Genomic DNA, 57,671 nt, shown 5'->3' with positions numbered 1-57,671 from the left:
TCTCCCCGCAGGAGATCGCGGTGCTGCCGGTCGACATGCAGTTCAACGTCCCGACCATCACCTGCGCCCAGCTCGACACGCGGCCGCCGGCGTCGATCAAGGACGAGAAGCAGCAGGCGGTCGCCTGCGAGTCCGGCGCCAAGTACCTGCTGGACCAGGCGAAGGTGGTCGGCACCGACGTCAAGAACGCGTCCGCCCAGCTCGACCAGGCCAGCGCCTGGGTGGTGAGCCTGAACTTCACCGGCAAGGGCCAGGAGAAGTGGACGGCGCTGACCCGCGAGTCGTTCACCAACGAGGGCCAGGCCTGCGACCAGACCGCGCTCGGTCAGGGCGGCAAGTGCCGGGTCGCCGTGGTGCTGGACAACGAGATCATCTCGTCCCCGGAGATCCAGGGCGTGCTGACCGGTGACTCTCAGATCACCGGCAACTTCGACAGCAAGTCCGCCAACCAGCTGGCCAGCCAGCTGCGCTACGGCGCCCTGCCGGTGACCTTCAACCAGGCGGAGGCGCAGAACGTCACCGCGACCCTGGGCGACAGCCACCTCAAGGCGGGTCTGCTCGCGGCCGGCATCGGCATGCTGCTGGTCATCATCTACTCGTTCTTCTACTACCGGCTGCTCGGCTCGGTCATCTTCCTGAGCCTGGTGCTCTCGGCGGCTCTGGTCTTCGGCGCGCTGGTGGTGCTCGGCCGGTCGATCGGGTTCACCCTCACCCTCGCCGGCATCGCCGGCATGATCGTCTCGCTCGGTGTGGCGGCGGACTCGTTCGTCATCTACTTCGAGCGGCTCAAGGACGAGATCCGGGAGGGGCGCAGCCCACGCAGCGCGGTGCCGCGGGCGTGGATCCGGGCCCGTCGGACGATCATCTCGGCGAACGCGATCACCCTGATGTCCGCCGTGGTGCTCTACATCGTCTCGGTCGGCGCGGTGAAGGGCTTCGCCTTCGCGCTCGGCCTGGCGACCGTCCTCGACCTGCTCGTCGTCTTCCTCTTCCGTCACCCGATCATGACGATGTTCGCCCGGACCCGGGCGTTCCTGTCCCCGCGGGTCAGCGGCCTCGGCCGGGCCCTGCCGGCCCGATCGGCCGAGCAGGCCACCGCTCGCAACCCGCGCGTCAAGGAGGCCTGAGATGGCTAAGACTGGTCTGGCGTCCCGGCTCTACCGGGGCGAGGCCGATCTCAACATCGTCGGCCGGCGCAAGCTGTGGTTCGCCGTCGCCGGTGCGCTGGTGCTGATCGCCGTGCTCAGCTTCGCGATCCAGGGCTTCAAACTCGGCATCGAGTTCGCCGGTGGCAACTCGTTCCAGGTGCCGGCCAGCGTCGGCACCCTGGCCCAGGCCGAGGACAAGGTCAACGCTGCCCTGCTCGCCGAGGGCGGCGGCGCCGAGGTTGTCACCGCGCAGCAGGTCGGCAGCACCAGCGGCCAGTACTACGAGCTGCGGACTCCGCAGCTCAGCGCGGATCAGGCCAGCGCGGTCAAGACCGAGATGGCGAAGTCGTTCGGCATCCAGCCGGACCAGATCAGCGGCAGCCAGGTCTCGGAGGCGTGGGGCAGCCAGGTGACCTCCCGGGCGATGCTCGGTCTGGTGATCTTCATCGCGGTGGTGGCGATCTACCTGATCCTGCGCTTCGAGTGGCGGATGGCGGCCGCGGCGATCGCCTCGCTGGGCATGAACCTGGTCCTCACCGCCGGCATCTACTCGCTGGTCGGCTTCGAGGTCACCCCGTCGACGATCATCGGCTTCCTCACCATCCTGGGCTTCGCGCTCTACGACGTGGTGGTGGTCTTCGACAAGGTCCAGGAGAACACCCGCGGCATCACCGCGAACAACCACCAGACCTACGGCGAGGCGGCCAACCTGGCGCTGAACCAGAGCCTCATGCGGTCGCTGAACACCTCGGTGGTCGCCCTGCTCCCGGTCGGCGGTCTGCTCTTCATCGGTGCCGGCCTGCTCGGTGCCGGCACCCTGAAGGACCTGGGTCTGGTGCTCTTCGTCGGTATGGCGATGGCGTTCCTGACCTCGATCCTGCTGGCCACCCCGCTGCTGGTGCTGCTGAAGAACCAGGACCCGCGGATCAGCGCGCACAACAAGCGGGTGCTGGCCCGCCGGGGTGCCATCGCCCGGGGCGAGGTCACCCCGAAGGGCGCGCCGCGGCCCGCGACGACCGACGACGACCCCATCGACCCGGAGGCGGCGGCCCTCGCCGGCGCCGCGCCGAAGGTGGGTGCCCGACCAGTCGGCAAGCGCCCCACGGGTGCCCGCGGCGGTCGCCCCGGTGGCGGCGGCAACCGGCCGGGTGGCGCCAAGCGCCGCTGACAGGCGCGGAGCGCACCCGGTAGGAATCGACCGGACGGCGTCCGTCATGCTGTGCGAGCAGCATGACGGACGCCGTCGTCGTTTCGAAGGGACATGGGACGTACCGTGACGGAGACCCACACCACCGGGGTACGGGGAGACAGCGGCCCGGAAGTCGCCCAACTGGTCGCCAGTCGGGTGCTGGACGTGCCGGACTTCCCCAAGCCCGGGGTCATGTTCAAGGACCTGATGCCGCTCTTCGCCGACGGTGACGTCTTCCGCGAAGTGATCGACGGGATCGTCGCGTACCACGGGCGGGACACGTTCGACGCGGTTGCCGGCATCGAGGCACGGGGCTTCGTGCTCGCCGCGGCCATCGCGTACGCCACCGGGGTGGGTGTCGTTCCGGTGCGCAAGGCCGGCAAGCTGCCCCGCGCCACGCACACCGCCTCCTACGCGCTGGAGTACGGCGAGGCGACGCTGGAGGTGCACCAGGACGCGTTCACCGCCGGCCACCGGATCCTGGTGGTGGACGACGTGCTCGCCACCGGCGGCACCGCCGAGGCCACCCTCGACCTGGTGGAGCGGGCCGGCGGCACGGTGGCCGGCTTCACCGTTCTGCTCGAGCTGGGTTTCCTCAAGGGGCGGGAGCGACTCGCCCCGCGTCCGGTCCATGCCCTGCTGACCGTTTGATTCCCGGGGCTGGTCGGATCGGCTCGACGAGGTCCGTCCGGCGGAGGGGCGGCGCACCCTGCGTACGGGTAGCATTGCCCTTTGCCGACCGGACGGGTGGCGGGTCGGCGCGGAACAAGGCCGGCCCCCGGGCCGGTTGAACAGAACGTCGGCCGGCCGGCCGACGCATCCCGGCGAGCGGTGAGGAGGCCGGTGTCCCACGATGTCGTCCCTCCGGTGGAGGGCACGGTGCACCCGACAGGCGACGCGGACGGCGCGGTGACCGGGCAGAACGGCAACTCGCCGACCCGGGTGGCCGGCCCCGGCGGCGGACCCGACGCCAGGACGGACGGCGGCGCGTCGTCCGGCGGGGCGGTCGTGGTGCCGCTGCGGGCCGACGGCGCTGGTGAGTCCTCCGTCGGCGGTGGTTTCGCCCTCTCCAACGCCCCGACCGGGCGGCGGGTGCGCGCCCGGCTGGCCCGGTTCAACGCGCCGTGGCAGACCTCGCAGGTCAGCGAGGTGCTGGAGCCGCTGATCGCCACCCACCGGGAGAACCACCCCAAGGCCGACGCCCGACTGCTGCAGCGCGCGTTCGACACCGCCGCCCGCTGGCACTCGGGTCAGTACCGCAAGTCCGGCGACCCGTACATCACCCACCCGCTCGCGGTGGCGACCATCCTGGCCAACCTCGGGATGGACACCACCACCCTGGTCGCGGCGCTGCTGCACGACACGATCGAGGACACCGAGTACACCCTCGACCAGATGCGCGCCGACTTCGGCGGCGAGGTGGCCCTGCTGGTCGACGGCGTCACCAAGCTCGACAAGGTCAAGCTCGGTGACGCGGCCAAGGCCGAGACCATCCGCAAGATGGTGGTCGCCATGGCCAAGGACCCGCGGGTCCTGGTGATCAAGCTCGCGGACCGGCTGCACAACATGCGTACCCTCACCTTCCTGCCCCGCCCCAAGCAGGAGCAGAAGGCCAAGGAGACGCTGGAGATCCTGGCTCCGCTGGCGCACCGCCTGGGTATGAACACCATCAAGTGGGAGCTGGAGGATCTCGCCTTCGGCACCCTCTTCCCGAAGAGGTTCGAGGAGATCAACCGCCTGATCGGGGAGCACCAGCCGCAGCGGGAGGCGCTGCTGCGCCAGGTCACCCAGAAGGTGGGCACCGACCTGAAGGCCGCCAAGATCAAGGCGGAGGTCACCGGGCGGCCGAAGCACCTCTACTCGATCTACCAGAAGATGATCGTGCGGGGCCGCGACTTCAACGACATCTACGACCTGGTCGGGGTGCGGATCCTGGTCGACACGGTGCGGGACTGCTACGCGGCGCTGGGCGTGATCCACGCCAACTGGCAGCCGGTGCCGGGCCGGTTCAAGGACTACATCGCCATGCCCAAGTTCAACATGTACCAGTCGTTGCACACGACGGTCATCGGGCCCACCGGCAAGCCGGTGGAGATGCAGATCCGCACGTACGCGATGCACCGCACCGCCGAGTTCGGCATCGCCGCGCACTGGAAGTACAAGGAGCACAAGGGCGCCCAGATCGTCGGTCCGCCGGCGCACATCGACGAGATGACCTGGCTGCGGCAGCTGCTGGACTGGCAGCGGGAGGCGGCCGACCCGAGCGAGTTCCTCGACGCGCTGCGGTTCGACCTGTCCAGCCAGGAGGTGTACGTCTTCACCCCGAAGGGTGACGTCATCCCGCTGCCGACCGGGTCGACGCCGGTGGACTTCGCGTACGCGGTGCACACCGAGGTCGGGCACAAGTGCATCGGTGCCCGGGTCAACGGCAAGCTGGTGCCGCTGGAGTCGACGCTGTCCAACGGCGACGTGATCGAGATCTTCACGTCGAAGTCCGACACCGCCGGCCCGACCCAGGACTGGCTGGGTTTCGTCAAGAGCCCGCGCGCCCGCACCAAGATCCGCCAGTACTTCAACAAGGAACGGCGCGAGGAGGCGATCGAGGCCGGCAAGGACTCGATCGTCAAGGCGATGCGCAAGCAGGGCATGCCCCTGCAGCGGATGCTCACCTCCGACGCGCTGATGGCGATCGCCCGGGACCTGCACCTCGCGGACGTCGCCTCGCTCTACGCGGCCGTCGGCGACAGCCAGGTCTCCGCGCAGTCGGTGGTGCAGAAGCTGATGGCCGCGTACGGCGGCGAGGAGGGCGCGGCGGAGGACATCGCCGAGACCGCCGTCGCCACCCGGCCGCCGCGCAGCCGGGCCAGCAGCCATGACCCGGGTGTGGTCGTGCGGGGCGTCAGCGACGTCTGGATCAAGCTGGCCCGCTGCTGCACTCCGGTGCCGCCGGACGCCGTCTTCGGCTTCGTCACCCGCTCCGGCGGGGTGAGCGTGCACCGGGACGACTGCGCCAACGCCGAGGACCTCAAGGCGCAGAGCGAGCGGGTGGTCGAGGTGAGCTGGAAGCTCACCTCCGCGTCCACCTTCCTGGTCGCCATCCAGGTGGAGGCCCTCGACCGGCACAAGTTGCTGACCGACGTCACCCGGGTGCTCTCCGACGAGCGGGTCAACATCCTCTCCGCCACCGTCACCACCACCCGGGACCGGGTGGCGGTGAGCCGGTTCAGCTTCGAGATGGCCGACCCGAAGCACCTGGGGCACCTGCTGGCCGCCGTCCGCAAGGTCGACGGCGTCTTCGACGCCTACCGGGTCACCTCGGGGGCCTGAGGCACCGACGGACGAAGCGGCACCGACAACGGAAAAGCGCCCGCCGGCTCAGCCGGCGGGCGCTTTCCTGTGCGTCGTACGGGGTCAGCCGCCCTGGATGTCGCTCATCGCCAGCTTGTTGATGACGATCTCCTTCTTCGGGTGACCGCCGCCGGCCTGCGCGGCGTACGCGCCGTCGTCACCGGCCGCCGCGACCTGCTTCACCAGGTCCATGCCCCCGGTGACCGTGCCCAGCACGGTGTAGTTCGGGTCGAGCTGGGAGTCGCCGTACACGATGAAGAACTGGCTGCCGGTGCTGCTCGGCTGGCCGGAGTTGGCCATCGCGATGATGCCGTCCGGGTACGGCGGGCGCTTGTCGGTCGGCAGGTTCTCCTCGGCCAGGTTGTAGCTCGGGCCGCCGGTGCCGTCGGTGTCCCGCCAGCCCTTGCCGGTCGCGCTCGGGTCGCCGCACTGGAGCACCTGGATCCCCTGGGTGACCAGGCGGTGGCACTTGGTGTTGTCGAAGAAGCCCTTGCTGGCCAGGTGGGTGAAGCTGCCCGCGGTGCAGGGCACCTTGGCGCGGTCGATCTTCGCGGTGATCGGGCCCAGGTTGGTGTCGATCGTCATCGTCTGGGTGCCCTTGTTGTCCTGCTGGTTCGGGGGCAGCCCGACGTCCTTGATCTGCTTGGGGCGCCCCTCGGTGGGGACCTCGTTGTAGACGCACTGCGAGTAGCCCGCGGTGCCGGCGGTGTTCTGCTGCTTGTCGTCGTCACCACCGAGCGAGGTGGCCAGCCACACGGTGCCGGCGACCACGAGCACCAGCACGGCCGCGGCGCCGACGATGGCCTGCGTCTGCCGGCGCTTGCGGGCCTTGGTGGCGCGCTCGCTCATCTCCCGCTCGAGTCGGGCCCGCGCCGCCGCGCGCTGCCGCTCTCTCGTGGACGTCACGGTCACTCCTTACGGTGTTTCTCGGGCGCGGACGTTGCCCGCTGCTGTCAGGGGTGGGGCGGCCGGGGTCAGCTGGCGCTGGTGCTCGCCGCCGGCGCGGCGTTCGGCTCGCCGACGGTGAGGCTCTGGATCACCACGTCCGTCTTCGGCTTGACCTTGGCCCCGCTCCCATTGTCCACGGTCTCGAGGGCACCGATCTTCTCCACCACGTCGAGGCCGCCGGTGACCTTGCCGATGATCGGGTAGGCCGGCGTGTCCGGGTTGAAGTCCTTGAAGAAGATCAGGAACTGGCTGCCGTTGGCGCCCGGCGGGTTGGCGATCATGGCCACGGTGCCCTTGGGGTACGCCGGGGGCTGCGCCGGCGCCGGCGAGGCGGACGGGCTGGGCTCCGGCGCCGTGGGGACGTTCTCGTTGTAGAACGAGTAGGCGGGGCCGCCGATGCCGGTGCCGCTCGGGTCGCCGCAGCGCAGCGCGCCCTCGGCGGTGATCTCGTGGCACTTGGTGTTGTCGTAGAACGACTTGCCGGCCAGGTACGACATGCTCGCCCCCGCGCAGGGCGCCGAGGCGAGATCCAGCTCGGCGGTGATCGGGCCGCCCTGGTCGGTGTTGACCGTCATCGTCCGGGTGCCGGAGGTCGGCAGCTCGGTGGTCTTCGGCGTGCCGACGTCCTTGAGGTTGCTGTTGGCGCTGGCGTCCTGCGGGGTCCAGCTGCAGATGTCCTCGGCGGCCTTCGGCTCCGGCTTCGAGTCGAACGCGCCGAGCGCCCACGCCGAACCGAACCCGATCAGCGCCAGCACCACGAGGGCGCCGATCCCGGCCTGGATCTGCCGGCGCCGCTTCGCGGCGGCGGCCCGCCGGGCGAGCTGCCGGTCGAGCTTGGCCCGCGCCAGTTTGCGCTGCCGGTCCCTGCTGGAAGCCACCAGTGCTCCCCTTCCTCTACCCTGGTCCTCGCCGGCGCTGGGCCCTGTCCGCCCCGTCGTGCGCAGGTGCGCCACGCCACACGCCCGCCAGAGTGTACGGCCACCGGCTGGAAAAGTGGTGTACGAGGTTCGGCTCAAGATTTTTCGGGCGTTCCCGCTGTGCCCCGCGAGGCCCGTGGGACCCGTGGGCCGGCGAAACCCGATGGCCCGGGCGACTAGGCTGCTGACGGGGGACGACGACTCGACGGAAGGGGAGCGGACGTGCTCGTGGCCGGCTTTCCCGCGGACGCCTTCGGCACCAACTGCTACGTGGTGGCGACCGCGCCGGGGGAGCAGTGCGTGGTGGTCGACCCCGGCATCGGGGTGCTGGACCGGCTCGACGCCGTGCTCGCCGAGCACCGACTGCACCCGGCCGCCGTGCTGCTCACCCACGGCCACCTCGACCACACCTTCTCGGTGGCGCCGGTCTGCGGCGCCTGGGGCATCACCGCGTACGTGCACCCGGACGATCGGGAACTGCTGGCCGACCCGGCCAAGGCGCTCTCCATGGACCTCACCCAGCTCTTCGGCGGCCGGCTGCCGTACGCCGAGCCGGACGACGTGGCCGAGCTGACCGACGGCGCCACGCTCCGTCTCGCCGGGTTGGAGATCACCGTCGACCACGCGCCCGGCCATACCGGCGGGTCGGTGCTGTTCCGGATGCCCGGCGCCGGCTCGCCCTGGGAGGCCGAGCAGATCTGTCTCTCCGGTGACGTGCTCTTCGCCGGCTCGATCGGCCGCACCGACCTGCCGGGCGGCAGCATGCCCCGCATGCTCGCCAGTCTCCGGGAGAAGGTCCTCCCGCTGGCCGACGACACCGTCGTCCTGCCCGGCCACGGCCCCACGACCACCATCGGCCGCGAGCGCGCGACCAACCCGTACCTCATCGAGGTGGCGGGGACCGGCGACGCGCGCCCGGCCGCACCCACCCGCGGCCTGTAGTCCCGGCCGCGGCCCACGCCCGCACCGCGCCCTCCGCGCGGCATCCAAGGAGTACGCCATGAGCAAGCCCACGCCCATCTCCGGCTTCCCTGAATGGACGCCCGCCCAGCGGATGATCGAGCAGTTCGTCCTCGACCGGATCCGCGCCACCTTCGAGCTGTACGGCTTCGCCCCCCTGGAGACCCGTTCGGTGGAGCCGCTGGACCAGCTCCTGCGAAAGGGGGAGACCTCGAAGGAGGTCTACGTGCTGCGCCGGCTCCAGGCTGACCCCGGTGGGTCGGCCGGCGACGACGCGCTCGGCCTGCACTTCGACCTCACCGTGCCGTTCGCGCGGTACGTGCTGGAGAACGCCGGCAAGCTCCAGTTCCCGTTCCGCCGCTACCAGATCCAGAAGGTGTGGCGGGGCGAGCGGCCGCAGGAGGGGCGCTACCGCGAGTTCCTCCAGGCTGACATCGACATCGTCGACCGGGACACCCTGCCGACCCACTACGAGGCCGAGATGCCGCTCGTGATCGGCGACGCGCTGCGCTCGCTGCCGATCCCGCCGGTCCGGATCCAGGTGAACAACCGCAAGATCTGCGAGGGGTTCTACCGGGGCATCGGGCTGACCGACCCGGAGGCGGCGCTGCGCGCGATCGACAAGCTCGACAAGATCGGCCCGACCCGGGTGGCCGAGTTGCTGGCGGAGACCGCCGGGGCGAGCGAGGCGCAGGCCAAGGCATGCCTGGCGCTGGCCGAGATCTCCGCGCCGGACGCCTCTTTCGCCGACGCGGTGCGCGCCCTCGGGGTGAGCGACCCGCTGCTGGACGAGGGCATCGCGGAGCTGGTCTCGGTGGTGGAGACCGCCGCCGCGCACTCGCCCGGCCTCTGCGTCGCCGACCTGCGTATCGCCCGCGGCCTGGACTACTACACCGGCACCGTCTACGAGACGCAGATGATCGGCTACGAGCGGTTCGGCTCGGTCTGCTCGGGCGGTCGGTACGACAACCTGGCCAGCTCCGGCACGGTCCGGTTCCCCGGCGTGGGCATCTCCATCGGGGTGACCCGGCTGCTCGGCCTGCTCTTCGGCACCGAGGCGCTGTCGGTCTCCCGTAGCGTGCCGACCTGCGTGCTCGTCGCGGTCACCACCGAGGACGAGCGGCCGGCGAGCAACAAAATCGCCGATGCGCTGCGCTCCCGGGGCATCCCCACCGAGGTGTCCCCGAGCGCGGCCAAGTTCGGCAAGCAGATCCGGTACGCCGAGCGGCGTGGCATCCCGTACGTCTGGTTCCCCGCGGCCGAGGGCGACGAGGTGAAGGACATCCGCTCGGGCGAGCAGGTGGCCGCCGCAGCCGGCGAGTGGACCCCGGCTCGGGTGGACCTGAAGCCGCTGGTCGGCCCCGCGTCGACTGGCGCCTGACGAGGATTCGACCTACGGTAGCGTAACTTACGCCACCGTAGGGAGAACCTTGTGACCGTGCTCAGCCAGACCGCCCTGCTTCTCGAACTCGAGCCCGTGGTCGAGAAGAACCTCGACCGGCACCTGTCGCTGGCCAGGGAATGGTTTCCGCACGAGTACGTGCCGTGGAGCGAGGGGCGTACCTTCGCCGGCCCGCTCGGCGGCGAACCCTGGTCGGAGGCGGACTCGACGCTGCCCGAGGTGGCCCGCACCGCGCTGATCGTCAACCTGCTCACCGAGGACAACCTGCCCTCGTACCACCACGAGATCGCCACCCTCTTCGGGCGGGACGGGGCGTGGGGCACCTGGGTGCACCGGTGGACGGCCGAGGAGGGGCGGCACGGCACCGCGATCCGCGACTACCTCTCGGTGACCCGGGCGGTCGACCCGGTGGCGCTGGAGCGGGCCCGGATGACCCACATGTCGGCCGGCTACCACAACACCCACGGCGACGAGGTGCTGCATTCGCTGGCGTACGTCTCGTTCCAGGAGCTGGCCACCCGGATCTCGCACCGCAACACCGGCCGGGCCACCGGCGACCCGACCTGCGAGGCGCTGCTGGCCCGGGTGGCGGCCGACGAGAACCTGCACATGGTCTTCTACCGCAACCTGCTCGGCGCGGCCTTCGAGCTGGCCCCGAGCCAGGCCATGCGCGCGGTCGCCGACGTGCTGGCCGACTTCCAGATGCCGGGCGTCGGCATCGAGGGCTTCGCGCGCAAGTCGGTGGCCATCGCGCTGGCCGGCATCTACGACCTGCGCCAGCACCGTGACGAGGTGGTCGTGCCCGTGCTGCGCCAGTGGAACGTCTTCGACGTGGCCGGCCTGGACTCCGACGGCGAGGCCGCCCGCGACCAGATCGCCGCCCACCTCGACGACCTGGAACGGCAGGCGGCCCGCTTCGAGGAGAAGCGCGCCGCCCGCGCCGCCCGCCTCACCGTCGCCCGCTGACCTCTCCCCGCCCGCCACCCCGGTTCCCCGGCCCCCACCCGCCTGGGCGCGCGTCGCCTCGATGAGGGTGCGGTTTCCGGGAAAGAGTGCCTGATCCGCGCGCCATGGCCACACTTTCCGGGAAGCGTGGCCATGGCGGGGTGCGGGGCGAGCGGCGCGGGTGGAGGCGCCCAGCAGGGTCAGGCGGGGGCGTCGAGGGGGAACAGGAGGCAGCTCGAGGTCGCGTGCGCGATGAGGCGGCCGCCGGTGTCCGTCAGGCGGGCCTCGGCCAGGGCGGTGCGACGGCCGCGTTGGAGCACCGTGCCCTCGCAGCGGAGCGGGCCGCTGGCGACCGTCACCGGACGCAGGAACTTCACGTTCAGGTCCAGCGAGGTGTAGCCGACGCCGGCCGGCAGGGTGGTGTGCACCGCGCAGGCGGCGGCGGTGTCGAGCAGCGTGGAGATCACGCCGCCGTGCACCGTGCCGAGTGGGTTGTAGTGGAACTCCTGCGGCACCAGCTCGACGGCGACGCGACCCTCGTCGGCCTCCATCCGGGCCATGTCGATCAGGTGCATGATCGGCGGCGCGGCCAGCTCCCCGGCGATCATGGCGCGCAGCAGCTCCAGGCCGCTGCGCCGGCCGATGTGCGCCGCCCCGGCCGCCGGGTCGGACCAGGAGAAGGTGCGGCTGCGCTCCTGCGTCTGTGTCATGGACTCAGCCTCGCAGCGCATTGCTGAGTCTGTCAATCAGACCTAGCCTGGTCGCCATGAGACCCGCGGCACTGGACTGGTCGGTGGAGAACTGCACCATCGCGCGCGCCATGGAGATCCTCGGCGAGCGGTGGACCCTGGTCGTGCTCCGCGAGGTCTTCAACGGCATACGCCGGTTCGACGACATGCGGGTGCGTACCGGTGTCCCCCGACAGGTGCTCACCAACCGGCTCGCCCTGCTGGTCGAGCAGGGCGTGCTGCGCCGGGAGCCCTACCGGGAGCCGGGCAGCCGGGTGCGGCACGAGTACCGGCTCACCGACAAGGGGCTCGACCTGTGGCCGGTGCTGGTGGCGGTGCTCGGCTGGGGTGACCGCTACCTGGCCGACCCGGACGGCTCGCCGCTGGCGGTCGTCCACCGTGACTGCGGCGCCGAGGTCCGGGTCGCGCTGCGCTGCGCCGGGGGGCACGAGGTGACCGAATCGCGTGACGTGCTGCCGCGGCCGGGTCCGGGGGCGCGCCGCCGGGTCTGAGGCGCGACTCCGGCGTGCCGGGTCGGACGGCCGTCCGGGTGTCGGGCGGGGGGAGGAGTGTCCACGTTGTCGCATCGCGGTGACCGGTGACGGCGGGGTCGATTCGGGCAGAGGGATCCCTTGCTTAGGATCTTAAATATGTGAATACTTTGGTGCCTCGGCCGATTTTCCCCAGGTCGGCCGGGTCGTCCCTGGGCGCGCGTCCGCATGACGGCGCCCGTCCCCCCTCCCTGGAGGTTGTTACATGCGACCCACGAGGTCCTCGCTGCGCCGGGCCGCCGCCATCGCCGTGGCCGGCACCCTGGTCACCGGCTCGCTGCTCGGCGCACCCGCCCAGGCGGCCCCTGCCTCGCCCGCATCCCCCGACGCCGCGGCCACCCTGGTGGCCAAGCTCGGCGATCGCGCCGCCGGCGCGTACGCCGACCGCAGCGGCAAGATGGTCGTCGCGGTGACCGACGCCGCAGCCGCGCGCCAGGTCCGCGCCGCCGGCGCCACCCCGAAGCTCGTCACCCGGGGCGCCGACAAGCTCAACGCGGCCACCGCCGAGCTGGAGCGGTCCGCCAAGATCCCGGGCACCGCCTGGTGGGTCGACCCGGCCACCAACCAGGTCGTGGTCTCCGTCGACAGCACCGTGACCGGCGCCAAGCTGGAGCGGGTCAGGGCCGCCGCCGCCCGCACCGGCGGGACGGTCCGGATCGAGGCCGAGGCCGGCGTGCTGAGCACCCGCATCTCCGGCGGACAGGCGATCTACGCCGCCGGCGGTGGCCGCTGCTCGCTCGGCTTCAACGTCCGCAGCAGCTCGGGCACCACCTACTTCCTGACCGCCGGCCACTGCACCAACATCGCCTCGACCTGGTACTCGAACTCCGGCCAGACCAGCGTCCTGGGCACCCGGGCGGGCACCAGCTTCCCGGGCAACGACTACGGCATCGTCCGGCACAGCAACGCCGCCAACGCGACCGGCAACGTCTACCTCTGGAACGGCACCTACCGGGACGTCACCGGCGCCGCCAACGCGTACGTCGGCATGAGCGTGACGCGCTCCGGCAGCACCACCGGCCTGTGGGGCGGCAGCGTCCAGGCGCTGAACGCCACGGTCAACTACGCCGAGGGCAGCGTCTCCGGCCTGATCCGCACCAACGTCTGCGCCGAGCCCGGCGACAGCGGCGGCTCGCTGTTCAGCGGCAGCAGCGCGGTCGGCCTGACCTCCGGCGGCAGCGGCAACTGCCGCACCGGCGGCACCACCTACTTCCAGCCGGTCACCGAGCCGATGAGCGTCTACGGCGTCAGCATCATCTGACCGAACCTGCGTGAACGGGCCGCCGGACCACCGGCGGCCCGTTCCCGTGCCGGCCCGACGGCGATCACCACCAGGTTGCCGGGTGGTGCGGGACACGCTCCGCCAAGCTGACAGAATGCGGGTGCAGACCGTTCAGCGATGAGGAGACGCAAGTCGTGATCCGTACCCATGACGCCGGCAGCCTGCGCGCGACGGACGCCGGCACCACGGTGACGCTCGCCGGGTGGGTGGCCCGCCGGCGCGACCACGGCGGTGTCATCTTCGTCGACCTGCGCGACGGCTCGGGCGTGGTCCAGGTGGTCTTCCGTGAGGAGGACGCGCACGCGCTGCGCAACGAGTTCTGCGTGCGGGTCACCGGCGAGGTGACCCGGCGCCCCGAGGGCAACGAGAACCCGGACCTGCCCACCGGCGAGGTCGAGGTCACCGCGAGCGAGCTGACGGTGCTCTCCGAGGCGGCGCCGCTGCCGCTGCCGGTGGACGACCAGGTCGAGGCCGGCGACGACATCCGGCTCAAGTACCGCTACCTGGACCTGCGCCGCAGCGGCCCGGCGAAGGCGATGCGGCTGCGCTCGCGGGCCAACCAGCTCGCCCGGAAGGTGCTGCACGAGCGGGACTTCCTGGAGATCGAGACCCCCACCCTGACCCGCTCCACTCCGGAGGGTGCCCGCGACTTCCTGGTCCCGGTCCGGCTCCAGCCGGGCAGCTGGTACGCCCTGCCGCAGTCGCCGCAGTTGTTCAAGCAGCTGCTCATGGTCGGCGGCATGGAGCGCTACTACCAGATCGCCCGCTGCTACCGGGACGAGGACTTCCGCGCCGACCGGCAGCCGGAGTTCACCCAGCTCGACATCGAGATGTCCTTCGTCACCGAGGACGACGTGATCGACCTCGGCGAGGCGATCGTCTCGGCCCTCTGGTCCGACCTGGCCGGATACGAGATCCCCCGGCCGATCCCGCGGATCACCTGGCACGACGCGATGTCCCGGTACGGCTCGGACAAGCCGGACCTGCGTTACGGCGTCGAGCTGACCGAGCTCACCGACTACCTGCGCGGCACCGAGTTCCGGGTGTTCGCCGCCGCGATCGACGCGGGCGGCTACGTCGGCGCGGTCGTGATGCCGGGTGGCGCGTCGCAGAGCCGCAAGGAACTGGACGGCTGGCAGGACTGGGCCAAGGCGCGCGGCGCCCGGGGCCTGGCGTACGTGGTGCTCGACGCGGAGACCGGTGAGGCGCGTGGCCCGGTGGCCAAGAACCTCTCCGAGGCGCACCTGGCCGGCCTGGCCGACGCGGTCGGCGCCAAGCCGGGCGACGCCATCTTCTTCGCCGCCAGCACCAACACCCGCGAGGCGCAGGAGCTGCTCGGCGCGGCCCGGATCGAGATCGCCAAGCGGGCCAACCTGGTCGACGAGAGCGCCTGGGCGTTCTGCTGGGTGGTCGACGCGCCGATGTTCGAGAAGACGGACGAGGGCGGCTGGACGGCGGTGCACCACCCGTTCACCTCGCCGAACTCGGAGTGGGTCGACCGGTTCGAGGAGGCACCGGACCGGGCCCTGGCCTACGCGTACGACATCGTCTGCAACGGCAACGAGATCGGCGGCGGCTCGATCCGTATCCACCGCGGCGACGTGCAGCAGCGGGTCTTCGACCTCCTCGGCATCACGGCCGAGGAGGCGCAGGACAAGTTCGGCTTCCTGCTGGAGGCGTTCAAGTACGGCGCGCCGCCGCACGGCGGCATCGCGTTCGGCTGGGACCGGGTCTGCATGCTGCTCGCCGGTGCGGACTCGATCCGCGAGGTCATCGCCTTCCCGAAGACCCGCGGCGGCTTCGACCCGCTGACCAGCGCGCCGACGCCGATCACCGCGCAGCAGCGGGCCGAGGCGGGCGTCGACGCCAAGCCGAAGGCCCCTGCCGCCCCGCACGCCGGCACCGCCGGCCCGGCCGCGCCGGTGGCCGACCCGACCTGAGCCGTCCCCACCTGGCCCGGAGGTCTCCGTCATGATGGCGGGGGCCTCCGGTCGTTTACGGGAAGGGGACGGGATGACACTGCTCGTGGTGGGTGCCAGCGGCTTCCTCGGCGCCGAGGTCTGCCGGCAGGCGGTCGCGGCGGGAACGCGGGTGGTCGGCACGTACCACTCGGCCGGCGTCGCCGTCCCCGGCGTCGAGCCGCGCCGGCTCGACGTCACCGACCGCGCCGCCGTGCGCGCGCTGCTGACGCAGGTACGCCCCGACGCCGTCGTCGCCACCCCCTACCGCTACGACGACTGGGCGGTCACCGCCGACGGGGCGGCCAACATCGCCGTCGCCGCCGCCGAGGTGGGGGCGCGGCTGGTGCACCTGTCCAGCGACGCCCTGCACGGTGGGCGCCCGACCCCGTATCTCGACGACGACGTGCCCAGCCCGATACACGCGTACGGGGCGGCGAAAGCGGCGGCGGAGACCGCGGTCCGGGCGATCGACCCGGGCGCGGTGCTGGTGCGTACCTCGCTGATCCTGGGGGAGGGGAGCAAGCAGATCCAGCTCTGCCTCGAGGCCCTCGCCGGGCGCGCCACCCTGTTCACCGACGAGGCCCGCTGTCCGGTCGACGTGACCGACCTGGCCGCCGCCGTGTTGGAGTTGGTGCCGTCCGACCACGCCGGCCCGCTCAACGTGGCCGGCCCGGACCCGGTCAGCCGCGCCGAGATGGGGATCCTGGTCGCCCGGCAGTTCGGCCTCGATCCGGCCGGCCTGAAGACCACGACCACCGTCGCCGCCGGCCTGCACCGCCCCACCGACGTACGCCTCGACTCCTCCCGCGCCGCCGGCCTGCTCCGTACCCGGCTGCGCGGGGTCACCGAACTCCTCGCTCCCTGAGCGTCACCGCGGCGACCGTCGAATCATGCACACTTTCTATGCACAACTCTTGTGCATAGAAAGTGTGCACAGATATTGTGCATCCATGGGGAACGACAGGAAGCCGCCACCGCGCCAGGTACGGCTCGACCACCAGCAGGTACGCGCCCTGGCGCACCCGCTGCGGACGCGACTGCTCGGGGCGCTGCGGGTGAAGGGACCCGCCACCGCCACGCGCCTCGCCGAGCTGCTGGGCACCAACACCGGGGCGACCAGCTACCACCTGCGCCAGCTCGCCGAGGTCGGCCTGGTCATCGAGGACCCGGATCTCGGCACCGGCCGGCAGCGGTTCTGGCGGGCCGCGCACGACGTCACCAACTGGGAGCCCACCGACTTCGACGACGACCCGGACGCCCGTGCCGCGATCGACTGGATCCAGGGGAACCAGGTGCGGCACTTCCTCGAGCACGCCGAGAAGTGGCTGGCTGTCCGGCACGAGTGGTCCCCAGCCTGGCGGAACGCGTTCGGCATGGGCGACATCTTCATGACCATCCCGTCGACCCGACTCGAGGCGCTGCAGGCCGAGGTGTGGCAGATCCTCGACCGCTACCGCGCGGAGGCCGACCCCACGGAGCCCGGTGCCGAGCAGGTGCAGATCTTCCTCACCTCGCTCCCGCTGCTGGCGGACCTGCGGCTCGCCGACCCACCGTCCGAGGAGGAGCGATGAGCACGCTGTCCGTACGCCAGGTCCGGCTCCGCTACCTCACCCTCTACGGCCTGCGTTGGCTGCCCAGCGGCCTGATGATGCCCGTGATGATCCTGTTGATGCAGGAGCGCGGCCTGTCGCTGTCCCAGATCGGCCTGGTCGCCACCGCGCAGGGCCTGGTGGTCCTCGCGCTGGAGCTGCCCACCGGTGGGTTCGCCGACGCGCTCGGCCGCAAGCCGGTCCTCGCCGTCGCCTGGGTGATCGGCCTGATCTCGCTGGTCATCTTCGCGGTGGCCGACTCGTTCTGGCTCTTCTTCCTGGTCTGGGCGTTGCAGGGTGTCTACCGGGCCCTGGACAGTGGCCCGCTCGAGTCCTGGTACGTCGACGCCACCCTGGCCGCCGACCCGGACGCCGAGTACGAGCGCGGCCTGGGCCATGCCGGCACCGTCATCGGGCTGGCCATCGGCGCCGGCGCACTGCTCAGCGGCGGCCTGGTCGCGCTCGGTCCGGTCGGGCCGGTCAGCGCGCTGACCCTGCCCGTGCTGGTGGCCATCGTCCTGCACGTCGTCTCGCTGGTCGCGTTGCTGGTGCTGCTGGTGGAGACCCGGCCGGCCACGGGCGCCGCGGCGCTGCGCAACTCGGTGGTCGAGGCGCCCCGGATGGTCGGGCAGGCGATCGGCCTGCTGCGCCGCTCCCGGGTGCTGCTCGCCCTGGTCGCCGTCGAGCTGTTCTGGGGCTTCGGCATGGTCACCTTCGAGTCGCTGCTGCCGGTCCGCCTGTCCGAGGTCGTCGGCGGCGCCGACCGCGCGGCGGCGCTGCTCGGTCCGGCCGGCTCGGCGGCCTGGCTTGCCAACGCGGCCGGCGCCGCGCTCACCCCGCTGCTGCTGCGTCGGCTGGGTGCCGCGCCCGCCGCCGCGCTCATGCGGATCCTCCAGGGCGTGACCGTGGTCGGGATGGGCCTGCTGGCCGGCCCGGTCGGGGTGCTCATCGCCTACCTGGCCTGCTACACCGTGCACGGGGCGTCGAACCCGCTGCACATGGGGCTGCTGCACCGGCAGGTCGACGGGCCGTACCGGACCAGCGTGATCTCGCTGAACTCGATGATGGGCCAGCCGGCCGGGGCGCTCGGTGCGGTCGTCCTGACCGCGCTGGCCGACCGCAGCAGCGTCAGCATCGCCATGTTGGTCGGCGCCGTGGTGCTCGCCCTGGCCGCGCCGCTCTACCTGCCGGCCTGGCGCGCCGGGCGGGCCGTTGTGCCGGCGGAGGCCGGCGCAGCGGGGGAACACCTGACGCCGGTGCCGGACGAGGGGGTCACCGGGCCGGACGGCTCGCTCGCCGGTCCCGCACCCGTCCCGGCACCGGACCCGGCGACCTCGGGCAGCGGCGCGGCCCGGTCCGCCTGACGCCCGCGCTCCGCGGTGGGGGTGCGTCTGTTGTCGCCGGGGCGACCACAGGCGCACCCAACGGCCGAACCCCTCCCGCGAGCGGTGCTCAGCCCAGGTGGACCGAGCTGCGGCGCTCGGTCCCGGTGAAGCCGAGGCGGTGGTAGAGCCGGATCGCGCCGACGTTGGCGGTGTAGACGCCGAGCGCCACGTGGTCGTACCGGGCGAAGAGGGCGCGGGTCATCCCGGCCGTCAGCGCCGCGCCGAGGCCGTGGCCCCGCCGGTCGGGCGCCACGGTGAGGCCGGCGAGGAAGCCGATGTCACCCCGGCTGCGGTCCGCCCCGCAGGCGACCAGGCGGTCGCCGTCGCGGATGCCGTACCAGTCGACGATGCGGTGGTCGCCGGGACGGGAGGTCGTGGTGGGAAACGACTCCTCGATCAGCGCGGCCAGGGCCGGGTGGTCGGTCTCAATGAGGCGGACCACCCGCTCCTGCTCCGCCTGTGGGGGCGGGGGAGTGGTGGTCCAGAGGAAGTCCCACTCGTCGAGCCGCGCCACGGTCAGCCGGCCGGCCAGTTCGTCCGGCGACGTACGCGGCAGGTGCAGCCACTGCCCGGCGTGCAGTGTCCCGTCCGCCAGCAGGCCGGCGAAGACGTCCACTGCCGGGTCGGCCGCCCCGAGCGCCCCGCCGGCCGGCCCCTGCTCCGGCGGCAGCAGCCAGCCCACCGCGCCGTCCCGCCGCCAGCCCCGTGCCTCCTGGTCCCGCCAGAGCGCGTGCCGGGCGTACGGGTGATGACCGGTGGCGGCGAGCAGCGCGTCCCGACCCACCAGAGCCTGGTCGGCAGTGATCATGTCGCCAGCCTACGAGAGGTGAACAGGTGCCACCCGTCCGGTCCGCCGCCGTCGGGGAGCGGGCCGATCCATGGTGGAGATTGGCCGACAGACCGATCGGGTACATCCATCACCGACCTGCTGGTACCCCCACCGGAGGAACGACCATGTTCGCCATTATCGCGGCCATCGTGTTCGGCTTCGCGCTGCTGCTCGACTTCCTGAACACCAACCTCGGCGCCCCCGACCTGTTCAACGCGCAGACCCTCAGCCTGATCGGCTTTCTGCTGCTCGCCCTGCACCTGGCCGGTTTCGGCAGCGCCCGGGGCCGCTGGTACCGGGGTCGGCGTCCGGGCCGCGGCTGACCGGAACAGATCATCCCGGACCGGGCCGGCGGCGCGATTCCAGCGTCGTCAGCCCGGCCCGGTACTGTTCTCGTGATGGAGTCCGACGCCCTCTTCACCCTCGGCGAACCCGCCGGAGCGCCCCCCAGCGCCCCCGCGGGCTCCGGCGGTGTCGACGGGTTCACCGCCGTCGGTGCGGATTCGCCCCTGCCGGTCCGGATGCGGCCGGCCGGCATCGACGAGCTCGTCGGGCAGGACCACCTGCTCGCCCCGGGCGCACCGCTGCGTCAACTGGTGGAGGGCGCCGCGCCGATGTCGGTGATCCTCTGGGGGCCGCCCGGCAGTGGCAAGACCACCATCGCCCACCTGGTGGCCCGGGCCACCGACCGCCGCTTCGTCGCGATGTCCGCGCTGACGGCCGGTGTGAAGGACGTCCGCGCGGTGATCGACACCGCCCGTCGGCAGCGCCGCGCCGGCGGTCCGCCGACCGTGCTGTTCATCGACGAGGTGCACCGGTTCAGCAAGACGCAGCAGGACTCGCTGCTCGCCGCGGTGGAGGACCGGACGGTCACCCTGCTCGCGGCGACCACCGAGAACCCGTACTTCTCGGTCATCTCCCCGCTGCTGTCCCGCTGCGTGCTGCTCACCCTTCAGTCGCTGGACGACGACGCCGTGCGCGGTCTGCTGCGCCGCGCGGTCACCGACGCGCGCGGGCTGGGTGGCGCGCTCACCCTGGAGGTCGAGGCGGAGGATCATCTCGTCCGCCTCGCCGGCGGCGACGTACGCAAGGCGTTGACCGCCCTGGAGGCGGCGGCCGCCACCGCCACCGCGCTCGGCGCCGGCCGGATCGACCTGGCCACCGCCGAGCAGGCCGTCGACGTCGCCGCCGTCCGGTACGACCGTGACGGCGACGCTCACTACGACGTGACCAGCGCGTTCATCAAGAGCATGCGCGGCTCGGACGTGGACGCGGCGCTGCACTGGCTGGCCCGGATGCTGGTGGCCGGCGAGGACGCCCGTTTCATCGCCCGGCGCCTGGTCATCTTCGCCAGCGAGGACGTCGGCATGGCCGACCCCACCGCACTCACCGTCGCCACCGCCGCCGCGCACGCCGTCGAATACGTCGGGCTGCCCGAGGCCCAGCTCAACCTGGCCCAGGCGGTGATCCACCTGGCCACCGCCCCGAAGTCGAACTCGGCCACGGCGGCGATCGGCGCGGCCATCGCCGACGTGCGTGCCGGGCGGGGCGGGCCGGTGCCGCGCGCACTGCGTGACGCCCACTACTCCGGGGCGCGCGGCCTCGGGCACGGTGCCGGTTACCGCTATCCGCACGACGACCACCGGGGCGTGGTCACCCAGCAGTACGTTCCGGACGATCTCGTCGGGACCGACTACTACCGGCCCAGCGGGCACGGCGCGGAGCGGGCGTTGGCCACCCGGCTGCCGCTGCTGCGTCGGATCGTCCGCGGGCTGCCGGCACCGGCGGTACGGGCGGAGGCCGGCGCACCGGCCGTGCCCGTCGGCCCGGCGGGCGTGGAGCAGGGCAACGGGGCGAACGAGGGCGGCAGCGATGCCGTCGGGGAGGGTCAGCAGTGATGGCGCGTGGTCCGGAGCGGCCCGAGGACGGCCCCGACGAGCGGCGCGACCCCCGTGCCAAGGGCCGCCGGTGGGGGCGGGGCAAGGCCGACGCCGAGCCGGCCGAGGCGACCGCCGGCGAGGAGTTCGGCTGGATCGACGACCTGCGGACGGCCAAGCAGCAGCGCAGCGACCTCGGCCCGGACGGTGGCGGGCCTACCGCGCCACCCCCGCACGGCGGACTGCCGCCCGCGGCTCCGGGGCCCCGACCCGGTCCTCCCTCGCCCGAGCCTCCGCGCGGCCCCCGCCCCGGTGCGGTGCCGCCGCCCGGTCCGGACGGCCCGCCCGCCGGGCGTGGCCCGGCCGCCGCCGGACCGGCGACGCCCCCGGTTCGTCCCGGTGGGCCCGATCCGGCGGCGACCCGCCGCCGTCCCGTCGACGGCCCCTGGCCCGGTACGCCCGGGCCCGCTCGGCATCCCGCTGAGGCGTCCCGGCCACCAGCCCGGAGCGCGGACGCGCCCACCGGACAGCAGGCACCGGTTCCGCCGGCCGCCGGCCGGCCGGGCGACCACGTCGGGCCGCCCGCCCGGGCGGTCCCGCCGGCCGGTCCCGCCGCGGACCCTGCCCGGGGCGGCCAGGCGCCCGGCGGCTGGCCGCCGCCGGGCCCCGCCGTGCCGCCTGGCGGTCCGCACGCCGCCGGGCCGCCCACCCCCCGGGGTCGGCGCGGCGCCGGTGGACCCGGCGGAGCACCCTCCGGCCCGTACGGGGATGGAGTCGACCCGGCCGCGCGACCCGTCTCCGGCGCCGGCCGGCGGGCCGCTGCCGAGCCCACGCTCGGCCGGCCCGGCGTGCCGTCGGCGCGCGGCGCGTCCGCCGCGCCCGGTGCCGGCCACCCCGGTGTCGAACCGGTGACCGGCGCTGCCGAGCCCCGCCGCCGCGGCCCGGCCGAGCCAGACCCGTCCACCGCCGGCCCGTCCCGGGTGGACGGTCCCACCGCGCCGGGTGGTCGACGTCGGGTTGCTGAACCGGACCAGTCGGCGCCGGTGCCGCGCAGCGGGAACGCCCCGCCCGTGCCGGGTGCCCCGTCCGACGCCGCCCACGGCCGGACGCAGGGCCCGGGTACACCGCCAGGCCGTCGCGCCGCACCGGATTCCCCGGCCGGTCGCCGGGCCGTGCCGGGCGACGCCGTGACGTCGACCGGTCGCCGGGCCGCTCCCGAGGACGGGGCGCCGACCGGCCGTCGGGCTGCGCCGGACGACGGACCGACCGTGGCTGGTCGCCGGGCTGCGCCGGACGACGCGTCGACCGTGGCCGGCCGTCGGGCCGCGCCGGACGACGCACCGACCGTGGCCGGTCGCCGGGGGGCCGCGGAGATGCCGGGCGCCCGGCGGTCCACCGGTGACGGGCCGCAGACCCCGGGCCCGCGCCGCGCCGCCCGCGAGGACACCGACGAGGCGCGACCGCAGCGCCCCGAGCGACCGGCCGATTGGCTCCGACAGGCCGGTCGTACCCACCACAGTGGGGTCATGCCGACAATCCGTCCAACCGGTTCCCCGGTCGGCGAGCCGTCGTCCGGAAACCGGGACACCTCCGCCGGGCCCGATCGTGGTCGGTCCGGCGCGGCCGCGGTGCCGCCGGTGAAGCCCGACCAGTCCGGCCCCGTCCGTGGTGCCGCGCGGCCCGCCGGCCCGGCCGGCCGTCCGGCCGGTGCCGGGGCGGCGGGCCTGCCGGCGGGCGGGGATCCCGACCGCACCGGCGGCCTGCCCACCAGCGGGGACCGGAGCGCCGGGCGGCCCGGGCCGGTCCCCAGCCAGCCCGGGCGACCCGGCCCGGGTCCGGCCGCTGGTGACGCCCGCAGCGCCGGAGGTGTCCGCGGCGCCGCCCGGCCGGGCCCGGACGGTCCCGTCCCGCCGCGTCCTGCCGGAGACGGGCGCGTTCCACAGACCAGCGGCGAGCCCGGTGCGCGCACCGGGGCGGCCGGCGGCCCGGCGGTCGCCCGGGCGGCGGCCTCCGTGGCCCGTCCCGGCGGACCTGACGAGCGGCCAACCGGGCGAATGAATCCGCCCGGGGCGGAGGCGGGCCGACCCGGTCCGACCGGCGCGGCCGCCGTACCCGCGCCAGGGCGGCCCGGTGAGCCGGCGGTGGCCCGGGCGGCCGCGGCCGTACCGCCGGGGGAGCCGGCCGGGCCGCGACCCGGACCGGCCGACGGCGCCGGACCGGCGCTGCGGCGGCCCGAGGCGGAGCCTGCGCAGGCCGCGGGAGCGGCCGGCGGGCTGCGCGGCGCACGCTCCGAGCTGCGCCGGCAGATGCGCGAGCGGCGGCGGCTGCGGATGGGCGTCCTCGCCCTGGTCAGCCTGCTGCTGCTCGGCGCGGTTCCGCTCTACTTCGGGTTGCGCACGCTCGGCCGTGACCCGGTCTTCGACACCCTTGACGGGCTGAACGTGCCCGCCTGGGCGGCGGAGAAGACCGTCGACAACGTCAGCGGCAGCCGCTGGTGCTTCGAGGACTGCCGGCTGCGGGAGCGGACCGTCGAGTCGCAGAAGGCGCCGAAGGAGACGGCGCAGGCGTACGAGCAGGCCCTGGCCAACGACGGCTGGCGGCGCTGGAAGGTCAACTTCTGCCCGGAGCAGCCGGTCAAGGGCAGCTACACCTGCTGGCGGCGGGACGAGCTCACCCTCGACCTCTGGGTACGCGAACGCACCTGTGCGCCGCCACCGGTGGACGGGGCGCAGACTCCATCGCCCGCGCCCTCGCCCGCAGCGGGGAAGTGCGCCGGATCGTTGGTGTCGGTGAAGGTCCGTAACGCGATCGACGACGAACGGACCGGACCACAGCCCACCACTGATCCGTCACTCACCGGTGAGGATCCGTACCCGACCCTCACCGACGATCCGCTGGGCGAGTTGACACCCTCACCGTCGTGAGCAGCTCTCCATCACGGACGGTAGGGTCTGGGGCTGGCGGGCTCGTTCGCGCCCGTTGACCGGTGAGGGGTCGGCGGGGCGTGGACCGGGTAGGACGGTCGCGCGTTCCGGGGCGTCGGGCTCCGGGACACTGCTTGAGGAGGACATGCGCGTGAGAGGTGGAGAGATCGCTGCGCTGATCGCGGCCGGCGCGTTCCTGATGCTGGTGCTGGTGCTGGCGGTGCCGATCCTGCGGCTGCGGCACACCGTGGACGCGACGACCCGCATGATCACCGAGCTGAACGACCGCACCGCGCCGCTGCTCGGTGACGTCAACACCACGGTGAAGAACGTCAACACCGCCCTCGAGCAGGCACAGACCACCCTCGACGGGGTCAACCTCCAGCTGGCCAAGGTGGACACCATGACCAGCCACGCCCAGAACGTCACCGCCAACGTGGCGAACCTGGCCGCCGTGGTCTCCGCCGCCGCCGCGAACCCGCTGGTCAAGGTGGCCGCGTTCGGCTACGGCGTACGCAAGGCCGCGGCCGCCCGCCGGCACGCGGAGGACGAGCGCGACGCCCGCGACATCATCAAGCAGCGGCGCCGCGCCGAGAAGCGCGCCAACCGGTGACCCGGCCGAACGGGAGGATGTGACCATGAAGCGGTTGTTCTGGCTGGGCATCGGCCTGGCCGCCGGCGTGCTGGTGGTACGCAAGGTCACCCGTACCGCGCAGGCGTACACGCCGGCGGGGATCGCCAGCGGCCTGTCCGAGTCCGCGGGCGGCCTCGTCGAGTCGGTCCGTAGCTTCGTCGAGGACGTCCGGACCGGGATGGCCGAGCGGGAGCAGGAGATCCACGAGGCCTTCGCCCATGGCGAGCTGTACGACGACCAGTTCGCCGAGCTGCGGGAGGACCCGCGCATCGGCGACCGAGAGATTTTCCCGGAGGAGCATCAGCGATGAAGACGGCGGAGATCAAGCGGCGGTACCTCGCCCACTTCGAGGCGAACGGCCATGCCGTGGTGCCGTCCGCTCCGCTGCCCGCCATCAGCGACCCGAACCTGCTGTTCGTCAATGCCGGTATGGTGCAGTTCGTCCCCTACTTCCTGGGCCAGCAGACCCCGCCGTACCGCCGCGCGGTCAGCGTGCAGAAGTGCATCCGGACGCCGGACATCGACGAGGTCGGCAAGACCAGCCGGCACGGCACGTTCTTCCAGATGAACGGCAACTTCTCCTTCGGCGACTACTTCAAGGACGGGGCGATTCCGCTCGCCTGGGACCTGGTCACCAAGTCGGTCGAGGCGGGGGGCTTCGGGCTGGACCCGGAGCGGATCTGGCCGACCGTCTACCTGGACGACGACGAGGCGTACGAGATCTGGCGGTCGGTCGGCGTACCGGCCGAGCGGATCGTGCGCCGGGGCAAGGCGGACAACTTCTGGTCGATGGGCATCCCCGGCCCGTGCGGCCCGTGCTCCGAGCTGTTCTACGACCGGGGGCCGGAGTACGGCCGCGAGGGCGGACCGGCGGTCGACGAGGACCGCTACATGGAGTTCTGGAACCTCGTCTTCATGCAGTTCGAGCGGGGGCCGGGCGTCGGCAAGGCGGACTTTCCGATCCTCGGTGAGCTGCCGGCGAAGAACATCGACACCGGCATGGGCCTGGAGCGGATGGCCTCGATCCTGCAGGGCGTCGACAACCTCTACGAGATCGACGAGGTCCGGCCGATCCTGGACAAGGCCGCCGAGCTGACCGGCAAGCGGTACGGGGCGCACTCCGGCCACGTGGCCAGCGAGTCGCACCCGGACGACGTCCGGCTGCGGGTGATCGCCGACCACGTCCGCACCGCGCTGATGCTGATCGGTGACGGGGTGACCCCGTCCAACGAGGGCCGCGGCTACGTGTTGCGCCGGATCATGCGCCGGGCCATCCGGGCGGTCCGCCTCCTCGGCTACCAGGACCGGGCGCTGCCCGAGCTGCTGCCGGTGGCCCGGGACTGCATGTCGCCGTCGTACCCGGAGCTGGCCGAGGAGTTCGGCCGGATCTCGCAGTACGCGTACGCGGAGGAGGACGCCTTCCTCGCCACGCTGCGTGCCGGCACCACGATCCTGGACACCGCGATCGCGGAGACCAAGTCGGCCGGCAAGGCGGCGATCTCCGGGGACAAGGCGTTCCAGCTGCACGACACGTACGGCTTCCCGATCGACCTGACGCTGGAGATCGCGGCCGAGCAGGGCCTGCAGGTCGACGCGGACGGCTTCCGCCGGCTGATGGCCGACCAGCGCAGCCGGGCCAAGGCCGACGCGCAGGCGCGTAAGACCGGCCACACCGACGTGTCGGCCTACCGGTCGGTGCTCGACGGTGGCGGGCCGGTGGAGTTCACCGGCTACACCGAGCTGAACCGGGAGTCCCGGGTCCGCGCCCTGCTCGCCGGCGGCGACCAGGTCACCGCGGCGGTCGAGGGGGACACGGTCGAGCTGGTGCTCGACACCACCCCGTTCTACGCCGAGGGCGGTGGCCAGCAGCCCGACCAGGGCCTGATCACGGTCGGCGGCGGCCAGCTCGAGGTCTTCGACGTGCAGCAGCCGGTGCCGGGCCTGATCGTGCACCGGGCCAGGGTGGTCCGGGGCGAGGTGCGCGCCGGAGAGACCGGATACGCCGAGATCGACGTGTCCCGGCGGCGGGCCATCTCCCGCTCGCACACCGCCACCCACCTGGTGCACCAGACCATGCGCAACTTCCTCGGCGAGTCGGCCACCCAGGCGGGCTCGCTGAACGCACCGGGGCGGCTGCGGTTCGACTTCAACACCCCGACCGGGGTGGCGCCGAGCGTGCTGCAGGACGTGGAGCAGCAGGTCAACGAGGTGCTCCTGGCCGACCTGGAGGTGCACGCCTTCATCACCAGCCAGGAGGAGGCCCGCCGGATCGGCGCGATGGCGCTCTTCGGCGAGAAGTACGGGGAGCGGGTCCGGGTCGTCGAGGTCGGCGACTACGCCCGGGAGCTGTGCGGTGGCACGCACGTGGCCCGTTCGGCCCAGCTCGGCCTGGTGAAGATCCTCTCCGAGGCGTCGGTCGGCTCCGGCGTCCGCCGGATCGAGGCCCTGGTGGGCATGGACGCGTTCGGCTTCCTGGCCCGCGAGCACCTGCTCGTCTCCCGTCTCGCCGAGCTGTTCCGGGTCCCCGGAGACCAGGTCGCCGACCGGGTGGAGCAGACCGTCACCCAGCTCCGCGACGCGGAGAAGGAGCTGGAGAAGCTCCGCGCCCAGTTGGTGCTGGGCGGGGCGGCGGCCCTGGCCGGGCAGGCCAAGGACGTGCGGGGCGTCGCGTACGTCGGCACGGAGGCGCCCGAGGGCGCGGCCGGCAACGACGTGCGGACCCTGGCCCAGGAGATCCGGGGCCGGATCGACCCGGCCCGGCCGGCGGTGGTCGCGGTGGCCGCCCGGGCGGGCGGCAAGGCGTCCCTGGTGGTGGCGGTCAATCAGGCTGCCCGGAGCCGGGGCCTGGCCGCCAAGGACCTGGTGAAGGCGGCCTTCTCCGGCCGGGGCGGCGGCAGCGACGACCTCGCCCAGGGCGGCGGCCTGCCCGCGGCGGAGGCACCGAACCTGCTGATCACCGTGGAGAAGGCGATCGCCGAGGCGTGATGGTCGCACCGATCGATGCCAGGGCGGACCGGTCCGGTCCGCCCTGGCCCGTACCGGAGGAAAGGTGTCCGGTAGATGGCTGAACCGCCCCGTGGAGTACGGCTCGGGGTCGATGTCGGGCAGGTCCGGGTGGGTGTCGCCCGGTCCGATCCGCACGGCATCCTGGCCACCCCGCTGGTCACCCTCGCCCGGGACCTGACGGCCGCACCGGACGCGGTGCCCACCGACATGGCCGAGCTGGTCCGGCTGGCCGCCGAGCACGAGGCGGTCGAGGTCGTCGTCGGACTGCCGGTCAACCTCGCCGGAAAGCATGGCCCGGCGGCGGCGAACGTCTCAGCGTATGCTGCCCGACTGGCTGATGTATTGGGGGCGGTTCCGGTGACGCTGACGGACGAGAGGATGTCGACCGTGGTCGCGAGCCGTAGGCTGGCCGAACGGGGCGTCCGGGGTAAACGCCAACGGGCGGTGGTCGACCAGGCCGCCGCGGTGGAGATTCTGCAGAGCTGGCTGGACGCACAGCGGAGGCGGACGCAATGATCGACGACCTTGACCTGGGCTTCGACGATCCGGAGAGGGGGGAGAAGGGCCGGCACCGACGCCGCGCGGTACGCAAACGCAACGGCAAGTCGGGCGGCGGGGCCAAGACCGTCTTCGCCCTCCTGATGGCGCTCGTGCTGCTGGGCGGCATCGGCGGCGGCGCGTACATCGGCTTCGACCGGATCCGTAACCACTTCGTCACCCCCGACTACGCCGGCCCGGGATCGGGCGAGGTGCTGGTCCAGGTGAAGAAGGGGGACACCCTTACCGACATCGGGAACACCCTCTACGACGCCGGGGTGGTGAAGAGCACCAAGGCGTTCATCGAGGCCGCCGACGCGAACTCCCGCAGCAAGAACATCCAGGTCGGCAGCTACAAGGTCCGCAAGCAGATGAAGGCCGCCGACGCGGTCACCGTGCTGCTCGACCCGAAGAGCCGGGTGGTCAACGGGGTGACCATCCCCGAGGGCACGATCAGCCTAAACATCTACGCGATCCTCTCCAAGGAGACCAAGATCCCGGTCGCCGAGTTCAAGAAGGCCGCGGAGGATCCGGCCGACCTGGGCGTGCCGGACTTCTGGTTCAAGCGTGGCGACAAGAAGAAGAGCCCGAAGAGCATCGAGGGCTTCCTCTACCCGTCCACCTACGAGATCCCGCCGAAGGCCACGGCCAAGCAGATCCTGTCGATGATGGTGCAACAGTTCCTCGGCGTCACCCAGCAGATCGACTTCGTCGACCGGGTGCAGAAGGAGCGGAACATCTCCCCGTACGAGGCGCTGATCACCGCCTCCATCGCCCAGGCCGAGGCGGTCGACCCGAAGGACTTCCCGAAGGTGTCCCGGGTGATCTACAACCGGGTCTATGCCGGCAAGATCCCCTGCAACTGCCTGGGCATCGACAGCGGTATCAACTACTGGCTGCGCCTGCAGGGCAAGGACCCGAAGGACTCCAACGACCTCCTGCGGAGCGAGATCAACGACCCGAAGAACCCGTACAACACCCACGACGTTCCGGGCCTGCCGATCACCCCGATCAGCAACCCCGGCGAGGACGCGCTCAAGGGCGCCCTCGACCCGCCGCAGGGGGACTGGATCTTCTTCATGACGGTCGACCAGAAGGGCACGATGGGCTACGGCCGCAACGACGCTGAGTACACCCAGCTCAGGAAGACGATGTGCAAGAACAAGGTGCTGACCGGGGAGCTTTGCCGATTCTGAGGGCCGCCGTCGTCGGTAAGCCGATCGCGCACTCGCTCTCCCCGGTGATCCACGAGGCGGGGTACGCGGCGGCCGGGCTGACGGGGTGGTCGTACACCCGGATCGAGTGCGCGGCCGACGAGCTGGCCGGCCTGGTCGCGGGCCTGGGCCCGGATTGGGCCGGGCTGTCGGTGACCATGCCGGGCAAGGAGGCGGCGCTGGCGCTGGCCGACGAGGTCTCGCCGGTCGCCGCCGCCGTCGGCGCCGCCAACACCCTGGTACGCCGACCCGACGGCTCCTGGTACGCCGACAACACCGACGTCGCCGGCATGGTCGACGTGCTCACCGCGGCCGGATGCGCGGCCGGTGCCACGGTGACCGTGCTCGGTGCGGGCGGCACCGCCCGGGCGGCGATCGCGGCGGCGGCTCGGATCGGCGCGGCCGAGGTCACCGTGGTGGCCCGCCGGCCCGAGGCGGTCGACGAGCTGCGCCCGGTGGCCCGCGCGGTCGGGGTGCCCCTCGCCGGCGCCGACTGGGACGGCGCCCCGGCGCACGCCCGCGCCGACCTCGTGATCTCGACCGTGCCGAAGGGGGTGGCAGATCCGCTCGCCGGGCACTTCGACTGGCGGCCGGGATCCGTCTTCTTCGACGCGCTCTACGATCCCTGGCCCACCCCGCTCGCCGTGTCGGCGCTCGCCGCCGGCTGCCGGGTCGTCTCCGGGCTGGACCTGCTGCTGGCCCAGGCCGTCGGCCAGTTCGAGCAGTTCACCGGCGTCCCCGCGCCCCGTGCGGCGATGGCCGCGGCGCTCGCCGTGGCCCGCGACGCCGGCTGACCCGGACGGGGCCGCGCCCGGCACGCGGACGGGCGCGTCCGCAGGGCGGGATGCGGTGGGCGGAGCATCGGGGCGGCCACCGGGCGTGACAGACTGACCGCTGTGTTGCGCTGGCTGACTGCAGGTGAATCGCACGGACCCGCCCTCGTCGCGCTGCTGGAGGGGGTGCCCGCCGGCATCGAGCTGACCACCGCGGAGATCGCCGGTGAGCTGGCCCGGCGGCGGCTCGGCTACGGCCGCGGCGCCCGGATGGCGTTCGAGCAGGACGAGGTCGAGATCATCGGCGGCCTGCGGCACGGTGCCACCGTCGGCAGCCCGGTGGCTATCCGGGTCGGCAACTCCGAGTGGCCCAAGTGGCGCACCGTGATGGCCGCCGATCCGGTCGACCCGGAGGAACTGGCCGGGCAGGCCCGGAACGCCCCGCTCACCCGCCCCCGCCCCGGCCACGCCGACCTGGCCGGCATGCAGAAGTACGGCCACACCGACGCCCGGCCGATCCTGGAGCGAGCCAGCGCCCGCGAGACCGCCGCCCGGGTCGCCGTCGGCACGGTCGCCAAGGCCCTGGTGAAGCAGGCGCTCGGCATCGAGATCGTCTCCCACGTGGTGGAGCTGGGCCCGGTGGCCGTGAAGCCCGGCCTGCGCCCGACCCCCGAGGACGCCGCCCGCATCGACGCCGACCCGCTGCGCTGCCTCGACCCGGAGGCCAGCGCCCGGATGGTCGCGGAGGTCGACGCCGCGAAGAAGGCCGCCGACACCCTGGGCGGCGTGGTCGAGGTGCTCGCGTACGGGGTGCCGCCGGGCCTGGGCAGCCACGTGCAGTGGGACCGCAAGCTGGACGCGCGCCTCGCCACGGCGCTGATGTCGATCCAGGCCATCAAGGGCGTGGAGATCGGCGACGGCTGGCAGCAGGCCCGCTCCCGAGGCTCGGAGGCGCACGACGAGATCCTGCCCACCGCGACCGGGGTACGCCGGGTGACCGACCGGGCCGGTGGCCTGGAGGGCGGCATCACCACCGGCGAGCCGCTGCGGGTGAAGGCCGCGATGAAGCCGATCTCGTCGCTGAACCGGGCGCTGTCCACCGTCGACGTCGCCACCGGCGAGGCGGCGACGGCGATCAACCAGCGTTCCGACGTCTGTGCGGTGCCGGCGGCGGCGGTGGTGGCCGAGGCGATGGTCGCCCTCGTGCTGGCCGAGGCGGCGGTGGAGAAGTTCGGCGGCGACTCGGTCGCGGAGATGCGCCGCAACCTCGCCGGCTACCTCGACGCCCTGGTGATCAGGTGAGCAGCCGGCCGATCTGCGTGCTGGTCGGGGCGCCCGGCTCCGGCAAGACCACCGTGGGGCAGGCGCTCGCCGACACGCTCGGTGTGACCTTCCGGGACACCGACACCGACATCGAGCAGCTCGCCGGCAAGCCGATCCCGGAGATCTTCATCGACGAGGGGGAGGCGCACTTCCGTGCCCTCGAACGGGCGGCGGTGGCGGCGGCCCTGGCCGCGCACCCGGGGGTGCTCGCCCTCGGCGGCGGCGCGGTCCTCGCGGAGGAGAATCGCGCCGCGCTCATCGGGCACACCGTCGTGCACCTGTCGGTGGAGCTGCCCGACGCGGTGAAGCGGGTCGGCCTGGGTGCCGGCCGGCCGTTGCTGGCGCTCAACCCGCGGGCCACCCTCAAGCACCTGATGGAGCAGCGCCGCCCGCTCTACGCCGAGGTGGCGACCGCGACCGTGGTCACCGACGGGCGCACCCCGCACGAGCTGGCCACCGAGATCGCCGCCCTGCTCAAGCCCTGACCTGCCACGGAGTTGGACATGGACGAGGTGACCCGGATCCCGGTCGGCGGCGAACGGCCGTACGACGTGCTGGTGGGACGTGACCTGCTCGACCCGCCACCCCGGCTGCTGCCCGACGCGGAGCGGGTGGCGTTCCTGCACGCGCCGCCGCTGAAGGCGCTGGCCGAGGGGCTCGCCGAGCGGGTCCGTGCGGCCGGGGTGACGCCGCTGCTGATCGAGGTGCCGGACGCCGAGTCGGGCAAGCACATCGACGTGGCCGCGGCCTGCTGGGACCGGCTCGGCGAGGCGGGCTTCACCCGTACCGACGCGGTGGTCGGGGTGGGCGGCGGCGCGGTCACCGATCTGGCCGGTTTCGTGGCGGCCTGCTGGCTGCGCGGGGTCCGCTGGGTGCCGGTGGCGACCTCGCTGCTGGGCATGGTCGACGCCGCCGTGGGCGGCAAGACCGGGATCAACACGGCGGCCGGCAAGAACCTGGTCGGCGCCTTCCACCCGCCGGCCGGGGTGATCTGCGACCTGGCGACCCTGGACAGCCTGCCGCCGGCCGACCTGGCCGCCGGGATGGCCGAGGTGGTCAAGTGCGGGTTCATCGCCGACCCGGCGATCCTCGATCTGGTCGAGCGGGACCCGGCCGCCGCGCTCGACCCGACCGGGCCGGTGGCCCGGGAGCTGATCGAGCGGGCCGTGCGGGTCAAGGCCGACGTGGTCTCCGGGGACCTGCGCGAGTCCGGGGTACGCGAGGTGCTCAACTACGGGCACACCCTGGCGCACGCGATCGAGAAGGTGGAGGGCTACCGCTGGCGGCACGGCCACGCCGTCGCGGTGGGCCTGGTCTATGCGGCCACCCTGGCCCGGCTCGCCGGACGGCTGGACCCGGCCACCGCCGAGCGGCACCGCGCCGCGGTCGACGCGCTCGGCCTGCCCACCGGCTACCGGGCCGACGCCTGGCCGGATCTGCTCGCCGCCATGCGGGTCGACAAGAAGGCGCGGGGGAGCCGGCTGCGCTTCGTGGTGCTGGACGGCCTGGCCCGCCCGGCGATCCTGGAGGGCCCCTCCGACGAACTGCTGCACGAGGCGTACCGGGAGATCAGCTCATGAGGGTGTATGTGCTCAACGGGCCGAACCTGGGCCGGCTCGGCACCCGCCAGGTCGACGTGTACGGGATGACCAGCTACGCCGACCTGGTGACGATGTGCGTGGACACCGGCCGGGAGCTGGGGCTGGACGTGGTGGTGCGGCAGACCGACGCCGAGCACGAGATGCTGGGCTGGTTGCACGAGGCGGCCGACGAGGGGGCGGCGGTGGTGCTCAACCCGGCCGCCTGGTCGCATTACTCGATCGCGGTCCGGGACGCCTGCGCGATGCTCCGGGCCCCCCTTGTCGAGGTGCACATCTCCAACATCCACGCCCGGGAGGAGTTCCGGCACCACTCGGTGGTCTCCGCGGTGGCGGCCGGGGTGATCTGCGGCCTCGGCGTGGACGGCTACCACCTGGCCCTGCGTCACCTCGCCACCCGCCTGGCCGGCGGCGCCTGACCCGACCGGGCGCGGGCCGCTCGCTCTGCGTGATGTTCGGCACGCTCCGCCGGCCCCGCCCGCAGCGCGGCGGACCGGGTTCGACACAGCTAGTAGAATTCTTAGGTCTGTCCGCCAATTGATGATCAAGGCAGGAAATGGCCACCACCAACGACCTCAAGAACGGCCTGGTGCTCAACCTCGACGGCGAACTGTGGGCCGTCGTCGAGTTCCAGCACGTCAAGCCCGGTAAGGGTGGCGCCTTCGTGCGTACCACGCTGAAGAACGTGCTGTCCGGCAAGGTGGTCGACAAGACCTTCAACGCGGGCACCAAGGTCGACACCGCCACCGTCGACAAGCGCACCATGCAGTACCTGTACGCCGACGGCGAGGACTACGTCTTCATGGATCTGGAGACGTTCGACCAGATCACCGTCCCGGGCGGCACCGTCGGCGAGGCGGCCAACTACCTCCTCCCCGAGGCCGAGGCGACCGTCGCCACCCACGAGGGTGTGCCGCTCTACATCGAGTTGCCGACCTCCGTCGTGCTGGAGATCACCTACACCGAGCCGGGTCTGCAGGGCGACCGCTCGACCGGCGGCAACAAGCCGGCCACCGTCGAGACCGGTGCCACCGTCCAGGTGCCGCTGTTCATCACCACCGGCGAGAAGATCAAGGTCGACACCCGCGACGGCCGTTACCTCGGCCGCGCCTGATGGCCGAGGGCTCCAAGCAGCAGATGCCGGCGCGCCGCAAGGCGCGCAAGCGGGCGCTGGACGTGCTCTTCGAGGCCGATCTGCGGGATCGGCCGCCCGCCGAGGTGCTGGCCGGCTACATCGAGCGGATCGAGAAACCCCGCCCGGAGCACCTGGGCTACGCGGTCAGTCTGGTCGAGGGCGTCGCGGCGCACCTCGACCGGATCGACGAGCTGATCGCCAGCTACGCCGAGGGCTGGACGCTGGACCGGATGCCGACGGTCGACCGCAATCTGGCCCGGATCGCGGTCTACGAGTTGCTCTACGTCGACGAGATCGACGACGCGGTGGCGATCAGTGAGGCCGTCGAGCTGGCCCGGCAGATGTCGACCGACGACTCGCCGCGCTTCCTCAACGGCCTCCTCGGCCGGATCGCCGAGTACGCCACCCGCTGACCGGTTCCCGCCGCACCCCGACGACGAGAAGGGCCCGTGCCGTCCGGCACGGGCCCTTCTCGGTGCGACAGCGGGTCAGTTCGCGAAGAACGCGCGCGGGTCGGCGACCAGCACACCGTGCTCGGTGAGGCGCTCGATCAGGCCCGACGGCGAGGCGTCGTAGACGATCGCGAGGGCGCGCAGGTCGTCGGCGCGGATGGAGAGGACGCGGCCGTTGTAGTCGCCGCGCTGCTGCTGGATGGCACGGGCGTAGCGGGCGACGTAGGCGAGGTCCTCGGAGGCCTCGTCGTAGAGCCGCTCCAGGTCCAGGACGATCTTGCTGGTGGGCTCGTGCCGGACCCCGCTGCCGTCGGGCAGCAGCTCCGAGACGGGAACGCGGTAGAACTCGGCCAGCTCCGCCAGGCGGGACACGGTGACGGCGCGGTCGCCGCGCTCGTACGAGCCGACCACCACGGCCTTCCACCGCCCGTTCGACTTCTCCTCCACACCCTGCAGGGACAGGCCCTGCTGCTGGCGGATGGAGCGCAGGCGGGCGCCCAGCGACTTGGCGTATTCAGAGGGCATTCGGACACTCCCAGTGCTGTTCGGGTTCTCCCAGCTATCGCTACGGAGCGTGACGGTACGGGGATTGCGACACGCGGTCAAGTGCTCGTGACCTTACCGTTGGGGAGTGCCGGGGGAGTTATCCGCATTTCGCCGCCCTGACCAGGAGTCAGGACCGGCGGCGGTCGGCCCGGTGACCGCTGGTAACGTGGCGTGAAGCCCCGGTCCGGCCCGCGCGGCCCGTCCGGAAGACCAGACATCCTTTAACGACCCGTCCCGTGAGGCGGGGAAGGAGGTCCGCCGTGGCCTACCCACCGGCTGCCCACACGTCGCCGCCGCGACAGCCCTCGGTGAAGGTGATCCTCGCCGCCGCCGACGTGTCGCGGGTGGTCGACCGAATCGCCCACCAGATCCTGGAGAAGACCCAGGGCGCCGCCGACACCGTCCTGCTCGGCATCCCCACCCGCGGAGTCCCGCTCGCGAGGCGCCTCGCCGCCCGGATCAGCACCTTCGAGGACGTGACCGTCCCGGTCGGCGTGCTCGACATCACCCTCTACCGCGACGACCTGCGCCGGCACGCCACCCGCGCGGTCGGCCCCACCGACCTGCCCAGCGACGGGATCGACGGCAGGCGGGTGATCCTGGTCGACGACGTGCTCTTCTCCGGCCGTACCGTGCGGGCCGCCCTCGACGCGCTCAGCGACGTCGGCCGCCCGGCCTCCGTACAACTCGCGGTCCTGGTCGACCGAGGCCACCGCCAGCTGCCGATCCGCGCCGACTACGTCGGCAAGAACATCCCGACCGCGCTCGCCGAGAGCGTCAAGGTCACCCTCGCCGAGACCGACGGCGCCGACGAGGTCAAGCTCTACGGGGGTACGCCCGCATGATCAGGCACCTGCTCTCCGGCGCCGACCTGGACGCGGCCACCGCCACCCAGATCCTGGACACCGCGGCCGAGATGGCCACCGTCGCGGGCCGCGAGGTCAAGAAGCTCCCGGCGCTGCGCGGTCGCACCGTGGTGAACCTCTTCTACGAGGACTCCACCCGGACCCGGATCTCGTTCGAGGCGGCCGCCAAACGACTCAGCGCGGATGTGATCAATTTTTCGGCCAAGGGCTCCAGCGTCGCCAAGGGCGAGAGCCTGAAGGACACCGCGCTCACCCTTCAGGCCATGGGGGCCGACGCGGTGGTCGTCCGGCACCCCGCCTCCGGTGCCCCGCACCGGCTGGCCAACTGGGTGGACGGGTCCGTCGTCAACGCCGGCGACGGCACCCACGAGCACCCGACCCAGGCGCTGCTCGACGCCTACACGATGCGCTCCCGGCTGGGGCGGCTCGCCGGCCTGCACGTGGCGATCGTCGGCGACGTGCTGCACTCCCGGGTGGCCCGCTCCAACGTGCTGCTGCTCTCCACCCTCGGCGCCAAGGTCACCCTGGTCGGCCCACCCACGCTCATCCCGGTGGACATCTCCGCCGCGCTCGCCCCGGGCACCGATGTCTCGTACGACCTCGACGCCGTTCTTCCCGGCGTGGACGTGGTGATGATGCTGCGGGTGCAGCGGGAGCGGATGAACGACTCCTACTTCCCATCCGCCCGCGAGTACGCCCGCCGCTACGGGTTGGACGGGCCGCGCCTGCGCCGGCTGCCCGAGCACGCGATCGTCATGCACCCCGGCCCGATGAACCGGGGCATGGAGATCACGCCCGAGGTCGCCGACTCACCCCGCTCCACCATCGTCGAACAGGTCGCCAACGGGGTTTCCGTGCGGATGGCCGTCCTCTACCTGCTGCTCGGAGGGAACAACCGGTGACCGCGTACCTGATCAAGAATGTCAGTGTGGTCGGCGCCGCGCCGACCGACCTGCTGATCCGCGACGGCGTCGTGGCCGAGGCCGGCGCGGGACTGACCGCGCCGGACGCCACGGTGCTCGACGCCACCGGCCTGGTCGCCCTGCCCGGCCTGGTCGACCTGCACACCCACCTGCGCGAACCGGGCCGCGAGGACGCCGAGACCGTCGAGTCCGGCTCCCGGGCGGCGGCGCTCGGCGGCTACACCGCGGTCTGCGCGATGGCCAACACCTCGCCGGTCGCCGACACCGCCGGCGTGGTGGAGCAGGTCTGGCGGCTCGGCCGGGAGGCCGGGCTGGTCGACGTGCAGCCGATCGGCGCGGTCACCGTCGGCCTGGCCGGCGAGCGCCTGGCCGAGCTGGGCGCGATGGCCGACTCGGCGGCCCGGGTACGGATCTTCTCCGACGACGGGCACTGCGTCGCCGACCCGATGCTGATGCGCCGGGCCCTGGAGTACGTGAAGGCGTTCGACGGGGTCATCGCCCAGCACGCCGAGGAGCCCCGGCTGACCGAGGGCGCCCAGATGCACGAGGGCGAGGTCTCCACCCGGCTCGGGCTGACCGGCTGGCCGGCGGTCGCCGAGGAGGCGATCATCGCCCGCGACGTGCTGCTGGCCGAGCACGTCGGCAGCCGGCTGCACATCTGCCACGTCTCCACCGCCGGCAGCGTGGAGGTGCTGCGGCACGCCAAGGCGCGCGGGGTGCGGGTCACCGCCGAGGTGACCCCGCACCACCTGCTGCTCACCGACGAGGTCGTGAGCGGGAGGAGTGAGCTTGCGAGCCCCGCACTCGCGAGCAACTGGAGCCCAGCGGCTCCCTACGACCCGGTCTACAAGGTCAACCCGCCGCTGCGCAGTGCCGGTGACGTCGCCGCGCTGCGGGCCGCGCTGGCCGAGGGCGTGCTCGACATCATCGCCACCGACCACGCCCCGCACGCGGTCGAGGACAAGGAGTGCGAGTGGGCGTACGCCCGGCCGGGCATGCTCGGCCTGGAGACGGCGCTGTCGATCGCCCTCGACGTGCTCGGCCCGCAGTGGGACCTGATCGCCGAGCGGATGTCGCGCGCCCCGGCCCGGATCGCCGGGCTGGACGGGCACGGCGTCGACCCCGCTCCCGGCGTGCCGGCCAACCTGACCCTGGTCGACCCGGCCGCCCGCCGCGTCATCGAGCCGGCGGAACTGGCCAGTCGTAGTCGCAACACCCCGTACGCCCGCATGACGCTGCCGGGTCGCATCGTGGCGACCTTCCTGCGCGGCGAGCCGACGGTCCTGGACGGAAAGGCAGTCAAGTGAGCGCGAGGAACGCAGCGGAGCGGAGTCCCGCAGTCGCGAACGAAAGGCGGGCACAGTGAAGAGGCGTCCCGCGATTCTCGTCCTTGAGGACGGACGCACGTTCCACGGCGAGGCGTACGGCAGCGTCGGAGAGACCTTCGGCGAGGCGGTCTTCAACACCGGTATGACCGGATACCAGGAGACCCTCACCGACCCGTCGTACCACCGGCAGGTGGTGGTGCAGACCGCGCCGCACATCGGCAACACCGGCGTCAACCCCGAGGACGACGAGTCGTCCCGGATCTGGGTCGCCGGGTACGTGGTCCGCGACCCTGCCCGGGTCAGCTCGAACTGGCGGGCCACCGGTGGCCTGGAGGACCGGCTCGCCGCCGAGGGCGTGGTCGGCATCAGCGGCGTCGACACCCGGGCGCTCACCCGGCACCTGCGCGAGCGGGGCGCGATGCGGGTCGGCATCTCCAGCGTCGACGACGACCCGGCCGCCCTGCTCGACCGGGTGCGCCGGTCGCCGCAGATGGTCGGCGCGGACCTCTCCGCCGAGGTGACCACCGCCGAGCCGTACGTGGTCGAGGCGCAGGGGGAGCACCGGTTCACCGTCGCCGCCCTGGACCTGGGCATCAAGCGCAACGTGCCCCGCCGGCTGGCGGCGCGCGGGGTGACCACCCACGTGCTGCCCGCCACCGCGACCATCGAGGACCTGCTCGCCACCGGCGCGGACGCGGTCTTCTTCTCGCCCGGCCCGGGCGACCCGGCCACCGCCGACGGGCCGGTGGCGCTGGCCCGGGAGGTGCTGACCCGGCGGATCCCGCTCTTCGGCATCTGCTTCGGCAGCCAGATCCTCGGTCGGGCGCTCGGATTCGGCACCTACAAGCTCGGCTACGGCCACCGAGGCATCAACCAGCCGGTGCTCGACCGGTCCACCGGCAAGGTCGAGGTGACCAGTCACAACCACGGCTTCGCCGTCGAGGTGCCGGGCGCGGGACCGGGTGTGGTGGTCCCCGACCAGGTGATCGAGACCGAGTTCGGCGGTGTCCAGGTGTCACACGTCTGCCTCAATGACAACGTGGTCGAGGGGCTGCGGGCCAAGGACGTGCCCGCCTTCACCGTCCAGTACCACCCGGAGGCGGCGGCCGGCCCGCACGACGCGGACTACCTCTTCGACCGCTTCGCCGAGCTCATCGAAGGCGGAAAGAATGCCTAAGCGCACCGACCTCAAGCACGTCCTGGTGATCGGCTCCGGGCCGATCGTGATCGGGCAGGCCTGCGAGTTCGACTACTCCGGCACCCAGGCCTGCCGGGTGCTGCGCAGCGAGGGGATCCGGGTCAGCCTGGTCAACTCCAACCCGGCGACGATCATGACGGACCCGGAGTTCGCCGACGCCACGTACGTCGAGCCGATCACCCCGGAGTTCGTCGAGCTGGTCATCGCCAAGGAGCGCCCCGACGCGCTGCTGCCCACCCTGGGCGGCCAGACCGCGCTGAATACCGCGGTCGCCCTGCACGAGTCGGGCGTCCTGGAGAAGTACGGCGTCGAGCTGATCGGCGCCAACATCGAGGCGATCCGGCGCGGCGAGGACCGGCAGCTGTTCAAGGACATCGTCGCCAAGGCCGGCGTCCGGATCGGCCTCGCGGATCCGTCCTCCCTGGTGCCCCGCTCCCGGGTCTGCCACTCCATGGCCGAGGTCGAGGAGACCGCCGCGGAGCTGGGCCTGCCGGTGGTGATCCGGCCGTCGTTCACCATGGGCGGTCTCGGCTCCGGCATGGCGCACACCGCCGAGGACCTGGCGCGCATCGCCGGCGCCGGCCTGGCCTACAGCCCGGTGCACGAGGTCCTCATCGAGGAGAGCGTGCTCGGCTGGAAGGAGTACGAGCTCGAACTCATGCGCGACCGCCACGACAACGTGGTGGTGGTCTGCTCGATCGAGAACGTCGACCCGATGGGCGTGCACACCGGCGACAGCGTCACCGTCGCCCCGGCGATGACCCTGACCGACCGGGAGTACCAGCGGCTGCGTGACCTCGGCATCGCGGTGCTGCGCGAGGTCGGGGTGGACACCGGCGGCTGCAACATCCAGTTCGCGGTGAACCCGGCCGACGGCCGGATCGTCGTGATCGAGATGAACCCCCGGGTGTCCCGCTCCTCGGCGCTGGCGTCGAAGGCCACCGGCTTCCCGATCGCCAAGATCGCGGCGAAGCTGGCCATCGGCTACACCCTCGACGAGATCCCCAACGACATCACGCTCAAAACCCCGGCGGCGTTCGAGCCGACCCTGGACTACGTGGTGGTGAAGATCCCCCGGTTCGCCTTCGAGAAGTTCCCCGGCGCCGACCCGGAGCTGACCACCACCATGAAGTCGGTCGGTGAGGCGATGAGCCTCGGCCGGAACTTCACCGAAGCGCTGAACAAGGCGATGCGCTCGATGGAGACGAAGGCAGCTGGATTCTGGACCCGACCCGATCCGGCCGACGCGACCCGGGAGAACACCCTCGCCGCGCTGCGGATGCCGCACGACGGCCGGCTCTACACCGTCGAGCGGGCGCTGCGCCTCGGCGCCTCCGTCGCCGAGGTCGCCGAGGCGTCCGGCGGGATGGACCCGTGGTTCCTGGACCAGATCGCCGCGCTGGTCGAGCTGCGCGCCGAGATCGTCGACGCCCCGGTCCTCGACATCGACCTGCTGCGCCGGGCCAAGCGGGCCGGCCTGTCCGACCGCCAGCTCGCCGCGCTCCGCCCCGAGCTGGCCGCCGAGGACGGTGTCCGCATCCTGCGGCACCGGCTGGGGGTGCGCCCGGTCTACAAGACGGTGGACACCTGCGCCGCCGAGTTCGAGGCGACCACGCCGTACCACTACTCGACGTACGACCAGGAGACCGAGGTGGCGCCCTCGGAGCGGCCCAAGGTGATCATCCTGGGTTCCGGGCCGAACCGGATCGGCCAGGGCATCGAGTTCGACTACTCCTGCGTGCACGCCGTTCAGGCGTTGCGCAGCGCGCCCGTCGGCACAGTCGCTGCGTCCGGTTCCGGGGCCGAAGGCGCCGGTGCGTCCGGTTCCGGGGGCGAAGGCGCCGGCTTCGAGACCGTCATGGTCAACTGCAACCCGGAGACGGTCTCCACGGACTACGACACGGCCGACCGGCTCTACTTCGAGCCGTTGACCTTCGAGGACGTGCTGGAGGTGTGGCACGCCGAGGACTCCTCCGGCCGGGCGGCCGGCGGGCCGGGCGTGGTCGGCGTGATCGTGCAGCTCGGTGGGCAGACCCCGCTCGGTCTGGCCCAGCGGCTCAAGAACGCCGGCGTGCCGGTGGTCGGCACCTCGCCGGAGTCGATCCACCTGGCCGAGGAGCGCGGCGCGTTCGGCGCGGTGCTGGCCCGGGCCGGGCTGCGCGCCCCGGCGCACGGCATGGCCACCTCGTACGACGAGGCGAAGGCGATCGCCGACGAGATCGGGTACCCGGTGCTGGTCCGCCCGTCGTACGTGCTCGGCGGGCGGGGCATGGAGATCGTCTACGACGACGCCACCCTGCGCGACTACATCGGTCGGGCCACCGACATCTCGCCCGACCACCCGGTGCTGGTGGACCACTTCCTGGACGACGCCATCGAGATCGACGTGGACGCGCTCTGCGACGCCGACGGCGAGGTCTACCTGGGTGGCGTGATGGAGCACATCGAGGAGGCCGGCATCCACTCCGGCGACTCGTCCTGCGCACTGCCGCCGATCACCCTGGCCGGCTCCCACCTCACCCAGGTGCGCCGCTACACCGAGGCGATCGCGCGTGGAGTCGGCGTGCGCGGCCTGCTCAACGTCCAGTACGCCCTCAAGGACGACGTGCTCTACGTGCTGGAGGCGAACCCGCGGGCCTCCCGGACGGTCCCGTTCGTCTCCAAGGCGACCGCGGTGCCGCTGGCCAAGGCGGCGGCCCGGATCGCGCTCGGCGCCACCATCGCCGAGCTGCGCGCCGAGGGGATGCTGCCGCCCACCGGGGACGGCGGCACCATGCCGGCCGACGCCCCGATCGCGGTCAAGGAGGCGGTACTGCCGTTCAAGCGGTTCCGTACCCCGGCCGGCAAGGGGATCGACGTGCTGCTCGGCCCGGAGATGAAGTCCACCGGCGAGGTGATGGGCATCGACACCGGATTCGGGCACGCCTTCGCCAAGTCTCAGTCCGCCGCGTACGGGTCGCTGCCGACCGCCGGCAAGATCTTCGTCTCGGTGGCGAACCGGGACAAGCGCGGCATGATCTTCCCGATCAAGCGCCTCGCCGACCTGGGTTTCGAGATCGTGGCCACCACCGGTACCGCCGACGTGCTGCGCCGGCACGGCATCGCCTGCGAGCAGATCCGCAAGCACTACGAGGCCGGCGAGGGCGCGGACGCGGTGTCGCTGATCCTCGGCGGCGACGTGGCCCTGGTGGTGAACACCCCGCAGGGTTCCGGCGCGAGCGCCCGCTCCGACGGATACGAGATCCGCAGCGCCGCGGTCACCGCCGACATCCCGTGCATCACGACGCTGCCCGGCGCGGCCGCCGCGGTCATGGGCATCGAGGCGCGGATCCGCGGCGACATGCGGGTCCGCCCCCTGCAGGATCTCCACGCCACCCTGCGAGCCGCCCAGTGACCGCCGCCGTCGAGGGAGGCGCGGCGTGATGTTCGAGCGGGTCGTGCGTCCCCAGCTGTTCCGGATCGGGGGCGGGGACGCGGAGGCGGCGCACGAGTGGACGCTGGCCCGGCTGGCGGGGCTGTCCCGCCGGCCGGCCGCCCTCGCGGCGCTGCGGGCCCGCTACTTCCGGCCCGCGCCGCGCACGGTGTTCGGGGTGAGCTTCCCGAACCCGGTCGGGCTGGCGGCCGGGATGGACAAGAACGGGGTCGCACTGCCGGCCTGGCCGGCGCTCGGCTTCGGCTTCGTCGAGGTCGGCACGGTCACCGCACACGCCCAGCCGGGCAACCCCCGGCCCCGGCTGTTCCGGCTGCGCGACAGCGAGGCCGTGGTCAACCGGATGGGCTTCAACAACGCCGGTGCCGAGGCCCTGGCCGCCCGGCTGGCGGCGCTGCCGCGCCCGATCGGGGTACCGCTGGGCATCTCGCTCGGCAAGTCCAAGGTGACCCCGCTGGACGAGGCGGTCGAGGACTACCTGGCCTCCTACCGCGCGTTGCGGGAGCGCGGGGACTACTTCGCGGTCAACGTCTCCTCGCCGAACACCCCGGGCCTGCGGTCCCTTCAGGACCGGTCCCATCTGGACGCGCTGCTCGCGGCGTTGGTGGGGGAGAAGCCGGTGCTGGTGAAGATCGCTCCCGATCTCACCGAGCCGGCCATCGCCGAGCTGCTGGAGGTCTGCCTGGAGCGCGGCGCGGCCGGGGTGATCGCCACCAACACCACCCTGGCCCGGGACGGGCTCGCCCTGACCGACCGGGCGCGGGGCGCGGAGACCGGCGGGCTGTCCGGCCGTCCACTGGTCGGGCGCGCCCGCGAGGTGGTCGCCTTCGTACACCGGGAGACCGGTGGCCGGCTGCCGGTGATCGGTGTCGGCGGCATCGTCGACCCGGACGACGCGGCCCGGATGTTCGACGCCGGCGCGAGCCTGGTGCAGCTCTACACCGGTTTCATCTACCGGGGCCCGGCCCTGGTCCGGTCGGTCGCCCGGGCGACCGTCGGCCGTCGCTGAGCGGGGACGCACCGGCGCACGGCGGGTGGTACGCCCGCGAGGACACGAAGGAGAGGCCGTGACACCCGAGGAGATCCTCGCCGCCGACCGCCGGCACGTCTGGCACCCGTATGCGGCGCTGCCGCCGGCCAGCCCGCCCTACGTGGTGGAGAGCGCCGAGGGGGTACGGCTGCGCCTGGCCGACGGCCGGGAGCTGGTCGACGGGATGTCGTCCTGGTGGGCGGCGATCCACGGCTACCGCCACCCGGTGCTGGACGCCGCCGTCACCGACCAGCTCGGCCGGATGAGCCACGTGATGTTCGGCGGCCTGACCCACGAGCCCGCGGTACGCCTGGCGCGGACCCTGGTCGAGCTGGCCCCGGACGGCCTGGAGCACGTCTTCCTGGCCGACTCCGGCTCGGTCAGCGTCGAGGTCGCGGTGAAGATGTGCCTGCAGTACCAGCGGGCCACCGGGCGGCCGGAGCGCCGCCGACTGGGCACCTGGCGGGGCGGCTACCACGGCGACACCTTCCACCCGATGAGCGTCTGCGACCCCGAGGGCGGCATGCACCACCTCTGGGGCGACGTGCTGCCCCGGCAGGTCTTCGCGCCGGTGCCGCCGGGCGGCTTCGACACCCCGCCCGACCCGGCGTACGAGGCGGCCCTGGTGGAGGCGGTGGAACGGCACGCCGACGAGTTGGCGGCGGTGATCGTGGAGCCGGTGGTCCAGGGTGCCGGCGGGATGCGCTTCCACCACCCGCACTACCTGCGGGTGCTGCGTGAGGTGACGCGGGCGCACGGCGTCCTGCTGATCTTCGACGAGATCGCCACCGGCTTCGGCCGGACCGGGACCATGTTCGCCGCCGAACACGCCGGGGTCGCCCCGGACGTGCTCTGCGTCGGCAAGGCGCTCACCGGGGGCTACCTCACGCTGGCCGCCGCGCTCTGCACGCCCGAGGTGGCGCGCGGCATCTCCGCCGACGGCGTGCTGGCGCACGGCCCGACCTTCATGGGCAACCCGCTCGCCTGTGCGGTCGCCAACGCCTCCCTGGGCCTGCTACGGGCCGGAGACTGGGCCGGCCGGGTGGCGGGGATCCAGGAGGGGCTGCGGGCCGGCCTGGGGCCGTTGCGGGGCGCCTCCGGGGTGGCCGACGTCCGCGTGCTCGGCGCGATCGGCGTGGTCCAGCTCGACCACGAGGTGGACATCCCCCGGGCGACCGCCGCGGCGGTCGCCCAGGGCGTGTGGCTGCGTCCGTTCCGCGACCTCGTCTACACCATGCCGCCGTACGTCACCGACGCGGCCGACGTGGCGCGGATCGCGGCCGGGGTCGAGGCGGCGGTCAAGGCCGGCTGAGGCGGCGGTCAGGGCCGGCTGTGCCGGCGCGCCGGGCGCCCCTCGGGTGGCCGACGACGGAACGACCGCCCGTACGGGTGGCGGCAGGACGGACGACGGCGTACCCGTCGCCGCACATCGCGGCGCGACGCCGCGCGAGGAGAGGGAGAGTCGCGATGGAGAGCTTCGGCGCCCGCCTGCACCGGGCCGTGACCGAGCGGGGACCACTCTGTGTGGGTATCGACCCGCATCCCGGGCTGCTGGCCCGCTGGGGGCTGTCTGACGACGTCGCGGGCCTCGAGCGGTTCAGCCGCACCGTGGTCGAGGCGCTCGGTGACCGGGTCGCGGTGGTCAAGCCCCAGTCGGCCTTTTTCGAGCGTTTCGGGTCGCAGGGCATCTCGGTCCTTGAGTCAACTATCCGACAGTTGCGAAATGCCGGCGCACTCGTTCTCCTCGACGTCAAACGCGGCGACATCGGTTCGACGGTCAGCGCGTACGCCTCGGCGTACCTCGATCCATCCAGCCCGCTATATGTCGACGCGGTGACGGTGAGCCCGTACCTCGGGGTCGGCTCGCTGGCGCCCATGTTCGACCTGGCCACCGCGCACGGCGGCGGTGTCTTCGTCCTGGCGCTCACCTCCAACCCGGAGGGTGCCGCCGTGCAGCGGGCGGTCGGGGCCGACGGGCGGACCGTCGCGCAGACCGTGATCGACGAGATTTCCCAGCTCAACCGGGGTGCCGAGCCGCTCGGCAGCTTCGGTCTGGTGGTCGGCGCGACGGTCGGCGACACCGGCCACGACCTCTCCGCGGTGAACGGTCCGCTGCTCGCTCCGGGGCTGGGCGCGCAGGGCGCCACGGCCGCGGATCTACGCACCGTGTTCGGCTCCAGCCTGCCGTCGGTGCTGCCGTCGTACTCCCGCGAGGTGCTGCACGCCGGGCCGGACGTGGCCGGCCTGCGGGCCGCCGCCGAGCGGGCGCTGGCGGAGTGCCGGACCGCCCTGGTCACCGCGTCCTGACGGACGGCTTGGTCACTTTGCGTTGATCTTCGCGCGCCCACGTTGCCGAAAACGCCGTTGACCGCTAGTTTTCCCCGCGCTGGGAACCACGGACCCCTTTGGTTGCCAGCGACACCACGTTTCACAGAAGCGGCGGTGCGTTCCGCCCGCCACGTTAGGGACCTGAGGAGAACTGGTGCCGCTCCCGTCATTGACCCCCGAGCAGCGCGCTGCCGCGCTGGAGAAGGCCGCGGAGATCCGCAAGGCCCGTGCGAAGCTGAAGGAGGACCTCAAGCAGGGCAAGACCAGCCTTGCCACGGTCCTTGAGCAGGCCGAGTCGAACGACGTCGTCGGTAAGCTGAAGGTGTCGGCCGTCCTCCAGGCGATGCCGGGCATCGGCAAGATCCGGGCCACCCAGATCATGGAGAAGCTCAAGATCGCCGACAGCCGTCGCCTGCGCGGCCTGGGCGAGCAGCAGCGCAAGGCTCTGCTTGGAGAGTTCGCCGCAAACTGAACGCCGCACCGTGTAGAAACAAGCGGTGAGCACGGATGACGAGGCGCGCCCGGCGGCTCGGCTCACTGTCCTGGCCGGACCTTCGGGTGCCGGCCGGGAGAGTGTCGTCGAGCACGTCCGGGCGCGCTTTCCGTTGGTGTGGGTGCCGGTGGCCGCCACCACCCGACCGCCGTGCCCCGGCGAGGTGGACGGCGTCGACCGACACTTCCTCGACCCGGCCGCGTTCGACCGGATGATCGGCGCCGACGCGCTGCTGGAGTGGAGCCGGATCGGGCCGTACCGACGTGGTGTGCCGCGCGCGGGCGTGCGGGCCCGGCTCGCCGAGGGCCGGCCGGTGCTGCTTCCGCTGGACCTGCCCGGCGCGCTCGCGGTCCGGGCCGCCGCGCCGGACGCGCAGCTGGTGCTCCTCACCCCGCGGTCGTACCGGCCGGATCCGGCCGTCGCGGCGGCGTTCGCGCACGCCGTCGTGCACGACCTCACCGAGCGTGCGGCCGATGAGCTGGTAGGCTTGCTCGGTTCTTCCTTCCTGGCCCCGGTCCAACCGCGTCCGAGCGGTTGAGGGACCACCGCCTCCGGGCGGTGCACGAGACGCAGAGGTTCATTCGTGGGATCCATCGCCACCAACCCCGAGGGCATCACCAACCCGCCGATCGACGAGCTCCTCGAGAAGACGACCTCGAAGTACGCGCTGGTGATCTTCGCTGCCAAGCGCGCACGCCAGGTCAACGCCTACTACAGCCAGCTCGGCGAGGGTCTGCTGGAGTATGTCGGCCCGCTCGTGGAGACCACTCCGCAGGAGAAGCCGCTCTCCATCGCCATGCGCGAGATCAACGCGGGTCTGCTCACCGCCGAGCCGACCGACCAGCCGTAGTCCCGCCCGCGTCGATGTCCGCCGAGATCGTTCTCGGGGTCGGCGGTGGCATCGCCGCCTACAAGGCATGTGAACTGCTCCGGCTCTTCACCGAGTCGGGCCACCGGGTCCGGGTCGTGCCGACCGCGTCGGCGCTCCGCTTCGTCGGGGCGCCGACCTGGGCCGCACTCTCCGGCCAACCGGTCGCCGACGACGTCTGGTCGGACGTGCACGAGGTGCCGCACGTCCGCCTCGGCCAGCACGCGGACCTGGTCGTCGTGGCACCCGCCACCGCCGACCTGCTCGCCAAGGCCGCCCACGGCCTCGCCGACGACCTGCTCACCAACACCCTGCTGACCGCCCGCTGCCCGGTCCTGCTCGCCCCGGCCATGCACACCGAGATGTGGGAGCACCCCGCCACCGTCGCCAACGTCGCGACCCTGCGGTCCCGCGGTGTCCGGGTGATCGAGCCCGCCGTCGGGCGGCTCACCGGCAAGGACACCGGCAAGGGCCGCCTGCCCGACCCGGTGGAGATCTTCGCGGTCGCCCGCCGGGCGCTGGCCCGCGGTGGCGCCGTCCCGGCCGACCTGGCCGGCCGGCACGTGGTGGTCACCGCCGGCGGCACCCGCGAGCCGCTCGACCCGGTCCGCTTCCTCGGCAACCGCTCGTCCGGCAAGCAGGGGTACGCGTTCGCCCGCGCCGCCGTCGCCCGGGGCGCCCGGGTCACCCTGGTATCGGCCAACGTCGCGCTCGCCGACCCGGCCGGGGTCGACCTGGTCCGGGTGGGCACCACCGAGGAGCTGCGCGGGGCGACCCTGGCAGCGGCCGCGGACGCGGATGCCGTGGTGATGGCGGCGGCTCCCGCCGACTTCCGCCCGGCGACGTACGCGCCGGGTAAGATCAAGAAGGCGGAGGACGGCAGCGCGCCCACCATCGAGCTGGTCACCAATCCGGACATCGCCGCCGAGCTGGGCCAGCGTCGCCGGCCCGGGCAGGTGCTGGTGGTCTTCGCCGCCGAGACCGGGGACGCCGAGGCCAACGGCCGGGCCAAGCTCGCCCGCAAGCGGGCGGACCTCATCGTGATCAACGAGGTCGGCGTGGACAAGGTCTTCGGCGCCGAGACCAACGCCGCCACCGTGATCGGGGCGGACGGCTCGGTGCACCGGATGCCGGAGCAACCCAAGGAGGACCTGGCCGACGGAGTCTGGGACCTCGTGGTCGCTCGACTGGCCGAGCAATCCTGACGACTGGTCACCTCGCGTTCCCCGGGTCACGCTGGAAGCACGGTGACTAAACTGCCGCCGAGTGCCCTTTCAAAGACTTTTCACATGCTTAGGAGTGCCGTGACACGTCTCTTCACGTCCGAATCGGTCACGGAGGGCCACCCGGACAAGATCGCCGACCAGATCAGCGACGGCATTCTCGACGCCCTGCTCGCCCAGGACCCGCACAGCCGCGTCGCGGTCGAGACCCTGATCACGACCGGCCAGGTCCACGTCGCCGGCGAGGTCACCACCAAGGCGTACGCCGACATCCCGACCATCGTCCGCGAGACCATCCTGGAGATCGGGTACGACTCGTCGAAGAAGGGCTTCGACGGCGCCTCCTGCGGGGTCAGCGTCTCCATCGGCGCCCAGTCGGCGGACATCGCGCAGGGCGTGGACAACGCCTTCGAGCTGCGTACCGGCTCGTCGGAGAGCGCGCTGGACGCGCAGGGCGCCGGCGACCAGGGCATGATGTTCGGCTTCGCCTGCTCCGAGACGCCCGAGCTGATGCCGCTGCCGATCGCGCTCGCCCACCGGCTGGCCCGTCGCCTCGCCGCGGTGCGCAAGGACGGGACCATTCCGTACCTGCGGCCGGACGGCAAGACCCAGGTGACCATCGAGTACGACGGGCTGCGCCCGGTGCGGCTCGACACCGTCGTGGTCTCCAGCCAGCACGCCGCCGACATCTCGCTCGAGTCGCTGCTCACCCCGGACGTCCGCGAGCACGTGATCGCGCCCGAGCTGGAGAGCCTCGGCCTGGAAACCGACGGCTACCGGCTGCTGGTCAACCCGACCGGCCGGTTCGAGATCGGCGGCCCGATGGGCGACGCCGGCCTCACCGGCCGGAAGATCATCGTCGACACCTACGGCGGCTACGCCCGACACGGCGGTGGCGCGTTCTCCGGCAAGGACCCGTCGAAGGTGGACCGCTCCGCCGCGTACGCGATGCGCTGGGTGGCCAAGAACGTGGTCGCCGCCGGCCTCGCCGAGCGCTGCGAGGCGCAGGTCGCGTACGCCATCGGCAAGGCGCACCCGGTCAGCCTCTTCATCGAGACCTTCGGCACCGAGACCGTGCCGGTCGCCTCGATCGAGAAGGCCGTCGCCGAGGTCTTCGACCTGCGCCCGGCCGCGATCATCCGGGACCTCAACCTGCTCCGCCCGATCTACCAGCAGACCGCCGCGTACGGCCACTTCGGCCGGGAACTGCCGGACCTGACCTGGGAGGGCACCGACCGGGCCGCCGACCTCAAGTCGGCCGCGGGAGCCTGACCGGCACCAGGCGCAGCGACCGGCACCCCGCTGCGGGGTCGCCGGTCGCTCGCGTCTGCGTGGACCTGCCCCTGGCCCACCTCGACCGCCCGTTCGACTACCTGGTCCCGGCCGAGCTGGACGACCAGGCCGTCCCCGGGGTGCGGGTGAAGGTGCGCTTCGCCGGCCAGCTCGTCGACGGCTGGCTGCTGGAGCGGGTGGGGGAGTCGGACCATCCCCGACTGGCCTACCTGGACAAGGTGGTCTCCCCGGTGCCGGTGCTGGCCCCGGAGGTCGCCCGGCTGGCCCGGGCGGTCGCCGACCGGTACGCCGGCAGCCTCGCCGACGTGCTCCGGCTCGCCGTCCCGCCCCGGCACGCCCGGGTGGAGAAGGAGCTGACCGCTCCCGCCGGGGATGTCCCCGGCACGGCCGGCGCCGACCCGGTACCCGAGCCCGCCGCGCCGGCCCCCGGGGACCCGCGCGGGTGGCGGGACTATCCGGCCGGGCCGGCCTTCCTGCGCGCGCTGACCGACGGGCGGGCGCCCCGCGCGGTCTGGTCGGCGTTGCCCGGCGAGGACTGGGCCGCCCGGTACGCCGACGCGGTCGCCGCCACCGTGGCCGGCGGCCGGGGCGCGGTGGTCGTGGTGGCCGATGCCCGCGACCTGGACCGCCTCGACGCCGCCCTGGCCGGCCTCCTCGGTCCGGGACGGCACGTCTGCCTCTCCGCCGCGCTCGGTCCGGCGCGGCGGTACCGGGCGTTCCTCGCCGCCCGGCGGAGCGACGTGCCCGTGGTGATCGGCACCCGGGCGGCGATGTTCGCCCCGGTCGACCGGCTCGGCCTCGTCGCCATCTGGGACGACGGCGACGACCTGCACGCCGAGCCCCGGGCGCCGTACCCGCACGCGCGGGAGGTGCTGCTCACCCGGGCCCGGCTCGGCGAGGCGGCCGCCCTGGTCGGCGGGTACGCCCGCACCGCCGAGGCGCAGCTGCTGGTGGAGACCCGCTGGGCCCGGGAGGTGGTCGCGGACCGGGCGACCGTACGGGCCCGGGTGCCGGCGATCGCGCCGACCGGGGACGACCCGCACCTGGCCCGCGACCCCGGCGCGGCCTTCGCCCGGCTGCCCAGCCTGGCCTGGACCACCGCCCGCGATGCGCTCCGCGCCGACCTGCCGGTGCTGGTGCAGGTGCCCCGCCGTGGCTACCTGCCCTCGGTCGCCTGTGCCGACTGCCGGGCGCCGGCCCGCTGTCCGCACTGCGCCGGGCCGCTCGCGCTGCCCTCCGCCGGCGGTGTGCCGGCCTGCCGCTGGTGCGGCCGGGGCACCGCCGCGTACGCCTGTCCCGAGTGCGGTGGGCGGCGGCTGCGCGCGTCCGTCACCGGCGCCCGGCGCACCGCCGAGGAGCTGGGCCGGGCCTTCCCTGGCGTGCCGGTCCGCACCTCGGGTCGGGAGGAGGTGCTGAGCGCGGTGCCGGGCGGGGCCGGCCTGGTGATCGCCACCCCGGGCGCGGAGCCGGTCGCCGACGGCGGCTACGGGGCGGTGCTGCTGCTCGACTCGTGGGCGTTGCTCACCCGGGCCGACCTGCGGGCCGGGGAGGAGGCGCTGCGGCGCTGGCTGGCCGCCGCCACGCTGGCCCGCCCCGGCGCCGCGGACGGCCGGGTGGTGGTGGTCGCCGACGGGGCACTCGCGCCGGTGCAGGCGTTGCTGCGCTGGGACGCTGCCTGGTTCGCCGCCCGGGAGCTGGCCGAACGGCGTGAGCTGGGCTTCCCTCCGGCGGTCAGGATGGCCAGCGTGACCGGTCCGGCGGACGCGGTGGCGGACCTGCTCGCCGGGACCCGGCTGCCCGACGGCGCCGAGGTGCTCGGCCCGGTCCCCGCCGACGAGGGGCGGGAGCGGATGCTGGTCCGGGTCCCCCGGGCCCGGGCCGCCGCTCTCGCCGAGGCGCTGCACGCGGCTGCCGGCCAGCGCAGCGCCCGCAAGGCCGCCGACCCGGTCCGCCTCCAGGTCGACCCACTCACCCTCTTCTGACTGCTCAGGAGAGGGCGGCACACACCTCGTCCGGCAAATGGGTGGAGAACGCGTGATAACATCGCCCGTCATGCCCGGGCGCACGGGTGGCGCGACGCAGGCGGCAGCACGTCGAGCCGGCGCCAAATCGATGATGTCAATCAGCCGGTGATCAGGGGTGGACCACTCGTGACCGTTCGTCAATCGATCGTCTTCAACGGTGACCTCGGCAGCGGCAAGAGCACCGTCTCCGTCGAGATCGCGAAGCGGTTGGGGCTGCGCCGAGTCAGCGTCGGCGACCTCTACCGGCAGATGGCCCAGGAGCGGCAGATGACGGCCCTCCAGCTCAACCTGCACGCCGAGCTGGACCAGGCCGTCGACGGGTACGTCGACCAGCTCCAGCGGGACATCGCCGCCTCCGGCGAGCGGCTGGTGATGGACTCCCGGCTGGCCTGGCACTTCTTCACCGACGCGCTCAAGGTGCACATGATCACCGAGCCGACCGAGGCGGCCCGGCGGGTGCTGGCCCGACCGTCCGGCCCGGCCGAGAGCTACACCTCCCTCGAGGAGGCCAGGGCCAAGCTCAAGGAACGCAGCGAGAGCGAGCGCGGCCGGTTCATCGTCCGGTACGGCGTCGACAAGGCCCGGCTGCGTAACTACGACCTGATCTGCGACACCACCCGGGCCACCCCGGAGCAGGTGATCCAGCACGTCGTCGACGCCTACGAGGGGCGGCTCGGCGCCGACGTGCTGCGCGACGCCCCGCCCCTGCTGCTGCTCGACCCGGCCCGGGTCTATCCGACCGAGGACATCGCCACCCTGCGGGGCCTCTGGGACTCCGAGTTCGTGGGTGACGTGGCCGAGGCCGGCGACGAGGCCCTGGCGCCGCTGACCATCGGCTACACCGGCGAGTACTTCTTCGTGGTCGACGGGCACCGGCGGCTCAGCGCCGCCCTGCAGAGCGGCTTCCCGATCGTCCCCGCCCGGCTGGTCGCCGAGGTGGACGAGCCGGTGGTCGGCGGGATGACCGCCATCGACTACTTCGCCGCCCAGGTCCGCCCCAGCCTCATCCACGACTGGGAGGCCGCGCACGGCATCCAGCTCCCGCTGCCCGAGCACGCCCTGCTCGGCGGCGACGCGGTGCTCGCGGGAGAGCCGGGCACCAGCGCCTGAGCGGGCGGCGTGGGGCGCCACCGGCCGGCGGGGGATCGCCGGATCGGGCGGGCGGGCGCATGATGGAGGCTTCCGACGCCAGGGGAGGCCGAGCGTGGATCCTGCCGACGCCCTCGCGCTGCTGCTCTCCCCCGAGGGACGGGTCGACCCCTACCCGATCTACGAACGACTGCGCGCACACGGCCCGGTCGTCCCGGCCGGGCCGGCGTTCTACCTGGTCACCGGCCACGTGGAGGCCGACGCGATCCTGCGGGACGCCCGGTTCGGGGTGATGAACGACGAGCTGCGCGACCAGTTCCTGCCCGGTTGGCGGGAGAGCCCGGCCGTCGCCTCGATCTCCCGCTCGATGTTGCGGGCGAACCCGCCGGACCACGGCCGGATGCGGCGGCTGGTGGCCGGCGCCTTCACCCCGCGCCGGATCGCGGCCATGCGGGACGTGGTCGTCCGCCAGGCCGACGAACTGGTCGACGGAATGCTGGTGCGCGGCGGGGACGGCGAGCCGCTCGACTTCATGGCCGAGTTCGCGTACCCGTTGCCGGTGGGGGTGATCTGCGCACTGCTCGGCGTGCCGGCGGCGGACCGGCCGTTCTTCCGGCGCTGGGCGGCCGACCTGACCGTGGTCCTGGAACCGGAGAGTTCCCCGGCGGAGCTGGCCGTGGCCGACCGGGGCGCCGCGGAGCTGCGCGACTACTTCACCGAGCTGATCGAGGCCCGCCGGCGGGTTCCGGCCGACGACCTGGCCACCGCGCTGGTGCAGGTGCACGAATCCGACGGCGACCGGCTCTCCGGCGAGGAGCTGCTGGCCAACCTCATCGTGCTGCTGGTGGCCGGCTTCGAGACCACCACCAACCTGCTCGGCAACGGCCTGGTGGTGCTGCTCGGCCATCCCGCCGCGGCGGCGGCGCTGCGCGACCACCCCGAGTTCGCCGCCGGGTACGTCGACGAGCTGCTGCGGTACGACTCACCGGTCCAGCTCACCTCCCGGATGAGCACCGCCCCCACCCGCCACGGCGGGGTCGACCTGCCCGCCGGGAGCTGGACGATCCTCCTGCTCGGCGCCGCGAACCGGGATCCCCGCCACTATCCCGAGCCGGAGCGGTTCGATCCGTGGCGTCCGCAGATCCACCCGCTCTCCTTCGGCGCCGGCCCGCACTACTGCCTCGGGGCCGGCCTGGCCCGGCTGGAGGCGCAGGTGGCGTTCCCGCTGCTGCTGCGCCGCCTGCCCGGGCTGGCCCTGGCCGGGTCGCCCGAGCGCCGGGTCCGGCTCACCCTGCGCGGCTACGCCACCCTGCCGGTCGCCGTCGGCGACGGAGCCACCCTGCCGGTCGCCGTGGGCGAGGAGTCCCCGCTCACCGATCGCGGTACGCCGGCCGGGCCGCCGGGAGTGACTCCGTAGACTGGTACGGCACCACTCGTCCCAGACAAGGAGCCGCCCCGCGTGACCGTCCAGCCCATCCGTCTGTTCGGGGATCCGGTGCTGCGCACGCCGGCCGACCTGGTGGTCGATTTCGACGCCGAGCTGCGCAAGCTGATCGCCGACCTGACCGACACGATGCGCGAGCAGAGCGGTGCCGGCCTGGCCGCCCCGCAGCTCGGGGTGGGCCTGCGGGTGTTCACCTTCGACGTGGACGACGTCCTCGGGCACCTGGTCAACCCGGTGCTGGAGTTCCCCGACGAGGAGGAGCAGGACGGCCCGGAGGGGTGTCTGTCCATCCCGGGGCTCTACTTCGACACCAAGCGCCGGCAGAACGTCGTCGCCAAGGGCTTCAACGGCTACGGCGACCCGATGCAGATCGTCGGCACCGGCCTGATGGCCCGCTGCGTCCAGCACGAGACCGACCACCTCGACGGGGTGCTCTTCGTCGACCGGCTGGATCCGGCCGGCCGGAAGGCGGCCATGAAGGCGATCCGCCAGGCAGAGTGGTACGACGGGGGCGCCCCGCCGACCGTCAAGCTCAGCCCGCACGCCGCCGGCAATCCGTTCGGGCTGGGGCGGTGACGCGGATGCGCCTGGTCTTCGCCGGCACGCCGGCCGTCGCCCTCCCCGCACTGGACGCCATCGCCGCCTCCGGCCACGAGCTGCTGGCCGTGGTCACCCGTCCCGACGCGCCCGCCGGTCGGGGGCGGGGCGTGGTCCGCTCGCCGGTCGGCGCGTGGGCCGACGCGCACGGGGTCGAGGTGTTGACCCCGGCGAAGCCCCGCGAGCCCGAGTTCCTGGACCGGCTCCGCGAGCTGGCTCCGGACTGCGTGCCGGTGGTCGCGTACGGCGCGCTGGTGCCGCCGGTGGCGCTGGAGATCCCCCGGCACGGCTGGATCAACCTGCACTTCTCGCTGCTGCCCGCCTGGCGGGGCGCGGCCCCCGTGCAGCACGCCGTGCTGCACGGCGACGAGCTGACCGGGGCCAGCGTCTTCCAGTTGGAGGCGGGGCTGGACACCGGCCCGGTCTACGGCACGGTCACCGACGAGATCCGCTCCACCGACACCTCCGGCGACCTGCTGGACCGGCTCGCCCGCTCGGGCGCCGGCCTGCTGGTGGCCGTCCTCGACGCGTTGGAGGCCGGGACCGCCCGAGCCGAGCCGCAGCCCGCCGACGGGGTGTCCCTCGCGCCCAAGCTGACCGTCGAGGACGCCCGGGTGCGCTGGGCCGATCCGGCGTTCGCGGTGGACCGGCGGATCCGGGCCTGCACCCCGGCCCCCGGCCCGTGGACCACGTTCCGCGGCGACCGGGTGAAGCTCGGTCCGGTCACCCAGCTGGCCGACGGCCCCGAGCTGAAGCCCGGCGAGCTGCTGGTCGAGAAGTCCCAGGTCATCGCGGGCACGGGCACCGTTCCGGTGCGGCTCGGCGAGGTGCGGGCGGCCGGCAAGAAGGCCATGTCGGCGAGCGACTGGGCGCGCGGCGCCCGGGTCGCCGCCGGCGAGGTGCTGGCGTGACGGGGCCGGTTGACGACGAGACCGGCGGGTCCACCCCGGGCACCGGCGCGGGCGACCGGTTCGCCGGGGCCGAGCCCGGCTCGCGGTACGCGCGCGGCGATCGCCCCGGTGACGGGGGCCGGTTCGCGGGCGGCGAGCGGCCCCGTGGTGACGGCCGGTCCGTCGGCGGTGAGCGCCCCGGCCGCCGGGGCGAGGGAGCGACGCGGGACGGACGGTTCGGCACCGACCGGCGCGGCGGTCGTCGTCCCGTCCGGCCCGCCGTCGACCTGCCCCGGCACATCGCGTACGAGGCGATCGCGGCGGTGCACCGGGACGACGCGTACGCCAACCTGGTGCTGCCGGCGATGCTGCGCGAGGAGGGGCTGACCGGGCGGGACGCCGCATTCGCCACCGAGCTGACCTACGGCACGCTGCGCCACACCGGGACGCTGGACGCGATCATCACCGACGCGGCCGGCCGGGACGTGCAGCGGATCGACCCGCCGGTGCGGGACGCGCTCCGGCTCGGGGCGTACCAGCTGCTGCACACCCGGGTGCCGGCGCACGCGGCGGTCTCCTCCACCGTGGACCTGGTCCGGGTCGTCGGCCCGGGGGCCACCGGCTTCGCCAACGCTGTGCTGCGCGAGGTGGCCACCCGCGACGTCGACGGCTGGGTGGCGAAGCTCGCCCCGTCGGCGGAGACCGACCCGATCGGCCATCTGGCGCTGGCGTACAGCCACCCGCAGTGGATCGTCCGGGCGTTCGCCGAGGCGCTCGGCGGCGACCTGGGCGAGACGGCGCGCCTGCTCATCGAGGACAACGAGCGCCCGCCGGTGCACCTGTGCGCCCGCCCGGGCCTGGCCGACCCGGTGGAGTTGGCCGACGAGGTCGGCGGCGCGCCGGGCGCGTTCTCGCCCTACGCGGTCTACCTGCCCGGCGGCGCGCCGGGGGAGCTGCCGGCGGTGGCGCAGGGGCGCGCCCACGTCCAGGACGAAGGCTCCCAGTTGGTGGCGAACGCCCTCGCGGTCGCGCCGCTGGACGGCCCAGACGGCCGCTGGCTCGACCTGTGCGCCGGCCCCGGCGGCAAGGCCGGCCTGCTCGGCGCCCTCGCCGCGCAGCGCGGCGCCCGGCTCACCGCGGTGGAGGTCGCCGAGCACCGGGCCCGGCTGGTCGCCCAGGCCACCCGGGGCCTGCCGGTGAACGTGCTGAACACCGACGGGCGGACGGTCGGCGCCGACCCGAAGCTGCCGGAGGAGCACTTCGACCGGGTGCTGGTCGACGCCCCGTGCACCGGGCTCGGCTCGCTGCGCCGGCGGCCGGAGTCCCGCTGGCGCCGCCAGCCGTCGGACCTTCCGCCGCTGACCCGCCTCCAGCGGGAACTGCTCACCGCGGCGCTGCGCGCGGTCCGGCCGGGCGGGCTGGTCGCGTACGTCACCTGCTCGCCGC

Annotated in this window: 52 protein-coding genes (2 of these 52 only partly in view); 47 read left to right on the top strand and 5 right to left on the bottom strand. The window is 73.1% G+C overall.

Annotated features, from left to right (window positions below):
- The 4 genes from secD to ACNAVT_RS19970 all read left to right on the top strand — a co-directional run.
- Positions 1-1,127, top strand: partial view of a protein translocase subunit SecD gene (secD, locus tag ACNAVT_RS19985; RefSeq protein ID WP_416298368.1) — the 3' portion only. The gene continues 844 nt to the left of window position 1, outside the view; the window shows 1,127 of its 1,971 coding nt (coding positions 845-1,971); its start codon lies off the left edge, out of view; its stop codon occupies positions 1,125-1,127.
- A gap of 1 nt (position 1,128) precedes the next feature.
- Complete coding sequence (gene secF / locus ACNAVT_RS19980) at positions 1,129-2,316, top strand: protein translocase subunit SecF (protein ID WP_416298366.1); 1,188 nt, start codon at positions 1,129-1,131, stop codon at positions 2,314-2,316.
- A gap of 105 nt (positions 2,317-2,421) precedes the next feature.
- Positions 2,422-2,988: an adenine phosphoribosyltransferase gene (locus tag ACNAVT_RS19975; protein WP_416298365.1), complete on the top strand. Its 567-nt coding sequence runs from the start codon at positions 2,422-2,424 to the stop codon at positions 2,986-2,988.
- A 192-nt stretch (positions 2,989-3,180) separates the two neighbouring features.
- Positions 3,181-5,664, top strand: coding sequence for a RelA/SpoT family protein (locus tag ACNAVT_RS19970; protein WP_416298363.1), 2,484 nt, complete (start codon positions 3,181-3,183; stop codon positions 5,662-5,664).
- An 84-nt stretch (positions 5,665-5,748) separates the two neighbouring features.
- On the opposite strand, the gene ACNAVT_RS19965 is transcribed toward ACNAVT_RS19970, so the two are convergent.
- Both ACNAVT_RS19965 and ACNAVT_RS19960 read right to left on the bottom strand, forming a co-directional pair.
- Complete coding sequence (locus ACNAVT_RS19965; RefSeq protein ID WP_416298361.1) at positions 5,749-6,591, bottom strand: peptidylprolyl isomerase; 843 nt, start codon at positions 6,589-6,591, stop codon at positions 5,749-5,751.
- Positions 6,592-6,659: 68 nt separating this feature from the next.
- Positions 6,660-7,511, bottom strand: coding sequence for a peptidylprolyl isomerase (locus ACNAVT_RS19960; protein WP_416298359.1), 852 nt, complete (start codon positions 7,509-7,511; stop codon positions 6,660-6,662).
- 261 nt (positions 7,512-7,772) lie between these two features.
- Between ACNAVT_RS19960 and ACNAVT_RS19955 the strand changes: the two genes are divergently transcribed.
- The 3 genes from ACNAVT_RS19955 to ACNAVT_RS19945 are packed head-to-tail and all read left to right on the top strand — an operon-like array spanning position 7,773 to position 10,878.
- A complete protein-coding gene (locus ACNAVT_RS19955) occupies positions 7,773-8,492 on the top strand; it encodes an MBL fold metallo-hydrolase (RefSeq protein ID WP_416298358.1) in 720 nt (239 codons plus the stop codon).
- A 58-nt stretch (positions 8,493-8,550) separates the two neighbouring features.
- The gene (hisS, locus tag ACNAVT_RS19950; protein ID WP_416298356.1) at positions 8,551-9,891 is read left to right on the top strand and encodes a histidine--tRNA ligase; all 1,341 of its coding nucleotides are present in this window, start codon (positions 8,551-8,553) and stop codon (positions 9,889-9,891) included.
- A 51-nt stretch (positions 9,892-9,942) separates the two neighbouring features.
- Positions 9,943-10,878: an acyl-ACP desaturase gene (locus ACNAVT_RS19945; RefSeq protein WP_416298354.1), complete on the top strand. Its 936-nt coding sequence runs from the start codon at positions 9,943-9,945 to the stop codon at positions 10,876-10,878.
- A gap of 179 nt (positions 10,879-11,057) precedes the next feature.
- On the opposite strand, the gene ACNAVT_RS19940 is transcribed toward ACNAVT_RS19945, so the two are convergent.
- Positions 11,058-11,567: a PaaI family thioesterase gene (locus ACNAVT_RS19940; protein WP_416298352.1), complete on the bottom strand. Its 510-nt coding sequence runs from the start codon at positions 11,565-11,567 to the stop codon at positions 11,058-11,060.
- 56 nt (positions 11,568-11,623) lie between these two features.
- Here ACNAVT_RS19940 and ACNAVT_RS19935 point away from each other — a divergent pair, with 56 nt between their 5' ends.
- The 6 genes from ACNAVT_RS19935 to ACNAVT_RS19910 all read left to right on the top strand — a co-directional run bounded on the left by ACNAVT_RS19935 (position 11,624) and on the right by ACNAVT_RS19910 (position 18,332).
- The gene (locus ACNAVT_RS19935; RefSeq protein WP_416298350.1) at positions 11,624-12,097 is read left to right on the top strand and encodes a winged helix-turn-helix transcriptional regulator; all 474 of its coding nucleotides are present in this window, start codon (positions 11,624-11,626) and stop codon (positions 12,095-12,097) included.
- 244 nt (positions 12,098-12,341) lie between these two features.
- On the top strand, positions 12,342-13,397 hold the full coding sequence (locus ACNAVT_RS19930) for a S1 family peptidase (protein ID WP_416298349.1): 1,056 nt from the start codon (positions 12,342-12,344) through the stop codon (positions 13,395-13,397).
- A 155-nt stretch (positions 13,398-13,552) separates the two neighbouring features.
- Entirely contained in the window at positions 13,553-15,358 is a 1,806-nt protein-coding gene (gene aspS / locus ACNAVT_RS19925; RefSeq protein WP_416298347.1) for an aspartate--tRNA ligase, read from the top strand.
- 73 nt (positions 15,359-15,431) lie between these two features.
- Entirely contained in the window at positions 15,432-16,244 is an 813-nt protein-coding gene (locus ACNAVT_RS19920) for an SDR family oxidoreductase (protein ID WP_416298345.1), read from the top strand.
- Between the two features lie 85 nt (positions 16,245-16,329).
- Positions 16,330-16,950, top strand: a complete 621-nt coding sequence (locus ACNAVT_RS19915) for an ArsR/SmtB family transcription factor (protein WP_416298343.1) — start codon at positions 16,330-16,332, stop codon at positions 16,948-16,950.
- Positions 16,947-18,332 (top strand): MFS transporter, encoded by a 1,386-nt coding sequence (locus ACNAVT_RS19910; protein WP_416298341.1) that lies wholly within the window; start codon positions 16,947-16,949, stop codon positions 18,330-18,332. Before ACNAVT_RS19915 ends, ACNAVT_RS19910 begins: the two co-directional genes overlap by 4 nt.
- An 88-nt stretch (positions 18,333-18,420) precedes the next feature.
- On the opposite strand, the gene ACNAVT_RS19905 is transcribed toward ACNAVT_RS19910, so the two are convergent.
- The gene (locus tag ACNAVT_RS19905) at positions 18,421-19,161 is read right to left on the bottom strand and encodes a GNAT family N-acetyltransferase (RefSeq protein WP_416298340.1); all 741 of its coding nucleotides are present in this window, start codon (positions 19,159-19,161) and stop codon (positions 18,421-18,423) included.
- Positions 19,162-19,307: 146 nt separating this feature from the next.
- On the opposite strand from ACNAVT_RS19905, the gene ACNAVT_RS19900 reads away from it, so the two are divergent.
- The 15 genes from ACNAVT_RS19900 (at position 19,308) to nusB (ending at position 34,616) form a co-directional block, all read left to right on the top strand.
- Complete coding sequence (locus ACNAVT_RS19900) at positions 19,308-19,505, top strand: hypothetical protein (RefSeq protein WP_416298338.1); 198 nt, start codon at positions 19,308-19,310, stop codon at positions 19,503-19,505.
- A gap of 75 nt (positions 19,506-19,580) precedes the next feature.
- Entirely contained in the window at positions 19,581-21,080 is a 1,500-nt protein-coding gene (locus ACNAVT_RS19895) for a replication-associated recombination protein A (RefSeq protein ID WP_416298336.1), read from the top strand.
- A gap of 2,285 nt (positions 21,081-23,365) precedes the next feature.
- Complete coding sequence (locus ACNAVT_RS19890) at positions 23,366-23,983, top strand: hypothetical protein (protein WP_416298390.1); 618 nt, start codon at positions 23,366-23,368, stop codon at positions 23,981-23,983.
- Between the two features lie 151 nt (positions 23,984-24,134).
- Entirely contained in the window at positions 24,135-24,596 is a 462-nt protein-coding gene (locus ACNAVT_RS19885; RefSeq protein ID WP_416298334.1) for a DUF948 domain-containing protein, read from the top strand.
- A 25-nt stretch (positions 24,597-24,621) separates the two neighbouring features.
- Positions 24,622-24,927 carry a hypothetical protein gene (locus tag ACNAVT_RS19880; RefSeq protein WP_416298332.1) on the top strand — a complete coding sequence of 102 codons (306 nt, stop codon included), beginning with the start codon at positions 24,622-24,624 and terminating at the stop codon, positions 24,925-24,927.
- Complete coding sequence (gene alaS, locus ACNAVT_RS19875) at positions 24,924-27,602, top strand: alanine--tRNA ligase (RefSeq protein ID WP_416298331.1); 2,679 nt, start codon at positions 24,924-24,926, stop codon at positions 27,600-27,602. The genes ACNAVT_RS19880 and alaS overlap by 4 nt, the downstream gene beginning before the upstream one ends.
- Positions 27,603-27,677: 75 nt before the next feature.
- Positions 27,678-28,139: a Holliday junction resolvase RuvX gene (ruvX, locus tag ACNAVT_RS19870; protein WP_416298329.1), complete on the top strand. Its 462-nt coding sequence runs from the start codon at positions 27,678-27,680 to the stop codon at positions 28,137-28,139.
- Positions 28,136-29,356 carry an endolytic transglycosylase MltG gene (gene mltG / locus ACNAVT_RS19865; RefSeq protein ID WP_416298327.1) on the top strand — a complete coding sequence of 407 codons (1,221 nt, stop codon included), beginning with the start codon at positions 28,136-28,138 and terminating at the stop codon, positions 29,354-29,356. Before ruvX ends, mltG begins: the two co-directional genes overlap by 4 nt.
- Positions 29,353-30,168 (top strand): shikimate dehydrogenase, encoded by an 816-nt coding sequence (locus tag ACNAVT_RS19860; protein ID WP_416298389.1) that lies wholly within the window; start codon positions 29,353-29,355, stop codon positions 30,166-30,168. The genes mltG and ACNAVT_RS19860 overlap by 4 nt, the downstream gene beginning before the upstream one ends.
- 102 nt (positions 30,169-30,270) lie before the next feature.
- Entirely contained in the window at positions 30,271-31,449 is a 1,179-nt protein-coding gene (gene aroC, locus ACNAVT_RS19855) for a chorismate synthase (protein WP_416298325.1), read from the top strand.
- Positions 31,446-31,955: a shikimate kinase gene (locus ACNAVT_RS19850; protein WP_416298323.1), complete on the top strand. Its 510-nt coding sequence runs from the start codon at positions 31,446-31,448 to the stop codon at positions 31,953-31,955. Before aroC ends, ACNAVT_RS19850 begins: the two co-directional genes overlap by 4 nt.
- An 18-nt stretch (positions 31,956-31,973) precedes the next feature.
- Positions 31,974-33,050 carry a 3-dehydroquinate synthase gene (aroB, locus tag ACNAVT_RS19845; RefSeq protein WP_416298321.1) on the top strand — a complete coding sequence of 359 codons (1,077 nt, stop codon included), beginning with the start codon at positions 31,974-31,976 and terminating at the stop codon, positions 33,048-33,050.
- A complete protein-coding gene (gene aroQ, locus ACNAVT_RS19840; RefSeq protein WP_416298320.1) occupies positions 33,047-33,487 on the top strand; it encodes a type II 3-dehydroquinate dehydratase in 441 nt (146 codons plus the stop codon). Before aroB ends, aroQ begins: the two co-directional genes overlap by 4 nt.
- 137 nt (positions 33,488-33,624) lie before the next feature.
- Complete coding sequence (gene efp, locus ACNAVT_RS19835) at positions 33,625-34,182, top strand: elongation factor P (protein WP_073835258.1); 558 nt, start codon at positions 33,625-33,627, stop codon at positions 34,180-34,182.
- Between the two features lie 23 nt (positions 34,183-34,205).
- Positions 34,206-34,616 carry a transcription antitermination factor NusB gene (nusB, locus tag ACNAVT_RS19830; RefSeq protein ID WP_416298388.1) on the top strand — a complete coding sequence of 137 codons (411 nt, stop codon included), beginning with the start codon at positions 34,206-34,208 and terminating at the stop codon, positions 34,614-34,616.
- Positions 34,617-34,691: 75 nt separating this feature from the next.
- Here the strand turns inward: nusB and ACNAVT_RS19825 are convergent, their stop codons facing one another.
- Positions 34,692-35,180, bottom strand: coding sequence for a transcriptional regulator (locus ACNAVT_RS19825; RefSeq protein ID WP_357549717.1), 489 nt, complete (start codon positions 35,178-35,180; stop codon positions 34,692-34,694).
- Between the two features lie 281 nt (positions 35,181-35,461).
- On the opposite strand from ACNAVT_RS19825, the gene pyrR reads away from it, so the two are divergent.
- The 19 genes from pyrR to ACNAVT_RS19730 form a co-directional block, all read left to right on the top strand.
- Complete coding sequence (pyrR, locus tag ACNAVT_RS19820; protein WP_416298317.1) at positions 35,462-36,046, top strand: bifunctional pyr operon transcriptional regulator/uracil phosphoribosyltransferase PyrR; 585 nt, start codon at positions 35,462-35,464, stop codon at positions 36,044-36,046.
- Positions 36,043-36,969 (top strand): aspartate carbamoyltransferase catalytic subunit, encoded by a 927-nt coding sequence (locus ACNAVT_RS19815; RefSeq protein ID WP_416298315.1) that lies wholly within the window; start codon positions 36,043-36,045, stop codon positions 36,967-36,969. The genes pyrR and ACNAVT_RS19815 overlap by 4 nt, the downstream gene beginning before the upstream one ends.
- The gene (locus tag ACNAVT_RS19810; protein WP_416298313.1) at positions 36,966-38,297 is read left to right on the top strand and encodes a dihydroorotase; all 1,332 of its coding nucleotides are present in this window, start codon (positions 36,966-36,968) and stop codon (positions 38,295-38,297) included. The genes ACNAVT_RS19815 and ACNAVT_RS19810 overlap by 4 nt, the downstream gene beginning before the upstream one ends.
- A 55-nt stretch (positions 38,298-38,352) precedes the next feature.
- Entirely contained in the window at positions 38,353-39,495 is a 1,143-nt protein-coding gene (carA, locus tag ACNAVT_RS19805; protein WP_416298311.1) for a glutamine-hydrolyzing carbamoyl-phosphate synthase small subunit, read from the top strand.
- Complete coding sequence (gene carB / locus ACNAVT_RS19800; protein WP_416298309.1) at positions 39,488-42,910, top strand: carbamoyl-phosphate synthase large subunit; 3,423 nt, start codon at positions 39,488-39,490, stop codon at positions 42,908-42,910. The genes carA and carB overlap by 8 nt, the downstream gene beginning before the upstream one ends.
- Positions 42,911-42,935: 25 nt before the next feature.
- The gene (locus ACNAVT_RS19795) at positions 42,936-43,955 is read left to right on the top strand and encodes a quinone-dependent dihydroorotate dehydrogenase (RefSeq protein WP_416298307.1); all 1,020 of its coding nucleotides are present in this window, start codon (positions 42,936-42,938) and stop codon (positions 43,953-43,955) included.
- A gap of 58 nt (positions 43,956-44,013) precedes the next feature.
- Positions 44,014-45,288 carry an adenosylmethionine--8-amino-7-oxononanoate transaminase gene (locus ACNAVT_RS19790; RefSeq protein WP_416298305.1) on the top strand — a complete coding sequence of 425 codons (1,275 nt, stop codon included), beginning with the start codon at positions 44,014-44,016 and terminating at the stop codon, positions 45,286-45,288.
- A gap of 155 nt (positions 45,289-45,443) precedes the next feature.
- Positions 45,444-46,283, top strand: a complete 840-nt coding sequence (gene pyrF, locus ACNAVT_RS19785; RefSeq protein ID WP_416298303.1) for an orotidine-5'-phosphate decarboxylase — start codon at positions 45,444-45,446, stop codon at positions 46,281-46,283.
- Between the two features lie 175 nt (positions 46,284-46,458).
- Positions 46,459-46,776, top strand: a complete 318-nt coding sequence (gene mihF / locus ACNAVT_RS19780; protein ID WP_073835268.1) for an integration host factor, actinobacterial type — start codon at positions 46,459-46,461, stop codon at positions 46,774-46,776.
- A gap of 25 nt (positions 46,777-46,801) precedes the next feature.
- Entirely contained in the window at positions 46,802-47,335 is a 534-nt protein-coding gene (locus ACNAVT_RS19775; RefSeq protein ID WP_416298301.1) for a guanylate kinase, read from the top strand.
- A gap of 45 nt (positions 47,336-47,380) precedes the next feature.
- Complete coding sequence (gene rpoZ / locus ACNAVT_RS19770) at positions 47,381-47,647, top strand: DNA-directed RNA polymerase subunit omega (RefSeq protein WP_013285517.1); 267 nt, start codon at positions 47,381-47,383, stop codon at positions 47,645-47,647.
- A gap of 14 nt (positions 47,648-47,661) precedes the next feature.
- Positions 47,662-48,870 carry a bifunctional phosphopantothenoylcysteine decarboxylase/phosphopantothenate--cysteine ligase CoaBC gene (gene coaBC, locus ACNAVT_RS19765; RefSeq protein WP_416298298.1) on the top strand — a complete coding sequence of 403 codons (1,209 nt, stop codon included), beginning with the start codon at positions 47,662-47,664 and terminating at the stop codon, positions 48,868-48,870.
- A gap of 99 nt (positions 48,871-48,969) precedes the next feature.
- Positions 48,970-50,160, top strand: coding sequence for a methionine adenosyltransferase (gene metK / locus ACNAVT_RS19760; RefSeq protein WP_416298296.1), 1,191 nt, complete (start codon positions 48,970-48,972; stop codon positions 50,158-50,160).
- 59 nt (positions 50,161-50,219) lie between these two features.
- Positions 50,220-52,163 (top strand): primosomal protein N', encoded by a 1,944-nt coding sequence (locus ACNAVT_RS19755; RefSeq protein ID WP_416298294.1) that lies wholly within the window; start codon positions 50,220-50,222, stop codon positions 52,161-52,163.
- Between the two features lie 168 nt (positions 52,164-52,331).
- Entirely contained in the window at positions 52,332-53,315 is a 984-nt protein-coding gene (locus tag ACNAVT_RS19750; protein ID WP_416298292.1) for an AAA family ATPase, read from the top strand.
- Positions 53,316-53,409: 94 nt separating this feature from the next.
- A complete protein-coding gene (locus ACNAVT_RS19745) occupies positions 53,410-54,711 on the top strand; it encodes a cytochrome P450 (RefSeq protein ID WP_416298290.1) in 1,302 nt (433 codons plus the stop codon).
- 42 nt (positions 54,712-54,753) lie between these two features.
- Complete coding sequence (def, locus tag ACNAVT_RS19740; protein WP_416298288.1) at positions 54,754-55,314, top strand: peptide deformylase; 561 nt, start codon at positions 54,754-54,756, stop codon at positions 55,312-55,314.
- Between the two features lie 5 nt (positions 55,315-55,319).
- Positions 55,320-56,246: a methionyl-tRNA formyltransferase gene (fmt, locus tag ACNAVT_RS19735; protein WP_416298386.1), complete on the top strand. Its 927-nt coding sequence runs from the start codon at positions 55,320-55,322 to the stop codon at positions 56,244-56,246.
- On the top strand, positions 56,243-57,671 hold the 5' portion of the coding sequence (locus ACNAVT_RS19730; protein ID WP_416298286.1) for an RsmB/NOP family class I SAM-dependent RNA methyltransferase. Its footprint extends 188 nt past the window's final position; only the first 1,429 of its 1,617 coding nucleotides appear in the window; the start codon lies at positions 56,243-56,245; the stop codon falls past the right edge of the window. Before fmt ends, ACNAVT_RS19730 begins: the two co-directional genes overlap by 4 nt.

The sequence above is a fragment of the Micromonospora sp. SL4-19 genome (assembly GCF_047921475.1).
Classification (GTDB): Bacteria; Actinomycetota; Actinomycetes; order Mycobacteriales; family Micromonosporaceae; genus Micromonospora.
The sequence above is the reverse complement of the archived record's forward strand: the minus strand, read 5'-3'. Positions and strand labels throughout refer to the sequence as shown.

Coding starts and splice junctions, on each gene's coding strand:
- ACNAVT_RS19890 (WP_416298390.1), top strand. CDS start 23,366: ATGCGCGAGCGGCGGCGGCTGCGGATGGGCGTCCTCGCCCTGGTCAGC.
- pyrF (WP_416298303.1), top strand. CDS start 45,444: ATGGAGAGCTTCGGCGCCCGCCTGCACCGGGCCGTGACCGAGCGGGGA.
- ACNAVT_RS19940 (WP_416298352.1), bottom strand. CDS start 11,567: ATGACACAGACGCAGGAGCGCAGCCGCACCTTCTCCTGGTCCGACCCG.
- ACNAVT_RS19915 (WP_416298343.1), top strand. CDS start 16,330: ATGGGGAACGACAGGAAGCCGCCACCGCGCCAGGTACGGCTCGACCAC.
- carB (WP_416298309.1), top strand. CDS start 39,488: ATGCCTAAGCGCACCGACCTCAAGCACGTCCTGGTGATCGGCTCCGGG.
- hisS (WP_416298356.1), top strand. CDS start 8,551: ATGAGCAAGCCCACGCCCATCTCCGGCTTCCCTGAATGGACGCCCGCC.
- ACNAVT_RS19900 (WP_416298338.1), top strand. CDS start 19,308: ATGTTCGCCATTATCGCGGCCATCGTGTTCGGCTTCGCGCTGCTGCTC.
- coaBC (WP_416298298.1), top strand. CDS start 47,662: ATGTCCGCCGAGATCGTTCTCGGGGTCGGCGGTGGCATCGCCGCCTAC.
- ACNAVT_RS19825 (WP_357549717.1), bottom strand. CDS start 35,180: ATGCCCTCTGAATACGCCAAGTCGCTGGGCGCCCGCCTGCGCTCCATC.
- secF (WP_416298366.1), top strand. CDS start 1,129: ATGGCTAAGACTGGTCTGGCGTCCCGGCTCTACCGGGGCGAGGCCGAT.
- aroQ (WP_416298320.1), top strand. CDS start 33,047: ATGAGGGTGTATGTGCTCAACGGGCCGAACCTGGGCCGGCTCGGCACC.
- ACNAVT_RS19935 (WP_416298350.1), top strand. CDS start 11,624: ATGAGACCCGCGGCACTGGACTGGTCGGTGGAGAACTGCACCATCGCG.
- efp (WP_073835258.1), top strand. CDS start 33,625: ATGGCCACCACCAACGACCTCAAGAACGGCCTGGTGCTCAACCTCGAC.
- ACNAVT_RS19895 (WP_416298336.1), top strand. CDS start 19,581: ATGGAGTCCGACGCCCTCTTCACCCTCGGCGAACCCGCCGGAGCGCCC.
- ACNAVT_RS19815 (WP_416298315.1), top strand. CDS start 36,043: ATGATCAGGCACCTGCTCTCCGGCGCCGACCTGGACGCGGCCACCGCC.
- fmt (WP_416298386.1), top strand. CDS start 55,320: ATGCGCCTGGTCTTCGCCGGCACGCCGGCCGTCGCCCTCCCCGCACTG.
- nusB (WP_416298388.1), top strand. CDS start 34,206: ATGCCGGCGCGCCGCAAGGCGCGCAAGCGGGCGCTGGACGTGCTCTTC.
- ACNAVT_RS19910 (WP_416298341.1), top strand. CDS start 16,947: ATGAGCACGCTGTCCGTACGCCAGGTCCGGCTCCGCTACCTCACCCTC.
- ACNAVT_RS19905 (WP_416298340.1), bottom strand. CDS start 19,161: ATGATCACTGCCGACCAGGCTCTGGTGGGTCGGGACGCGCTGCTCGCC.
- ACNAVT_RS19880 (WP_416298332.1), top strand. CDS start 24,622: ATGAAGCGGTTGTTCTGGCTGGGCATCGGCCTGGCCGCCGGCGTGCTG.
- ACNAVT_RS19920 (WP_416298345.1), top strand. CDS start 15,432: ATGACACTGCTCGTGGTGGGTGCCAGCGGCTTCCTCGGCGCCGAGGTC.
- alaS (WP_416298331.1), top strand. CDS start 24,924: ATGAAGACGGCGGAGATCAAGCGGCGGTACCTCGCCCACTTCGAGGCG.
- aroB (WP_416298321.1), top strand. CDS start 31,974: ATGGACGAGGTGACCCGGATCCCGGTCGGCGGCGAACGGCCGTACGAC.
- ACNAVT_RS19930 (WP_416298349.1), top strand. CDS start 12,342: ATGCGACCCACGAGGTCCTCGCTGCGCCGGGCCGCCGCCATCGCCGTG.
- mltG (WP_416298327.1), top strand. CDS start 28,136: ATGATCGACGACCTTGACCTGGGCTTCGACGATCCGGAGAGGGGGGAG.
- ruvX (WP_416298329.1), top strand. CDS start 27,678: ATGGCTGAACCGCCCCGTGGAGTACGGCTCGGGGTCGATGTCGGGCAG.